Source organism: Amycolatopsis sp. NBRC 101858, assembly GCF_030269325.1.
Lineage (GTDB): Bacteria > Actinomycetota > Actinomycetes > Mycobacteriales > Pseudonocardiaceae > Amycolatopsis > Amycolatopsis ponsaeliensis.
The window spans coordinates 741882-799552 of sequence record NZ_BSTD01000007.1; the positions used below are offsets into that span (position 1 = coordinate 741882).

Below are 57671 nucleotides of genomic sequence, written 5' to 3' on the forward strand. Positions count from 1 at the left end.
GCCGGATACCGCGAGTCCAGCGCGAGATAGGCACCGCCGGCTTTCAGAACCGAAAGCAAAGCGACGACGGTGGCGATTCCACGACCGGCTTCGACGGCCACGACGTCCCCGGGCCGCACCCCACCGGCGACCAATGCCGAGGCCAGCCGATCGGACCGGTCGTCGAGAGCGGCATACGTGAGTTCCCGTTCTCCGTCCGTGAGCGCGATCCGATCCCCCGAAAGCAACACGACTTCGGCGAATCGAGCAACAATAGTGGTGGAATGCTCGATAAAGACGTCACTCATTGCACTCCTTTCAGCCCGACCGGCGAAGGCACCATTCATCCGGGCGCGAGATGTCTCACGGTGCTGGAATCAGAGCAAAACCCCAGTTCAGAGCGACTGCTCCCGCGGCGTGGCAAGCTCTGCGCCACATCCGCGGGCTCCCCAGAGCCCTGCTGGGACTTCGCGAAAGCTTCGATGAACCCCCGGAGTTCGTTGTCTTCGCAAGACTAGCGGAAAATTGCCCACCAAGACTAGTCCGACCGTGTGACTGCGCCGCCCTACGGTCCGTCATGTGGCACCGCGGTCAAGGTCGTCACTTCCATAAAAGGGGAAAGCGCGAGTTCGGGGGCCAATGGAAACAGAATTCATCGGAATTGGAGCGCTATCACCGATGCCGATTCCCGGCAACCCCTAAAGAAACCGGGCTCGGCCGGCCCCCGGCCCGGCCCGGCCCGCCGAGCCGGGGCCAGGGAGCCTCGGAACCAGGGGAAACTACTCAGGCGCCGGCACCCCGGCGCCGATAACCTCGGCACGGTGAGGATTTCACGCATTGCCGTGCCGCTCGGTTGCGCCGCCGTGGTCGCGTCCTTCTGGCTCGTTCCCTCGGTCGAGGGCGACGCCGAGACGGACCGGCAGTCGACCACGCTGGCCGACGCGATCGGCTACCCGCGCCAAGCCGACGCCGCCGGGTTCGCCCGCGCCGCGCTGGCCACGCCGCTGGGGCGCAGCGAGAGCTTCGGCGTCCTGGAGGCCACCGACCTGCCGCACGACGACCCCCGGGACCCGATGGCCCGCCTGGTCTGGCGGATCCACCACGAGACACCGGACACGGACTGGAACGTCGGCCCGGACACCTTCGACGCCTGCTACCGCGTCGAGTTCGACTACTACGGGACGTCGTCGGGACCGTCGCGGATCACGTGCCCGGCGAACGCCGCCCCGATCACCCCGCAGCCGGTGCCGAGGCGGGACATCCCGCCCGAGTTCGCCCCGGCGCTCGAGGCCGTCCTGGGGCACTTGCCGCCCACGGCCGGCCTCCCGGAGGTCCGCGCGGCGCTGACCACCGGGATGCCCGCGCCCCCGGTGGACCCCGAGACCCACCTGGCCGGAATCCCACCGGAGGTCCTCGTCCAGGTCCGGGGACCCGACGTCGGCGTGGCCCTGTTCGCCCGGACGGGCGTCGAGGACACGGACTGCATGATGGGCCGCCGGGTCGCGGGCGTGGTGCGGGTGTGGTCCCTCAGCGCGCGAGACCAGCGGATGGAGCGTCCGTGCAGCGCCGAAGCGGCTCTGGCCGCTCCCTAAAAGCGCCCACGGCTGCCTCGTCGGCGCCGGCTCGGCTCACAACGCGTGCACGGAGACCTTCCCGAACGAGGTCTTCCCCGTCGCCGTCGAACTCTGCAGGCCGACGAAGCTCTCCGCCGGGATCAGCGTCGGGTCCACCACCGACAGCACCTCCCGGCCGCCGTCGTACAGGGTCAGCTTCGAGCCCTGGACCGCGAAGCTCAGCGCGTGCGTCTCCTCCGGCTTGATGTCCGCCGCCGTGCCCGTGCCCGCCAGCTTCGTGTTGACCCCGGCGTCCACGACGCCGATCGCGTACTTCTGGCCCCACGACGCGATGCCCGCGTAGTAGTAGCTGTCGCGGGTGGTGAACCTCGTCATCAGCACCGCGTCCCGGTCGTTCAGCGCCGTGCTGTGCGGGGTCACCTCGGCGGCCAGGTCGTAGTCCAGCGCGCGGATCGGCACGTTGCCCTGCAACGTCTGGGTCGCGACCGCGGTGCCCAGCGTCGTCGCACGGCCCCCGCCGACCTGGAACGACGCGCCGTTCGGGATCTCCCTGCCTTGGGTCATCGTCCACTTCGCCGGGTCGACGATCTGCAACCCGGTGCGCCAGACCGCCAGCTCGATCGTCTCGTTCCAGCCGGGACGGTTGTTCTTGGCGTTGAAGAAGACGTGGTCGGCGCCGTTGTGGGTGACGACGAACTGGCGGTACACCATCGCGTCCTCGGGACCGCCGGCCACACCGAGGTCCAGCTCCAGGTTCGCCCGCGACAGCTCCCAGCGGATCCCGTCGCGCGAGAGGAGCTTCCCGCCGCGGGACGGGTAGTCGGCCTGCCAGCCGACGACGCGCATCTCGTAGCCGCCGTCGGCGGTGCGGCGGAGGTTCGGGCCGCCGATGCCGAGGGACGCCCAGCCGCCGTCGCGCATCGGGCGCAGGATCGGGTTGCCCGCGTACTTCGTCCACGGCCCGGCCGGGTTCTTCGCCGTGGCGTAGCAGATGTACTCCGGTTCCCCGCCCGCCGACGCGATCTTCCCGGCGGTGTACCAGATCTTCCACGTGCGCTCGGCCGCGTCGTGGTACAGCGCGGAGTTGTAGATGTAGTCGTCCTCCCACGGCATCGTCGACTCGAGGATGACGCCGTGCTTGGTCCACGGCCCGGCCGGCGCGCTCGCGGTCGCGTAGTGGACGCGGCCCTTGCCCGCGGCGTCGATGCCGAAGTAGGTCATGTGCCAGGTGCCGTTCAGGTAGACCACGCTGGGCTGGTTGAGGTTGTTGTGGTCGGTGTCGATCGAGCGGCTCAGCACCGGGTCCGGCGTCTTGGTCCAGGTGACGCCGTCCTCGCTGGTGGCGTACCCGACGTAGTACAGCGAGCCGTACCACATCTTGAACCGCGGGCCACCACCCTGGTTGTAGACCAGGCACGGGTCCTGCAGCAGCGAGGTTTCCCACGACAACGTCTGGGACATCACCGTCCCGCGGCGCTCCCAGCCGCTGATCGGGCCGAACGTGTCGCGCAGGAGCTCGACGCCGGCCCGCGGCCGGGACGCCGATGCCACCGCCGGGAGCAGGGGCACCGCGGCCAGCGCCGCACCGGCACCGAGGAAGACACGACGAGAGTGCTGGGACATCATTGTTCTCCGTTCTCGTGGGCCGATACCGAGCGGACGGCCGCCGCGGTGAAGGAACTGCCGAAGGAGACGGCGCGAGCCCCCGCCCCGAGGAACGCCGCCGCGGTGCCGGCGTCGACCCCGCCGGTCGCGACGAACCACACGCCGGGGAAGGGTGCCCGCAGCGCGGTGATCCAGGCGGGCGTCAGCACGCTCGCGGGAAAGACCTTCTGCCAGCGGAAACCCGCCGCGAGCGCGGCGCCCACCTCGGTGCCGGTCGCGACGCCGGGCAGGTGCGGCAGGCCGTGCCCGACGCTCGCCTGGGCCACCCGCGCGTCGAAGCCCGGCGCGACGGTGAACCCGGCGCCCAGGCTCCGCACCGCGTCGAGGGCGTCGAGCGTGGTGACCGTCCCCGCGCCGACGCACGCGCCCGGCTCGTCGCGCGCCCACTCGACGGCGGCCGCCAGCGACGCGGCGGATTCCTCGCCGTGCCAAGGGACTTCGATCAGCTCGACGCCGAGAGCCCGGGCATCGCTGCAGAGCCGCACGGTCGTGACGGGATCGTGGCCGCGAAGGATCACCATGACCGGCAGCGCGGTGAAGTGGCGGCCGAAGAAGTCGTCAGCCGGCATGGCGGCGCACCCCCGAAGTGCCGTCCCACCCGAGATTCTGGGAAATCTCCGAGGCCAGCTCCCACAGCAGCGGCAGGTGCCGGCGAAGGCGTTCAAGCGGCTCGATCGCGCACAACGCCGTGATCGACACCCCCGCGTGGACCGCCCCGGCGTGGTCGCGCACCGGGACCGCGATGCAGGCCAGGAAGCTCTCGTACTCGCCGTCGTCGACGGCGTAACCCTGCTTGCGCACCCGGCTCAGCTCGGCGGCGAAGTCGGCGGGACCGGTGATAGTCGAGGCGGTGAACTTCTCGAACGTCGTGGTCGCGAGGATCGCGTCACGTCGTTCCGGCGCCAGACCGGCCAGGATGGCCTTGGCGACGCCAGCGGTGTGCACCGGGACCGGCGCGCCGATCCGCGAAGCCATCCGGACCGCGCCGTGGCCTTCGACCTTGTCGACGTAGACGATGTCCGTGCCGGCCAGCTCGGCCAAGTGGATCGTGTGGCCGACCTCGCGGGCGAGCCGTTCCAGCCGGGGGCGCGCGGCGGTGCGCAGGTCCATCGCGTCGAGGCACTCCAGGGCCATCCCGATCAGGCCGAACCCGATGGCCCAGGTGAGGTCGTCGAGCCGGCGGACCAGCCGGTGCCGCTCCATCGTCTGCAGCAGCCGGAGCACGGTGGAGCGGTGCACGTCGAGCTCCTGCGCGAGGTCGGTGAGCCGGCGCGGCCCGCGGGCGCAGGCGTCGAGGATGACGGCGGCCCGGTCGACGGACTGGGACATCTCAGCTCCCTGAGGTCGGCGCGACGGCGGCCCGCACGAGGTCGGCGGGCGGACGCGGGAAGTGGTCGGACAGCGACGTCAGCGCGGCCGCGGCCAGCAGGTGCCCGAGGCGCAGCCGGGCGGGGTGCGGCAGGCCGGTCAGCATCCCGTGCAACCAGCCGGCGGCGAAGGCGTCGCCCGCGCCGACCGGCTCGACGACGTCCACCGGCAGCGCGGGCTCGGTGGTCACGCCGTCCGGGCCGAAGCTCGTCGCATCGGTCCCGCCGTTCTTGACCACGACGACGGCCGGTTCGGGAAACAGCTCGCGCACTTGCTCTGGTGTGGTGGTGCCCCAGAGCGCGGCGGCCTCGTCCAGGCCGGTGAACACGACGTCCGCGCGTCGCACCAGTCCTTTGAGGACGGTTGCGGCTTCGCCGGTGTCCGGCCAGAGCGCGGGGCGGTGGTTGACGTCGAAGCTGGTCACGACGTCGCGGCCGAGGGCGTACCCGACCGCGTCGCGGCACGACGCCGACAGCGCGGGAGTGACGCCGGACAGGTGCAGGTGCCGCGGCCGCGCGGACAGGGCGCGGTCGACGTCGGCGCGGCCGAGCCGGGAGGCCGCCGAGCCGTCGCGGTAGTAGGTGACCGTGGAGCCGCCGGGGTGCGGGTCCTTGACGAAGAAGCCGGTGCGTCCGGGGCCGCGCCGGGTCAGCGAGACGTCGACGCCGGCCGCGGCGAGGTCGTCGAGCAGCCGGGCGCCCAGGGCGTCGTCGCCGACGAGGCTCACCCAGGACGCGGTGGTGCCGAGCTGGACGAGCGCCCGGGCCACGTTGGACTCCGCGCCCGCGGTGGTGAGGGCGAAGCGCGTCGCGTGGCGCAGCGGTTCGCCGTCGGCGGGCAGCAGCTGGGCCATGCTTTCGCCGAAGCACACGACGTCCGGCCTCACGGGACCTCCACGAAGCCACCGCTTTTGAGCGATTCCGCGGCGGCGAGCACCACGGCGAGGTCGGCGAGGCCTTCCCGACCGGACACGACGGGTTCGGCGCCGGTGCGGATGGCGCCGAGCCAATCCTCGACCATCAGGCGGTGGCTGTCGTAGTAGTTCTCCTTCCCGGTGTGCTCGCTCCCGGACGGGGTCCAGATGTGGCAGCCACCTTCGTCACCGTCGTAGTCGACGACGACGTCGAGCCGTCCGCCGGAGCCGAGCACGGTGGCCTCGGCCTGCGCGGCCGGGCCCGGCGCGGACCAGGTGAGCACGGACTGGGCGGTGACGCCGCTCGCCATCCGCAGCGTGAGCACGACGGTGTCGGTGTCCCCGGCGGCGGCGACCGCCGTGACCGGCCCGCCGAGGCAGCGCAGCAGGCTGACCTGGTGGGTGCCCTGGTCGAGCAGGATCCCGCCGGACGGGCCGCCGCCGTGGCGCCAGCCGTCGCGCACCCACACGCCGCCGACCTGGTAGGCGCGAGTGGAGCGCAGGGCGACGACGTCCCCGATCCGGCCGGTGTCGAGCATCTCCTTCGCGTCGCTCACCGCGGTGAGGTGCGGGTAGTTCTCGGCGACGGCCAGCACGAGCCCGGCTGTCTCGGCTGCGGCGACCATGGCGTGGGCATCGGAAAGCGTGGTGGCGAACGGCTTTTCGACGAGGACGTGGCACCCGGCGTGCAACGCCTCCAGCACGACGGCCGCGTGGAGGTGGTGGGGCACCCGGACGTCGACGGCGTCGATCCCGGCTTCCCGCCGCGCTTCGGCCAGCGAGGTGAACGGCCGGGCACCGGTCAGCTCGGCCACGGCGGCGGCACGCGCCGGGTCGGGGTCGATGGCGGCGGCGAGGCCGCCGAGAGCCGGATAGACGGTCCGGGCGACGATCTCGCCCATCGCCCCGCAGCCGGCCAGTGCCACTCGGGTCACGAGGGGTCTCCTTCCGGGCGGTACCGGTCCGCAGGCAGACCGGAGAGGTGGGTGCCGAGGGCGAGGAGCTGGCCCGCGTGGGGTTCAGCGGCCGCCCGCTCGCGCTCAAGGTCCTTGGTCACGAGGCGACCCCTTCCTCGGGCCGGTACCGATCCGCCGGCAACCCGGCCACCCCGGTCCCCACGGCGAAGACCTTCCCCGCGTGCGGCTCCGCCGCCCGCGCGCGCTCGAGGTCCTTGGTCACGAGACGCCCCCTTCCCCAGGCCGATACCGATCCGCCGGCAATCCCGCCACCCCGGTCCCCACCGCGAAGACCTTCCCCGCATGCGGCTCCGCGGCCGCCCGCTCGGGTGTGAAGCCCTCCTGGGACGTCGTGATGAACAACGTCGTCAGGTCCGGCCCGCCGAAGCAGCAGCTGCTCACCTGCGTCGCCGCGACCTCGACCCGGGCCAGCACCTCGCCGCGTGGGCTGAAGCGGACCACCGCCGAGCCGTTCCACAGCGCCACCCAAAGCGCGCCCTCGGCGTCGATCGTCATCCCGTCCGGTGCACCCAAGGCCGGGTCGATCGCGAACGCCCGCTCGCGCCGGCCGCCGGCGTGAACCAGGTCGACGCGCTGGGTGGGCGTGTCGATGTAGAAGAACTCGTCCGGGTTCCGCCAGGCGAGGCCGTTCGAGATCGTCACGTCCGCCAGCACCCGAACAGCCGAAGTGCCGTCCAGGCAGTACAGCGAAGCCGCGCCCGGTGAGCGGTCCCGGGCCATGCTGCCCGCCCAGAACCGGCCGTGCGGGTCGGCCGCGCCGTCGTTCATCCGCGCGTTGCGGCCGCGCTCGGGCTCGGCGAGTTTCCGCAGCGAGCCGTCCGTGCCGAGCCGGGCGAAGCCGAACTCGCTCGCCACGACCCAGCCGTCGGTGGGGTCGGCGCACGGCACGACCGCGCCCACTGCCTCCCCGAGCGCAAACGTTTCCACCACGGAAAGCCGCAGAGCATCCCACGTTGCGCGGCGGACGAGCCCCGCGTCCAGGTCCACCCACAGCAGCTCGCCGCGGACGTCGTCCCACAACGGGCCCTCCGCGTGGTCGGCGCGCTCCTCGAGCGCGACCTGAGCCTGGTAAGTACGCATCAGCCGATCCGGAAGGAGGTGTAGGAATGCGCGGGGAAGGTCACCGAACCGGTCGACAAATCCACTGTGGACTCCTCGGGGACGACATTGCGCGGGTTTCCGGCGGTGTTCACGCCGTTCGTCCGTCCTTCCAGGACACTCACCGCTGCCCGGCCGTGGGGCCCCTCGAGACGCAGGGTGTACGTCAGCGGCGCGTCCGACGCGTTGACGACGTCGATCGACAGCTTGGTGCCGCTCGAAAGCGCGGTGACGTCGAACAGCTCGTCGCCGCCGGTGACGTCGGTGCGCAGGACGCCGGGCTGCCACGACGCCGCCTTCATCCGGTGCACGTAGTACGGCGGCTGACCCCACACCTGACTCTGGTTGAAGAACACCAGGCCCTGGTCCCAGCCATTGTCGTTCTGGCCGTCCACCTGCAGCGCGTTGGCCGACGAGACGACGTCGACCTTCGGACGGCGTTGCAGCGCGTTGATCGCGTAGGCGTTGCCGATCGCGCGGGCCAGGTCGTGGCTGTCGGCGTTCAGCTCGAAAACGACCACCTTGTAGTCCGCGCCCGGACTGATCCGGCCCAGCTGATCGACGTAGCTGTCGAGCGCCCGGATCTGCGACGGCACCCCGGCGGCGTCCTGGGTCCACAGGTGGATGTCGAACTGGACCTGGGCGCCGTACTGCTTCGCCAGATTCAGGATCTTCTGGTGTGCGGCCAGGGTGTTCACCTTGCCGCCGCCGGTGAAGTGGAACGGGTCGGTGATCACGTCGCTGTAGGTGAAGTCGCCGACGACCAGCTTGATCGACGGGTCGTAGGCCCAGATGACGTCGGCCAGGGCCTTGAACTTCGTCCAGTACGTCTCGTCGACGGCGTTCTCGTTGCCGAGTTCCAGCCGGTGCACGGCGTACGGCGCGGGGTGGCCATCAGCGACGCGTTTCGCGCCCCAGGCCGACGTCCCGGGTCCGTACAGGTACTGCATCAGGTCGGCGATGTCCTGCGGGGTCTCGTCGATGTTCAACGACGGGACGGCGTCGATGCCCATCGCCTCGCCGAGGCGCAGGAAGTCGAAGATGCCCCAGCCGTTGGACTCGTACGGGTACCAGAAACCGCGCGTGACGGGCCGCGTGACCGGGTCGCCGATCATCGTCTTCCACTTGTAGTCCGAGACGTCGCCGCAGCCGCTGTTGGCGCAGCCGCCGAACCGGATCGCGCGCAGGCCCTGCTGCACCATCGCGTCGGCGACGTCCTTGCGGACGGGCAGGCCCTGGAACCGGCCCCACGCGCCGGGCTGCAGGAACACGTACCCGACGTCGGCGGTGCCAGGCGCGGTGAGGTCGACGGTGAACCGCGCGTGCGCGTCGGCCGCCGACGGCGTCAGCGCGAAGGAGTAGGTGCGCCAGCCGTTGCCCTGCGGGCGAATCGACGTCCGGGCGAACGTCTTGCTGCCGTCCGCGTTCTGCAGGGCGACGCTCACCTGCTGCGACGTCCGCAGGGTGATCTTGCCTTCGTACGGCTTGCCGCCCACGACCCCGATGCCCTGCCGGTTGAGCCCGCGGTTCTCGACGCCGACACTGCCGCGGCCGGAGACGAAGGTGATCCGCTGGTCCTGGCGGCCCTTGAACGGCGCGGTCGTGTCGAGCACAAAAGAACCCCGCGCTCCCGCAGACACGACAGGCCGCCACATGCCGCTGACGCCGGCGTCGTGCTCGGGTTCCTGGAACGCCTCGCCGAACAGCAGCTGGCTGTAGATGCCGCCGTAGATCTCGTGGTTGACGTCCTCGAGCCCGGTCGCGACGTCGGTGCGCGGCGCCTGGCTCACGACGTCGGTGTGCACGGTCACCGAACGCTGGAGCGTGGTCGGGACGAGCTTCCACGTCTGCCCGGCGCGACCGCCGACCTGGCTCCACAGCTGGGTCTCGGTACCGGCCGCCGTCTGGCCATCCTTAGTGGACAAGAGTCGGTTGCCGGTGCCCTGGTTGGCGATGGTGACCGCACCGCCGCCCGCGTCGGCGACGCGCCAGTGCTGGTCGGGGTAGCTGCCCAGGTAGTCCCAGAGGTGGACGACGGCACCGTCGTCGGCATGACCGTCCACTGTCGACAAAGCCTTTCCGGTGCCGTCGTTGACGATCTCGGAGTAGCCGTCACCGAGGTCGACCAGCCGCCAGAGCTGGTTGCGGTTCCCGGCGTAGGGATCGACGGTGACGACCGGGTCGGCCCCGGTGCGGGTCAGGCCCAGCGCGTTGCCGCTCTGTGCCTCGACGATGGTGAACGTCGTGTCGTCCGCGGCCGAAGCGTGGACGGCGGTGGGGATGGTCGCGGCCAGCGCGAGGGCCAGCGCCGCGACAAGGGGACGTCTCATGGTGGCTCCTCAGCTCTGGCTGCGTTCGGACCGGCGGGCACGCAGCCGGTCGGTGACGACGGCGACGGCGAGCACCGCGCCGAGCACGATCTGCTGGTAATACGGCGAAACGTGCAAGATGACGAGACCGCTGTTGATGCAGACCAGGAGCACCGCACCGAACGCGACGCCGATCACCCGGCCCACTCCCCCGCTCAGGCTGATCCCGCCGATGACCGCGGCCGCGATCGCGTTCAGCTCCCACCCCGTCGCGACGCTGGGCTGGCCGACGGTCAGCCGGGCCGTCACCAGGACGCCGACCACCGAAGCGAGCACGCTGCTGACGATGTAGGCCAGCACCACGCGCCGCCGCGTCCGGATCCCGGCCAGGCGGGACGCTTCGGCGTTGCCGCCGACCGCGTAGAGCTGGCGGCCGACGTGGGTGCGTTCGAGGAAGAACCACGCAAGCACGCAGGCGCCGACGAACAGCAGCGCGGGCACCGGGATCGCGGCAATCCGGTACTGCGCGACACTCGTGAACGTCTCGCCGACGCCGTCGATCGGGAAGCCCTGGGTGAGCGCTAGCGCCGCGCCGCGGGCGGCGACGAGCGTCACCAGCGTCGTGACGAACGGTGGTACACCCAGGATGGTCACCGAGAAGCCGTGCACCAGCCCGATCGCCGCGCCGGTCACCAGTGTGACGGCGATGGCGACGACGTCCGGCAGTCCCGCGTGGACGTTCAGCCACGCCGACCACACCCCCGACAGCGCGACCACCGAGCCGACCGACAGGTCGATGCCGCCGGTGATGATGACGAAGCTGACGCCGAGCGCGAGCAGGCCGTACTGGGCCAGGTCGACGCCCATGGTCTGCAGGTTCGACAGGCCGGCGAAGTTGGCGTTGCCGAGCGCGAACACGGCGAACACCACCACGACGGCGCCGACGACGCCGATCTCCTTGCCGCGCAGGAACGAGGGGCCGCCCCGCTCGGGCACGGTGTCCGGCGGGGCCGGTTCGGTCTGGGTGGCGGTCACGGTGCCGCTCCTTCCGGGACGTCGTTGGCGGCGGTCATCAGGGCCTGCTTGCTGTAGGCCGCGCGCGGGACGGTCGCGGCGAGCCGGCCGCCGGCGAGCACGACGGTCCGGTGCGTGAGCCGCATCAGCTCCTCCAGCTCGGAGGAGGCGATGACGACGGCCATGCCCTGGGCGGCGAAGGACTCGACGAGGTGGTAGATCTCGGCCTTGGCGCCGACGTCGACGCCGCGGGTGGGCTCGTCGAGCAGTAGCAGCTTCGGGCGGGTCGCGAACCAGCGGCCGAAGATCGCGCGCTGCTGGTTGCCGCCCGAGAGCGTGCCGATCGGCTGCTCCTGGGTGGCGCAGCGGACCCGCACCGAGCGCCGCACCTCGTCGGTGAACGCCTTTTCCGCGCGCGGCCCGAGGTAGAAACCGCGTTTCGCCAGCCGCGGCAGTGACGCGAGCGAGATGTTCCAGCGGACCGGGGCGTCGAGCAGGAGTCCTTGGTGCTTGCGGTCTTCGGGGACCAGGCCGACGCCCGCACGGACGGCGTCGGCGGGGTGCTTCGGCGCGTACGGGCGGCCGTCGAGGCGCATCGAGCCCGCGGTGACCGGGGTGGCGCCCATCAGGGCGTGCACCAGGCGGCTGCGCCCGGAGCCCATCAGGCCGGCGACGCCGAGGATCTCGCCCCGGCGCACCTCGAAGTCCACCGGCCCGATCCCGGCGCCTTCGAGCGCCCGTACGGTCAGCACCGGCTCGTCGCCCGGGGGCGGCGGGTCGCCTTCGACCAGCACCTCGGCCTCGTCGCCGGCCATCGCGCGGATCATCGCCTCGTGCGTCGCCTGCTCCGGCGTCAGGTCCGCGACGAGCCTTCCGTTGCGCAGCACGAGGACGCGGTCGGCGATCTCGCGGACCTCGTCGAGCCGGTGGCCGATGAAGAGCACGACCTTGCCCTGCGCGGCCAGGTCCCGCGCGCACTTCAGCACGCGGCGCGCCTCGACCGGGCCGAGCGCCGAGGTCGGCTCGTCGAGCACCAGCACCGACGGGTCCCGGCCCAGCGCCTTCGCGATCTCGACGAGCTGGCGCTGCGCGACCGACAGCCGGACGACCGGCCGTCGCACCGGGATGTCGGCGTCGATGCGGGCGAGCATCGCGCGGGCGGCACGTTCGGTGCCGCGGCGGTCGAACACGACGCGCCCGGTGCCTGCCCGCCGGCCCAGCATGAGGTTCTCCGCCGCGGACAGCTCGGGCACGAGCGGGAACTCCTGCGACACGGTCGCCACGCCGAGGTCCTGCGCGTGCGCCGGGTCGCCGTTGCGCAACGGCGTGCCGCCGAGGGTGACGCGGCCTTCGTCGGCGGCGGTGGCGCCGGTCAGCACCTTGATGAGCGTCGACTTGCCGGCGCCGTTCTCGCCGAGCACGGCGACGACCTCGCCGCCGCGCAACGCCAGCCGGTCGACGTTGAGCACCTCGACGGTGCCGTACCGCTTGCGCAACCCGGCCGCCTCGACGTGGGCGGTCACTGGGTGACGCCCAGCTTCTTGAGGTCGTCCAGGTAGGTCTGCAGGTTGTCGCCGGTGACCAGGCCGATGCCGGAGCTGAGCGTGCTGACGCCGTCCTTCTCGGCCAGGTACGGCTGCAGGAGCTGGCTCGTCGCGTCCTTGCCGAGGACCTTGAGCGCGGTCAGCAGGTACACGCCGAGGTAACCCTGCTGGTAGGGCCGCTGCAGCACCATCGCCTGGACGACGCCGTCGCGCACGAACTCGACGGTCTTCGGCTCGGCGTCGTCGGCGACGACCTTCACCGTGCCGGCCTTGCCCGCCGCCTTGACCGCCTGCCCGGCCGCGGGGCCGTCGTAGGACCACACGGTGTAGATCCCGGCGAGGTCCGGATTCGCCTGCAGCACGGTTTGCGCGTTCGACAGCGCTTTCGACGGGTCGGAATCGTCGTTGAGCGTGTCGACGACCTGGATACCGGATCCTTCGATCGCTTTCTTGAATCCGGCGATGCGCTGGGTCGCGTTCGCGGCGGTCAGCGAACCGGTGAGGATGGCGACCTTTCCGGAACCGCCGAGCAGCGTTTTCATCGATTCCCCGGCCTTTTGCCCGGCGTCGGTGTTCGGGGTGCCGAGGTAGGTGACCGGATCCGGCGTCCCGGCGAGCGGGGAGTCGATCGCGACCACGCCGATCCCGGCCTTCTGCGCGGCGCCCACCGGACCGACGACGGCCTTGGGGTCGACGGCCGAGACGGTGTAGCCGTCCACCTTGTCCGAGCGCAGGGTGTCCAGGATGGACAGCTGGGCACTGAGGTCGCCGCCCGCCGGAGCCTGGAAGTTCGCTTGCACCCCAAGCTCCTTCGCCGCGTTCTCCATGCCCGTGCGGCCTTCGGTCCAGTACGCCGACGGGCTGTTGATCACCATCGCAACCCGGACGCCCCCGGCGGTCTTGCCCTGGACGGCCTGCTTGATCTTCCCGGCGAGCTCGGCCAGCTTCGCGTCGTTGAACTCGGTCGACCCGGTCAGTTTCGCGGCCGCCTGGCCGGACTGCTGTTTCGCGTCGTCGGCCGCCGACGTGCAGCCGGAAAGGGTGAGCGCCGTCGCGGCGGCGAGTGCGGTCGTCGTGATGAGGACGCGGCTGACGGTCATGGCGAACTCCTTTGTTGCGCTATTTGCACACCCGTGTGCGCACTGAGCACGTCTAGCGCGGAAGACTGCGCCGGGCCCCCTTTCCTGTCAAGATTTCCGGGGCGAATCAGTGCCTTTGTTGCGCCCTCTGCACATCACCATTCCGCGAACGACCCGTCCGAGTGGGTCCACACCGGCGTGCGCCAGTGCGTTCCGTCCTCGTGGGCCTTCCGGACGGCGGCCTCGTCGATCTCCACGCCGAGGCCGGGACCGGGCGGACGTTCGACGTACCCCTCGGTGAAGGTGAAGACCTCTCGGTTGACGACGTAGTCGAGCAACTCGGCGGTGCGGTTGTAGTGGATGCCCAGCGACTGTTCCTGGATGAGGAAGTTGGGGGTGGCGAAGTCGACCTGCAGGCACGCGGCCAGGGCGAGTGGCCCGAGTGGGCAGTGCGGGGCGAGGACCGCGCCGAACGTCTCGGCGAGGACGGCGATCCGGCGCACCTCGGAGATCCCGCCGGCGTGGGCGAGGTCGGGCTGCACCACCCGGACGCCGGCCTCCAGCACGGGAAGAAAGTCACCGCGGGAGAAGAGCCGTTCGCCGGTGGCGATCGGGCGGCTGGTGCTCTCGACGAGCCGCCGCAGGTTCGTGTGGTTGTGTTCCGGGACCACGGGTTCCTCGATGAACAACGGGTCGAACGGTTCCAGCGCCTCGATCAGGCGTGGCGCGGCGGCCGCGCTGACCCGGCCGTGGAAGTCGACGGCGAAGTCGCGGTCCGGGCCGAGCGCCTCCCGCACCTGCCGGGCCCGGTCGGCTGCTTCCGCGACGTCGCGCGCGCTCGGGATCGGCGGGAACTGCGCGGTGGCGTTCATCTTCACCGCCGTCATCCCGGCCTCGCGCTGCGCGGTGGCCGCGGCGGCGACGTCGCGGGGCGAGTCGCCGCCGATCCAGCCGTACACGCGGACGCGGTCGCGCACCGGACCGCCGAGCAGCTCGTACACCGGCACGCCCAGCCGCCGCCCGGCGATGTCCCACAGCGCCTGGTCGAGCGCGGCGACCGCCGACGAGCGTTCCGGGCCGCCGCGGTAGAACCCGCCCTTGGTGAGCCGTTGCCAGAGATCTTCGATGCGGCGGGGGTCCGCGCCGACGACCTGCTCGGCCAGGGCCGCGACCGCCGCCGCGGTGACGTCGGCCGAGCCTTCGAGCCCGCCCTCACCCCAGCCGTGGATCCCGGCGTCCGTCGAGACCTTGACGAACATCCACCGCGGCGCGACGAGGAAAGTCTCGACGTCGGTCACCCGCATACCCGCTCCTTCGCTAGAGTATGATTTATCATACTCAAATGGGAGGCGAAGTGAACCCGCTGAGCGGACCAGGCGGCCTGCACGCACGGGTGGTCGACGCGATCGGCAGCCGCATCGCCACGGGCGAGCTCGCCCCCGGCTCGGTGCTGTCCACGGAACGCATCGAGCAGGACCACGAGGTGTCGCGGTCGGTGGTGCGGGAGGTCCTGCGCACGCTCACCGGGCTGGGGATGGTCCAGCCGCGGCACCGCGTCGGCACCATCGTGCTGCCCGTCGCGGCGTGGAACCTGCTCGACCCGCGCGTGATCACCTGGCGCGCGGCCGGGCCCGACTCCCGGCGTCAGCTGGGCGAACTGCTCACCCTGCGCGAGGCCCTCGAACCGATGGCCGCCCGCAGCGCCGCGGCCGGCCGGGACGCCGAGACCACGCGGACCCTGCGCGAAGCGCTGGCCGGGATGACGGCCGCGTTCGAAGACGGCAAACCGCACGACTTCGCCACCGCGGACACCGCGTTCCACGAAGCCCTGCTGCGCGGCGCGCGCAACGACGTGCTGAGCCAGCTCGTGCAGACCGTGCTGGCCACCCTGCGCGCCCGGTACGCGGGCCACCGCTCGTTCAACGACGAGACGGCCGCCTCGCTCGACCGGCACCGCGAGCTCGTCGACGCGGTGGCCGCCGGCGACGAGGCCGCGGCCGAAGCGGCGTCCCGCGCGCTCGTGCGTGAAGCCCGGGCCGAGGTTCTCGGCAACTCCGACGAGGGGAACTGACGTGACGTCCTTCGACCTGACCGGGAAGCTCGCGCTGGTGACCGGCTCGCGCCGCGGCATCGGCCGGGCGATCGCCGAGGCCTACCTCGCGGCGGGCGCGCGGGTGGTGCTCAACAGCCCCGACGCCTCACAGGTGGAAGCCGCCGCGGCCGAACTGGGTGAAGGTGTCCTCACGTGCGCCTTCGACGTCTCGGACAGCAACGCGGCGGAAGCGGCCCTCGAGCGGCTCGTCGCCGAGCACGGCTGCCCGGACATCCTGGTGAACAACGCGGGGATCCAGGTCCGCGGCCCGCTCACCGACCTGCCGGTCGAGGACTGGCGCCGGGTCGTCGACGTCGACCTCACGAGCGCGTTCGTCGTCGGCCGCACGCTGGCGCGCGGGATGATCGCGCGCGGCAGCGGGAAGATCGTCAACATCTGCTCGGTGCAGACCCACCTGGTCCGGCCGACGACCGCGCCGTACGCCGCGGCCAAGACCGGCCTCGCCGGGCTGACCCGGTCCATGTGCGCGGAGTGGGCGGGCCACGGGATCCAGGTCAACGGCCTGGCACCGGGCTACCTCGACACCGAGCTCAACGCCTCCCTGGTGGCGGACCCGGAGTTCTCGGCGTGGATCACGCGGCGCACCCCCGCCGGGCGGTGGGGCCGGCCCGAGGACGTCACCGGTCCGGCGGTGTGGCTGGCGTCGGCCGCGTCGGACTTCGTGAACGGCCAGGTCATTTACGTCGACGGCGGCCTGACGGCGGTGATCTGAGTGACCGTGCTCCCGATGGGCCGGGCCGTGACGGTGCTCGGCGCCGGACGCCTTGCCGTGCAGGACTTCCCGGACGTCTCCCCCGGCCCGGGTGACGCGGTGGTCGACGTCGCGTACGGCGGTGTCTGCGGCTCGGACGTCCACTACTGGCAGCGCGGCGAAGTCGGCGAGTCCGTGCTCGCCGACCCGATGGTGCTGGGCCACGAGGTCGTCGGCACGGTCCGCTCGGCGGCCGCCGACGGCTCGGGGCCACCGGCCGGGACGCCCGTCGCCGTCCACCCGGCACAGACCTGCGGCACGTGCGACCGCTGCCGCGAAGGCCGGGACAACCTGTGCCCGCACCTGCGCTACCTGGGCAGCGCGGCCCGCCGCCCGCACACCCACGGCGGTTTCGCGGACCGCCTGCTGGTCCCCGGCCACCGGCTCGTCCCGGTACCCGCAGGACTCTCGTTGCGCACCGCGGCGTTGGCCGAACCGGCGTCCGTCGCCCGGCACGCGCTGACGCGCATGGCCGCACTGGCCGGCGGGGTGCGCGGCCGCCACGTGCTGGTGACCGGCGCGGGCCCGATCGGCCTGCTGGTCGTCGCGCTGGCGCACCTCGAGGGCGCGGCCGAGGTGACCGTCATCGACCTGCACCCCCAGCCCCTGGAGGTGGCCCGGCAGGTCGGCGCCACCCGGACGGTGCCCGCCGACGAACCCCTGCCTCGGGTGGGCGTCGCGTTCGAGTCGTCCGGAGCCCCCGCGGCGGTGGCGACGGCACTGGCCGCCCTGCACCCCGGCGGGACCCTGGTCCAGGTGGGCCAGCTGCCCGGCACCGGCGTCGCCGGACCGTGGCACCTCACGGTCCCCCGCGAGCTGACGTTCGCCGGCTCCAGCCGGTTCGCGGGCGGGATGGCGGAAACCCTGGCCGCACTCGCGGCGCACCCGGCCTCGTTCGCCCCGATCGTCTCCGCGGAGTACACAGTGGACAAAGCGGAGCAGGCGCTGGCCGTCGCCGCCCGGCCGGAGCGGTCGAGCAAGGTCCTGCTGCGGTTCGGGGCCCCCTCGGTCTGACCTCTGAGGACGGCCGGCCCAGGGCGTTCGTCAGGAGTCGCAGCCCGCCGCTAGAGGCCGCTCCCGGGCAACAGCCCGCTGCCCACGACGAGCCACAGCGCGCCGGAAGCTCCCGCAGGCTGCTAGGTCGCATCCTAGGTCAGGAACCGGTTGCCGAAGGACGAGGTCAAGCGGTCGCCGGTCCTCAGCACCAGCGCGACCGACGCGAAGGCCGCGATCACGCTGCCCGCGAGCACGGGCAGCACTCCACGCCGCATCATCACCCCTCGTCTCCGGCCGACCGGAGCAGATTCCCCCGACGCAGTCCGAGAAGCAAGCACCGGCTGCCGGTTCGGCGGAGCAGCCGCGGTGGTACGCCGTCGGAGGTGGTTCGTGCCCGGATCCGCCGTCCGGAAGCTACCGAACGTGACAGCGTCCCTACAGCCGTCCGGGCAGCGGTGGTGCACCGACGGACCCCATCTCCGGCCGGGCCATGGACGCGCGGGAGATCCGTACCTACGTTGCCATCCACAGAAAGGAGTTCCTTTGCAAACTCGAAGAAAACTGTCCGCGGTCATCACCGCGCTGGCGGTGGCGGCGGCGACGACGCTGGGGGGCGGCGCCACCCCGGCCGCGGCCTCCGGCCCCGCGCTCCTCCCACTGTCCATCACGAACAACACCGGTCGCGCGGACGCGGTTCACCTCTACGTCCTCGGTGTCGACCTGACCAGCGGCAAGCTGGGGTACGTCAACGCCGGCGGCACCTTCACCGCCTGGGGCCCCGGCGGCACTCCCCCGGTTCCGGCACCCGACGTCTCCATCGCCGGCCCGGGCAACGGCGGCACCACGACCATCCAGGTGCCCCGCGGCGTCTCCGGACGCGTTTACTTCTCCCTCGGCGAGCGCCTGAAGTTCTTCCTCGCTCCAGGTGGTCTGGTCCAGCCCGCGCCCTGGGCGGGTGGCGACGCCAACCGCGACATCCTGTTCGACTGGAGCGAGTTCACCTACAACGACGCCGGTCTCTGGCTGAACAGCTCCCAAGTGGACATGTTCGCCGTGCCCCACACCGTGGGCGTCACCACCGGATCCGGCGCCGTGAAGTCGACCGGCACGCTGGTCCCCGGCGGCCGCGACAACGTCATCAACGGCATCAAGGCCCAGCCCGGCTGGGCGGGCTCCGTCCAGACCCGCTCGGACGGCACGGTGCTGCGCGTCCTGGCCCCGGGGAAGGCGGCCGACGCCGGGCAGCTCGGCGGCAGCTACCTCGACCCGTACATCTCCTCGGCGTGGAACGCCTACACCGGCAAGACACTGACCGTCGTCCCGTTCGCCGACCAGCCGAACACCAAGTACTTCGGCCGCACCTCGGGCAGCGTCATGAACATCACCGACGGCTCCGGCCGGCAGGTGGCATCGTTCGCCAAGCCCAGCTCGGCGAACGTCTGGGGCTGCGACGGTGCTCTCGGCGCCCCCAACGACCAGGTCGTCGGCCCGATCGCCCGCACGCTGTGCGCCGCGCTCAACCGCGGCACGCTGGGCACGATCGACACGCAGCCGGGCGGCGCCGGCGCCGACTTCTACCGGAGCAACCCGACCAACCAGTACGCGAAGCTGGTGCACGGGAACATGGCCGACGGCAAGGCCTACGCGTTCGCGTTCGACGACGTCGGCAACTTCGAGTCCCTGGTGAACGACGGCAGCCCCCGGGCCGCGAGCATCACCCTGAACAGCTTCACCGGTGGCGGCGGTGGCGTCCCCACCTCCGGCACGAGGCTCATCAGCGACTGGAACGGCAAATGCATCGACGTGCCGAAGCGCAACTTCGCGGACGGCGTCCAGCTGCAGACGTTCTTCTGCAACAGCACCGTCGCGCAGGACTGGACGTTCACCGGTGACACGCTGAGGGTCCCGAACAACATGTGCATGGACGTCGCCTGGGGTTCCCGCGACAGGGGCGCGGCGATCCAGATCGCCACGTGCAGCGGCAACCCGGCCCAGCAGTTCGTCCTGACCGCGGCCGGCGACCTGGTCAACCCGCAGTCCGGCAAGTGCGTCGACATCAAGGCCTGGAACGGCGACGACCGAGCACCCCTGATCCTGTGGGACTGCACCGGTGGCGCGAACCAGAAGTGGCACCGAGGCTGATTCGTTGCTGTGGCGCGGTGTGGTGCCGGGTAGGCCCGGGCACCACACCGCGCCCGAGCGCGGTAGGCCTTACCCGGCAACGGGTTCGAGCACGACGCCGGTGCAGACTCGGCGTTGGACAGGCTTGATACTCGGTGATGACCTGCCGGCCCACCCCAACCCGGTAGCCGCCCTCGGCGAACTGGTTCGGCTGGAACGAGCAGGTGGAGCCTGCACCAGGTCGAGCTTTGGGGTCAACAACCGTCCTCACGCCGGCTCGGCGCTTGCCCGGGCAGTCCCACGCCCGCCACGTAGTCGACTGTCGCCCGGCCGGCCGCGTAGTCGCCTGCGGAAGCATCGGCCAGGCCGAGGCCGATGGCTCCGGCCGGAGAGCTGACGATGACTCCGTTACTGCCTTGGCCGAAGTCGCCGGCCAAGCGCTCGTCGACGGAGTAGCCGGCGAACGCCTTCCGCAGCTGCGCGAGGGTGGACCCGACGCGAATCGCCCCAATTTGGGTGTGCAGCGCCTGGTCTCCGCCGAAGTTGCGGATAGCGAGGACACGCCCGGTCTTCGCCTCGACGCTGAAGCTGAGGTTTTCTCCGTCCTTCGCATACCGCACGCACGACGGACTGGTCTGGTCGTAGGCATTGCCGGTGTCGACGTATCCCTGCGTCTTGAGGTCCCGAGCGGTCAGGCTCAGGGACAGCGCGCCGATCCCGTCGAATCGAACGGCGTGCGGGTCGTTTCGTGTGGCCAGAGCACGGATCTTTCCGGCGATCACGCCTGCGGCCTTCTTGTCCGCCCACCTTCCCGGCACCGCTGCGGCGAGCTGGGTCAGGTAACCGGGGCCGCATTTGCTCAGCGGCCGGACGCCGGCTTCCGCGGCCGCGTCCCAGCCGGGAAACTGCCACAGTTCCTTCGATGTGTCCTGGAACTGGTCCTGCAACGCGACGTTCCGGTAGAGGGCGTCAGCGTCAGTGGTGGTGTTGCGGCAGGTCGGTGTCCATCCACCGAGCTGTTGGGGACGTCCATTCCCTCGGACACTGAGCGTCAACGGTCCTACGAGGGCGTTCTGCAACTGGTCGGTGACGTAGAAGGCAACCTCGGCGAAAGTCAGCGCCTTGATCGCCCCGGCGGCCTGGTACGCAAGCCGGTTGGCCTTGATCACCACCGCGTCACCAGTCGCACCGAGCTTCTTGATCGCGGCCAGTGACAGCTGCTCGAAGCGTTTGCCGAACTCGCTGTCGCCACGCCGGATCTCCTCGGCGCAACTGCCGATGGTGCCCAGGACCGTGCGCACGAACGCAGCCGGATCACCAAGATCCGGCTGGGTGAGCAACTGCTTGCCGCCGCACTCATAGACAGCCTGGACGAACGCGGTAAGCAGCGGGTTCTCGAAGCCGCCAACGTTGACCTGGTCCATCGCGAACCGAACCACATCGGTGAACACGGTGGCCCGGGTGACCTTCGCGGTAGCTCCGATGACCACTTGGCCGGGCTCTGCGGGACGGTCTATCCCGACAGCCACCTCGGTCAGCGGTGGCAGCAGGTAGGACGTCTTACTGTCGAACACGGCCCGCGCCGCGTCGTAAACGGCCGCCGCGACGCCATGGCCAGGTGGCCCCGGCCAGGTCCACGCCCAATTCTGGTTACCGGAGGACATGGTCAGCTGCTGTGTGAAGGGCCGGTTGTTGACAACACGGATGGTGACGAGGTCGTCGTGGTCGGGTTCGAAGCAAACCCGGATGGCCGCGGCCGGGGTTCCCTCGTCGGGATCGACCACGCCGCGGACCCACGACGTCAGCGCGGCTCCTCCGCACTTCGGGCCGTCCTTGCGGGCTCCGGTGATCTCACCGACTTTCTGCCCGACGTTCGCGACCCAGTCCCAGAAGGAGAATTCGGCCAGCTCGGCAGTCAGAACACCGCCCTCGATCCGGAACGGCTGGTCGAGCCGCGGCTCCCATGCGCGGGCCTGCTCACTCCAGTGGACCAGGACAAGCGAGGCGCGCTGGACGTCGGACATCGCCGGCAGTGTCCACCGCACGATCACCGGCTTCCGCAACGGCGCGTCGTGCTGGACGTTGACCGGCTGTCCGTAGAGCTCCGCAGGCTGCCGGTCGATCTGCGCGACCTGGGGGACGTGGATCTCCGTCCCTGCGGTGACCAAACCCGCAGGGACGGTCACCTGCGCCGCGCCGACCTGTACGGAAGCACCCTCGGCTCCGACCGCGGTGTTCTTCTCGAGAATCTTCGGAGCTGGATCGGGGACAGCGAAGGGCGACACCGCGGCCCCCTCGGACACCATCGGAGACGATGGAGCTTTCTCGCTCGTGCAGCCCGCCAGTACGGCGAACACGACAAGCAAGAACACCAGCCGGGGCCGAGTGTGCATGGTGGCTCCCTTCGCTTCAGCGGACGACGACGAACTTGCCCCCGCGCCACGACCAGACCGTGGTTGCCCGGACGGTCGGGCAGCAGTGGGGGTCGGTCGGCGCGTAGGTCAACTCGGTCATCGTCAGCTGACCGCCGGCGTAGCTGAGCTTGTCCACCGCGGGCGCATACGTCTGCGGTTGTGCCTTCTGCGGCAGCAGGATTCCGAGTGAACGCAAGCCACCTGTCCCGGTCCCGGCGAGGACGACGACTTCCGCGTAGCTCGCGTTGCCGCCTTCCGGCGTGCACCCGACGGTGATCAACGCGTTCTCGGCACCGTCACCGTCGACGTCGGCTCTGAGGCTGGGTGCCTGCGGCAGCAGCTCCACGATCCACGAGCCGGCGTCCTTGGTCGGCACGGTCGCGGTGCCTGCCCGGAGCACGACCGGCGCGACGCTGTCGCACACACCAGCCGGCAACGTCGCGTTCGTGAAGTCTTTCTGAGCGACGGCCGTACCAGCACCACGGCTTACAGTCACCGTCTCCTTGTCCCGACCCTGCAGCAAGTCCCGCAAGGACTCGAATTGACCACGGAAGAAGTTCACCACCGGCCCGGCCACCATCACCGCAGCCAGGATGACGCCTCGCCAGCCGAACGCCGTTCCGAGAGCGTCCGGGCTGAAGCAAGCGGCGATGATGGCGCCGGAGTCGGAGCTGTCCTGTTTCACAGCGTCGGTGCACCCTGACACCTGCAGGATTTTTCCCGTGTACTCGGCAATTTTGTCGTACTCTTTCACCTTGATCGCGGCGTTGCTGATCGCGCCGGACTCAGCACCGTATCGGGTGAGGATGTTGACCAGCGTCGTCACCCCGAATTCGATTTGGTACAAGGACTCGGCCAACCCGTCGAACTCCGTGGTGAGGTTGAGGCTTCGGCCCTTCTCGAGCTGGACACCCAACGCCGCTTGGTCGAACGGCAGAAGCACCGTGCGCCTGTCGTTGGAGTACTGCTGGGCCAGCCACAGAAGACTGATCCTCCCCTTCGGTTTTTCGGTGACCGCGAAACCGTTGTGGTTGACCATGACCGGATAGCGGCGTTTGTCGACCACCCGCGCGATCGGTTTACCCGCCTCAAGCCCCAGGCACCAGTACAGGGGGTCGCTCCCCTTGGAGGTGATCGAGTACCCCTGGCCGCGAACCTCGTTCTCCCCTGCGCACTTCGGCTTCTCGGCCTCCGCCAGAGCTTCTCCGGTCAACCCGTCGAAGTTCTTCTTCAACTCGGCTACGACCGCGTCGGCGAGGTCACCGAAACTGCGGAACAGCGGGCTCCACCAGGACAAGTGGTTCGTCGAAACGTAGGCGAAGCCACCCTCCACCTTGGTCGGCGCAACGAGTTCCCAGCCATCGGCCTTCCCCGTCCGGTTCACGGCGACGACCACATCTGCGGAGTCGACCTGCCGATTCAGCGCGAACCGCAGAGTCGCAGGCCGTGCCAGGTCGCCGTCGGGAGTAACGTGCACAACGCCACTCAACGGCTGGGTCTCGGTGAACGGCGGCTTCACGACAGTTTCGTCGAAGACGGCCTTCAGCGCTTCAGGCGCGTCATCGGAGACACCGACACCGCTGCCGATGTCGCGAAACGTACCGCTTGCGACATCGGACGGCGCACTGCCCAGAGGCGTCCCGCTGCTGAACCACCGAACAACCGCACCGCCCGCCACCAGCGCGACGACCAGCACGGTGATCAGCACCGTGCGATTCCGGCGTCTGCTCGCTGTGGATCCTGACGGCGTCACAGGCCCTCCTATTCCTGAAGGCGACGGCGGTCAGACGTGCACCTCGACACGAAAGTCTCTTCGCGAGCGGCGACCGTTACGGCTCGCTCGCGTTGTGCAGCATCCGAAATCAGCCGGTGCGTGAAACTCGGTCACGATCCGAGTAACAAATCGACGCCATGGACTTGCACGGACAGCCGGCAATGCGGGTACCGCAGCAGCTGAGCGAATGCGCCCCGCAGCTCTTCAAGGCTGCGGCGCCGAGCACCCAGTAGAGCGAGATATTCCTCGACCGACCAGGTGATCAGCGCGCCGGCGTGGGTGCGGTAGATCCCGAACGGTCACCGTGCTTGATGCTTCCGCAGAAGCTCACTTTCGTGCGCGGGAGGCGTGCAGGTTGGCCAGGTTGCCGCAGGTCTTGGTGTCGTGCCAGACGCGGCTGCGGTTGGGTGAGGCGTCGTAGAAGCACACCCCGCAGGCCGGGGCGGCGCACGTCTTGAGCCGCGGCCAGGTCCCGGTGGTCTGCGCGAGCAGCACCTCGGCGAGGACCAGCGCGACCAGCCCACCCTCGTACCGTGCCCGGCCGCCGGGGTCGAGGGCCAGCCGGACCTCCGCCGAATACCCAGGACCGGGCTCGTGTGCCGGTGGGGCGTCGATGTTCGGGGCGCTCGCGCGCAGCCGGACGCGCAGGTCTTCGCGCAACGTCCGCAGCGAAGGCAGCCCGCCCGGGGTGATTCCCGTTTCGGGCCGTGGAGCTCCGGTGTTCTCCGCCCACAGCCCGAGTACGGCCACGGCCCATCCGGTGGCGGTGGCGGGGTCGGCGAGCTGGTCGCGTCCGGGGTCGTCGCGATGGCCGGCCAATGTCGTGTTCACCAGTTCCTGCACGAGCCGCAGCCCACCCGGCGCGACGCTGGTGCGGAACTGACCGATCTTCACTCCGGGATCCACACGGTTGACAGAACCACCGCACGAGTGCTTCTGTCAAGGGACACCCTTCCGGAAGGAGCTCCCCATGCCCGACGATCCCTGGTTCCTGCGCGATCTCGCCCCGGACGTGCTGCTGGCCGGTTCGATCATGAACGGCAGCCTGCGCGGCGCGGACGCCGTCGCCGAGCAGATCCGCACGGTCATCGGCTTCTACCGCGACTACACCCCGCGCTATCGCCTCGAGGTGGGCGATCGCACCGTGCAGGAGTACACCGCGACCGTCGACGGCCGGCCGATCACGGGCGTGGGCACGTTTCACGTCAACGAAGCCGGGCAGGTCGACGAAATCGTCGTCAACCACCGGCCGTTGTCGGCCCTGCTGACGCTCTCCCGCCTGTTGGGCGAGAGTGCGATCGGCGAGCGCGCCCGAGACGAGTTCTTCCACGCCGACGGCCAGACCCACCAGGACCTCCTCGACCACGCGGACAAAGCCGGCCGGGAACTCTGACACGAAGGTTCCCGTCGCCACGCCGATCGTCAGCTGGTGGATCTCGCTCGTGCCCTCGTAGGGCAGGACCGGCTCGAGGTCGTCGGCGTACCGCAGGACCGGGGACTCCAGGGTGATGCCCGAGCCACCCAGGACGGTCCGGGGCAATCTCGATCGCCTCGCGAACTTCAACCTCTTCCCAGCGAGCACCCCGCAGGGTTACAGTCAGCCTCGACGTTATTTCGGGTACCGGAACGTACGGGGACCAAAGTGATCAACCGAGACACCGAAACCTTCGCCGAGCTGGGGCCGGAGGCATCCCTGGGCGAGGTCCTGCTCGCCCTCGGCGGGCGGCTGACCCGGCTCCAGACGGAACTGCTGGCGGGTCTCGACCAACCGCTCACCATCCGGCAGTACCGGATCCTGTCCAGGGTCGGGAGCGGCCACACGTCGCTCACCGCGCTGTGCAAGCTGGCGCACCGCAACCCGTCGACGATGTCCGAAAGCGTCGACAAGCTGGTCAACCAAGGCTTCCTGTCCCGTCGCCCGTCGGCCACGAGCCGGCGCACCATGCAGCTCGAACTCACCACCAAGGGGCTGAACGCCCGCGACACAGCGCGGCGCGCACTCGACAAGTTCACCGGCGAGCTCACCTCGAGCCTCACGCCCGATGTGCGCGAGCAGCTCCTGCCCGCGCTCTTCCAGCTCTACACCGACGCCCAGGGAAACCTGGACGACCGGTAACGCAAGAAGACCCAAGGGGGGTCCGCCGGCGCACGTCGCCGGCCGCAAGGCACAGGGTTGCACAAGCCACAAGGAGGTGGCCCCGTCATGCCCCCGTCCCCCACCACCACATCCCGGACTCTCCTCGGCCGGCTCGACGAGTCGGAGTTCACCGCACGGCACCTGAGGATCTACGTCACCGTCCTCTTGGGACACTTCCTGTGCGGGTTCGTGATCAACCTGACCGGGGTGATCCTGCCGGGTGTCATCAAGACGTTCCACCTCACCAGCGAGTCGGCCGGGGTGTTCTCCTCGGCCTTGTTCGCCGGGATGCTCGTGGGCGCGGCCATCGCCGGCACCGTGTCCGATCGCTTCGGCCGGCGGGTGCCGCTGGCCATCACCCTGATGGTCTACGCGTTGTTCTCGCTGGCCGCGGTGTTCGCGCCGACGTTCGGCGCACTGGTCACGTTCCGCGCTTTGCAGGGCGTCGGCCTGGGCGCCGAAATCGCCGTGGTGCTGCCCTACATCGCCGAGTTCGTGCCCTCGCGTCACCGCGGTCCGCTCGTCACCGCCGCCACGGCAGCGTGGCTGATCGGGCTGCCGACCGCGGCCGCGGTCGGCACCGCGGTGGTGCCGGCGTTCGGCTGGCGCGCGATGTTCGTGATCGCCACCGTGCCGGTGCTCGTCGGCGTCTTCATGCTGGCGACGCTGCCGGAATCGGTCCGCTACCTGCTGCGCCGCGGCCGGCTCGAGGATGCCGCGGCGATCGTCGGGAGCTTGTGCCGAGGCTACGGAACTCCCGGGGCCACGACGCAGCACGAGGCACCCGAGTCCCCCGGCACCGTGCGCACCCTCGTCGCCCGGCACTACCTGCGCTACACCATCGCCATCTGGTTCATGGAGGTCTGCGCCGGCGCATTCCTCTACGGGCTCTCGAGCTGGCTGCCCTCGGTCCTCGAAGGCCAGGGCGTGAGCCTGCTCAAGAGCTTCGGCTACACGGCGATCATCACCGCGGCCGGGGTGGTCGGCGCGCTCCTGGCCGGGCAGCTGATCAACCGGATCGGCCGCCGTGCGGTACTCGGCTGGGCGTTCGTCCTCAGTGGAGTGTTCTGCCTGGTCTGGGGCACGACGTCCGCGACCGGCGCGGTGATTTTGCTCGGCTGCCTGGCGACCTTCTTCGGCAGCGGCTTGGCCGGCAGCACGCTCTTCGCCTACGCAAGCGAGCTCTACCCGACCGCGAGCCGCGCGACCGGGCTCGGCTGGGCGGCGGCGTGGCAGAAGGTCGGCGGCCTCATCATGCCGGTGCTCGTCGGCTTCATCCTGGCCATGCACGCCACGCAGTTCCTGTTCTTCCTGGTCTTCGGGATCATCTCGATCCTCGCCGGGCTCGCCGCGTTCACGGCGACCTTCGAGACCCGCGGCCGGACCGTCGAACAGATCACCCAGGAGATCACCGGCCGGGCGGCGGAGCCGACGCCGACCATGGCGCGGTCCTGACCGCTGGAGGAACCATGACGATCGACCACGCCCCGGCACCCGCCGGAGCGGCCTTGTCCAGTGAGGATCGCGCGGAGCTGCAGCTGCGGCATCGCAAGATCCGCGACGCGATGGCCGAGCAAGGCCTCGACGTCGTGCTCGCCTACGGCCCGGCCTGGCGGCGGGAGAACATCCGGTACTTCACCGACGTCACGCCGGCCGGCAGCGCCGCGCTCGTCGTCTTCCCGGCCGAGGGTGACGCGGTGGCCTTCTCGACCCGGCCTTCCGACCTCGCGGCGTTCACCGCGCAGGGCTGGGTCGGCGAGGCCCGGCGGCTGGACCCGGCGAACCCGGCGGAGCTGGGCGTGGTCCTGCAGGAGCTGGGACCACGGCGCATCGGCATCGCCCACCACGAACTGGTGCCGCTCGTGCTCATGGAGACGATCCGCGCCGCGGCGCCGGCCGCCGACGTGGTGCCGGCGACGAAACTGCTCGACACGGCCCGGCTCGTGAAGAGCGAGTGGGAGCTGGCCCGGATGCGCCGCAGTGCCGTCGTGTGCGCGGCGGGCTGGGAGGCGTTCGTCGACGTGCTCGAACCGGGGCTGCCGGAGTACCGGATCGTCGCCGAGGTCGAGGCGCGGCTGAAGAACCTCGGCGCCGAGGACAACTTCATGCTCATCGCCTCGGGTCGCGACGAAGTCCGCGGCATGACCCCGCCCGGCGACCGGCTGCTCGAAGCCGGCGACATGGTGCGCACCGAGCTCACGCCCAAAATGGACGGTTACTGGCTGCAGATCTGCCGCTCCGCCGTGGTCGGCAAGGCCGACGACGGGCAGCGCAAGTCGTTCGACCTGTTCAACGAGGCCGTCGAGGCCGGCATCTCCGTGGTGCGGCCGGGCGTCACCGCCCACGAGGTCGCGGTGGCGGAGAACGACGTGTTCCGCAAGTACGGCTACGGCGAGTACTGCACGAGCCAGTACACCCGGGTCCGCGGCCACGGGCACGGCCTGCACCTCGACGAGACACCGATCATCGAGGGCAACCACACGGTGCTGCCCGAGAACTCCGTGTTCATCATCCACCCCAACACCTACACGCCGCTGGCCGGCTACCACGTCCTCGGCGACCCGGTGCGCGTGACCGCCGACGGCTGCGAGGTGCTGATCACGACCGAACGGAAGCTGTTCGAGACAGGAGACGTGGCGTGAAACGCGGACTGCACGTACTCGACCCCGCGGAGACCCCGGACCGGGAATGGCAGGAGCGCGTCGCGACGCTGCAGCGCGCCATGGCCGCCCGGGGCATCGACGTCGCTCTCGTCTACGCCGATGTGTCCCGCTCCGACGACCTCGCCTACCTCACCAACCTCTGCCTCTATTGGAACGAAGGCGTGCTGGCGATCCCCGCCGACGGACCCGTCACGTTCCTGACCAAGCTCTCGCTGCGGGTGCAGAACTGGATGAAGGCCTCGTCGAAGGTCACCGAGTTCAGCGGCGGCAAGAACTTCGCCGAACTCGTCGCGAAGTACCTGGTGGACCGGGAGAACGGCACGCTCGGCCTGGTCGACGCCGCGCTGTGGCCCGCCGACGTGGCCGGCGAAATCGTCACCGCCGTGCCGGGCTGGGAGGTCCGCCGCCTCGACGACCTGGTGCGCGAGCAGCGGCTCATTCCCTCGGCGGCCGAAACTGAGCTGCTGCGCGCGGCCGGCCGGATCCTGGACGACGCCGCCGCGAAGGCGACAATCGAGAGCAGCACCGCCGGCAGCCGCGTCGAGACCGTCGAACGGGCACTGCGCGGTGGCGGGTTCCTCGACCTGTACCCGAATTCGCTGTCCACTTCGGACGGTGTGACGTCCTTCGGCGTCACCGGCCAGTACCGCATGCACTGGGTGCATTCGAGCCGCGTGCTCGGCGACGGTGACGGCTGGCCGAGCGACCTGAGGAAAGCGCTTGCGGCGGCGATCGCCGCGGTAAGAACCGGCGCGACCGTCGGCTCCCTCGCCGAGGCCGCCGCACCCGCGCTGACGAAGCTGCCGGACGGCGCCGAAGCCGAAGTCCGCTGGGTCAACCAGGCCGACCTTTCCACCGGCGGCGAGTTCCGCACCCAGGACCCCGCCGCGGTACTGGCCGACGGCGAAGCGGGCGCGGTGTCCGTCGAGGTCGCGTTCGCCGACGGCGGCAACGCGGCCGTGGCCGAGACCGTGCGTGTCACCGAGGGCGAACCCGAACACCTGACAGGAGCACAGCGGTGAGGATCCTTTCCAACGGCGACATCGAGCAGGTGCTCACCGCCGGCGAGACGCTCGACGCGCTGGAGACGGCGTACAAAGAACTCAACGCCGGCCAGGGCGCCAACCGGCCGCGCAACCACACGTACTTCCCGGTCGAGGACAGCCGCCACCCCGGCTTCCGCTTCCGGTTCAAGTCCCAGGAAGGCGGCACCGTCTCCAGCGGCGTGTGGGCGCTGCGGATCACCTCCGACATCGCCGGCGTCGAGACGCTGCCCAGCGGCGTGCAGCGGCGGCGGCTCATCCCCGCCGCGCCCGGCGGCCGGTACGTCGGGCTCGTCACGCTCTACAGCCTGACCACGCTCGAACCCCTGGCGATCATGCACGACAGCTTCATCCAGAAGATGCGCGTCGGCGCCACCTCGGCCCTCGGCATCCGGGAACTGTCCAATCCGGACGCAACCGTCGCCGGGATGTTCGGCTCCGGCTGGCAGGCCGAGGCGCACCTCGAATGCCTGCTGATGGTGCGCCCGAGCATCGAAGAGGTGCGCGTCTACAGCCCGACGCCCGAGCACCGCGAGCACTTCGCGAAGGTGTGGAGCGAGAAGACCGGGCGCAAGATCGTGGCCGTGGATGAGCGGCGTGACGCCGTGGCCGGCTGCCAGATCGTCACCTGCGCCACCGCGGCCATGGAGGCCTGCTTCGACGGCGCCTGGCTCGAACCGGGCACGCACGTCACGGCGATCACCTCACCGGACGGCACGGCCACCCGGCGCGAGCTGGACGACACGACGTTCGACCGCGCCGACCGCATCACCGTGCTCTCGCGCGAGCAGGTGCACCACGACAAGCAGTACGACATCCTCGGGCCCGTCGAGCGCGGCCTGAAGTCGTGGGACGACATCCGCGAGCTGGGCGACCTGCTGCTGGGCGAGGCCCCGGGCCGCACGAGCCCGGACGACATCACCGTGTTCGCCAACAACACCGGCATGGGCGTGCAGTTCGCGGCCGTCTGCGCGCGGGCTCTGGCGCTGGCCGAGCAGCGCGACCTCGGGCACACGGTGCCCACCGAATGGTTCCTGGAGGAGACCAGCCCCTGACCGGAACTTCGAACGGAGACTCACCCATGGGCAGTGCACACCGCGTCGGGGGCAAGGTCATCACCTTCGGCGAAAACGTGAACACCGACGTCATCATCCCCGGCCGCTACCTCGTGAGCATCGACCCGGCGGAGCTCGCCGAGCACGCCTTCGAGCCGCTGGGCCCGGAGACGCAGGCGCGGCTGCGGGCGAGCGACGTCGTGGTCGCGGGCCGCAACTTCGGCTGCGGCAGCGCGCGGGAGCAGGCCGCCACGTGCTTGCTCGGCGCCGGGATCAAGGCCGTGGTCGCGGCCTCCTTCTCCCGCGTCTTCTTCCGCAACGCCATCAACACCGGGCTCGTCGCGGTCGAGTCGCCCGCCGCGGCGGAAGCGGCCGTCGACGGCGGCGAGATGTGGGTCGACTACGACGCGGGAACGGTCGAAACGGGCGGGCAGACCTTCCCCTTCAGCCCGTACCCGCAGGTGCTGCGGGAGATCATGGCCGACGGCGGCCTGATCCCGCACCTGATGGCGAGCTTCGCGGGAGGAAACCAGTGACGGCCAAGACCTTCGCGCAGAAGGCGATCGAACGCGCGTCCGGGGTCGCCGGCCTCGTGCCGGGACAGATCGTCGACGCGTTCCCCGACCTGTACATGAGCCACACCGCGAGCTGGCGCTGCATCCGCACGCTGGAGAAGATGGGCGTCGAGCGGCTCTACGACGTCGACCGCGTCGCCATGGTGATGGACCACCTCTCCCCCGCCATGAACGCGAAGACCGCCGGGGACCACGCGTTGTGCCGCGAGTTCGCGAAGAAAATGGGCGTGCGGAACTTCTTCGACGTCAACAGCGGGATCGCGCACATCGTGCTCATGGAGCACGGCCTCGTGCGGCCCGGGCAGTTCATCATCGGCACCGACTCGCACTCCACGATCTACGGCGCGCTGGGTGCGTTCGGCACCGGTGTCGGGTTCAGCGAGATCACCGCCGCGTGGGTCACCGGGAAGCTGTGGGTCAAGGTGCCCGAGTCGGTGCGGATCGTGGTCGAGGGCGACCTCGCCCCGGGCGTCTACGCCAAGGACGTCATGCTCAAGCTCATCGGCGACCTCGGCGCCGACGGGCTCACGTACGAGTCGGCCGAGTTCTCCGGCTCCTACGTCGAGGGCATGTCCGTGTCCGAACGCATGACGTTCTGCAACCTGGCCATGGAGATGGGTGCGAAGAACGCCTTCGTGGCGCCGGACGACACGACGCTCGCCTACCTCGACGAGGCCGGTGTGCCGCGCGACGAGCTGGACATCCTGCTGCCCGACGAGGGCGCGACCTACCGGGCCACCGTGCGGCTCGACGGGCCTGCACTCACCCCGCAGATCGCGGTGCCGCACACGGTCGACAACGTGGTCGGCGTCGGCGACGTCGCCGGCACGAAGCTCGACCAGGTCTTCATCGGCTCGTGCGCCAACGCCAAGTACGACGACCTCGTGATCGCGGCCGACGTGCTCGCCGGTCACCGCGTGGCCCCGGGCCTGCGGCTCATCGTCACGCCCGCGTCGGCGAAGATCATGACCCAGGCATCCGACAGTGGCGTGCTCACGAAGCTGATCCAGGCCGGGGCGATGATCACCAACCCGGGCTGCGGGGCGTGCGCCGGCAACGGCGGCGCGATGGCCGACGGCGAGGTCACGCTGTCGACCGCCAACCGCAACTTCCAGGGCCGCATGGGCAGCTACGACTCGAAGATCTTCCTGTCCAGCCCGGCCACGGCCGCGGCCTCGGCCATCCGCGGGGTCATCACCGACCCGCGTGAGATCGTAGCGACGGCGGTGGTTGCGTGAACCTCGTCGAAAAGATCCTCGCCCGGGCGAGCGGGCGCGAGGCGGTGGAGCCCGGCGAGATCGTCGTCGCGAAGGTCGACCGGCTGATCATGCACGACCTGTCCGGGTACCTGACCTCGCAGGTGTACGAGAAGCGCGTCAACACGCCCATCCCGGACCCCGAACGGGTCGTGATGGTGTTCGACCACCACTTCGCCCCGCCCACCGAACAGCAGGCCGACGTGCTGCGGCACAACCGGCAGTGGGCGCGCAAGCACGGCTTGACGTCGTACGACTGCGGCAACGGCAACCTGCACCACGCGGTCGTCCGCAACGGGCACATCAAGCCGGGGATGATCGTGGTCGGGTCCGACAGCCACACGCCCGTGCACGGAACGCTCGGCGTGCTCGCCGTGGCGCTGGGCAACGACTCGCACGCCGGCACCGTGCTGCCGTACGGGAAAGCGTGGTTCAAGGTGCCGGAGACCACGCGCGTGCACCTCGAAGGCACGCCGCAGCCGGGCGTTACTCCTCGAGACGTCGCGTTGTGGCTGGTCGGCCGGATCGGCGAGGGCGAGCTGAACTACCGGGCCGTCGAGTTCGGCGGGCCGTACGTGCGCGGACTGTCCTTTTGGGACCGCTGGCTGTTCCCGTTGCTGTGCGTGGACCTCGGGGCGAAGTGCAGCTTCGTCGAGCCGGACGAGGTGACCGAGGCGTTCGTGCGGACGCTGCCCGGCGACGGGCCGGACCTGCTGGTGCGCGGCGACGGCGGGGAGGCGGCGCAGGTGCTGCGCTTCGACGTCGGCGAGGTCGGCGTGCAGGTCGCGTGCCCGCCGACCGTCGGCAACGTCAAGCCGGTCGGCGAGGTCGCCGGCACGCCCGTCCAGTACGCCGAACTGGGCGGCCACGGCGGCGGCCGGCTCGAAGACTTCCGTGCGGCGGCGGAAGTCCTGGCCGGGCACCGGGTGCACCCGGACGTGCGGTTCCACCTGGTGCCCTCCAGCCGCGAGGTGTTCGCCGAGGCGACGCGGGAAGGGCTCGTGCTCGCCTTGCACGAGGCGGGCGCGCTGTGGTTCCCGCCCAGCACCGGTTCGAACCAGGCCTACAACATGGGCGCGCTGGCGTCGGACGAGGCGATGATCTCGACGCACGCGCGCAACTTCCCCGGCCGCAACGGCAGCCCCGACGCGTCGATGTACCTCGCGTCGTCGGAAACCGTTGCCGCATCTGCCGTCGCGGGGGTCATCGCGAGCCGTGAAGGAGGGAACGCGTGAAGTTCGAGGGCCGCTGCTGGCGGTTCGGGGACAACATCCCGACCGACCGGCTCGTGAAGACCCAGTACGTGTTCGAGCCGATGGAAGTCCTGGTGCAGCACGTGCTCGAAGACCTCAACCCGGAGTTCCCGAAGCAGGTGCGGCCCGGGGACATCGTGTTCGCCGGCAAGCACTTCGGGCAGTCCTCGGGCCGCGCCATCGCGACGAAGGCGTTGCAGGCCACGGGAATCGGGTGCGTGGTCGCGGAGACGTTCGCCCGGACGTTCTACCGCAACTGCTTCGAGGTCGGCCTGCCGGCGCTCGAGGTCGGACTGAACCCCGGCTTCGCGGCCGACGGCGACCGCGTGCGCGTGGACCTCACCACCGGCGAGTTCACCAACCTGACCACGCGGACGACGATCCGCGGCGCCGCGGCCGACCCGTTCCTCGTCGACATGCTCGAAGCGGGCGGGCTGATCAGCCTCGCGAAGAAGCGGCCGGAGGTGTTCCGCTAGGACGGACGTGCACGGCGAAACCCCCTGGCGGACAAGGACTTGAAAGCCGCCGGGGATTTCGTCGTGCCCGCGTCTGGGCACCGGGAACCGGCCGAAATGAGGTTTCTCAACTTCTTGACGCGCGTCGCGAATCGGAGTCACACTGACCGGAGCACACTGAGGTGCACCCCCTGACACTCCTCATGGTCGACACCTCGCCCGACTTCGAACCGGCGCGCAGTTCTCTCCCCCGCGTCCCGGTCTCCCTCCGGACACAATCGAGGTTCCCCACCGTGCCATGGAAACCACTGCGGCTCGCGTTACCGCTACTCGCCCTCGCCCTCGCCGCCACCGCGTGCGGTTCGGGTGGCGCCGCCTCGGGCAGCGACACGATCACCCTCGGCCTGCCGGTGCAGGCCACCACCCTCGCGCCGGTCTACCTGGCCGAGGACATGGACCTCTGGAAGCAGCACGGCCTCACCGTCAAGGCCGTCACGTTCAAGGGGGACGCCGAGCTCGCCAAGGCCGTGCTGTCCGGTGACGTCGACGTCGCGGTCGGCTCGCTGACCGGGCCGCTCACCGCCGAGGAAGCCGGCCAGGACGTGAAGGTCATCTACGGCGGCTTCGACATGACGGCGTTCTCCTGGTACGCCGTGCCCGAGATCCACACGGTGGCCGAGGGCAAGGGGAAGAACTGGGGCGTGACGACCATCGGCTCGTCCACCGACCTGCTCACGCGCTTCGCCGCGGCCAAGGCCGGCCTCGATCCCGACCGGGACATCAAGGTCGTGCAGGGCGGCGCTTCGGCGGCGCGGCTCGCGGCCATGAAGGCCGGCCAGCTGCAGGCCAACATCTTCACCGAACCGCAGACGGTCTACGCGCAGAAGGCGGGCTACCACAAGATCCTCGACCTCAAGGATCTCGTCGACAGCTACCCGATGCACGTCACGTGGAGCAAGCCCGGCTTCGTCGACGGCAACCCCGACCGCGCCAAGAAGTTCATCGACACGCTGGCCCAGGCCATGAAGCTGACCAAGGACCAGCCCGGCGACGCGGCGAAGTCGATCGCGAAGGCGCTCAAGATCAGCGTCGACGACGCGACGGCGAGCATGGCGGAGTGGATCGGCCAGCTCTACCCCGACGGCCGGATGCCCTCGGCGAAGGCGATGGACGACTTCTGGCAGATGGGCCTGCAGGGCAAGGTGTTCGCGAAACGGCTGCCCGACGCGCAGTGGCTCGACACCCGTTTCCTGCCGAAGACCAGCTGAGCGGAGGAACCCGATGGCCGACATCACCTTCGACCGCTTGCGGATCTCCTACGCCGGCAAAGCGGGCCCGTTCGTCGCGGTCGACGGCTTCGACGCGCGCGTCGAGGACGGCGAGTTCGTGACGATCGTCGGGGCCAGCGGCTGCGGCAAGAGCAGCGTGCTGCTGGCCGCCGACGGCCTGCTGCGCCCCTCCGGCGGGGAAATCCGCATCGGCGACCAGGTCGTGACGAAGCCCGGCCCCGACCGCGGAGTGGTGTTCCAGGACGCGTCGCTCATGCCGTGGCGCACCATCCTCGCGAACGTCGCGTTCGGGCTCGAGATGCAGGGCGTCGACAAATCCACCCGGCTGGACCGCGCCCGGCACTTCATCGACCTGGTCGGCCTCGCCGGCCGCGAAGAGGACCACCCGCACCAGCTCTCCGGCGGCATGCGCCAGCGCGTCGGCATCGCCCGCGCGCTCGCCACCGACCCCCAGGTGCTGCTGATGGACGAGCCGTTCGGCGCCCTCGACGCGCAGACGCGCGAGCTGATGGCGGGCGAGCTGCTGCGGATCTGGGACCTGGACCGGAAAACGGTCCTGTTCGTGACGCACGGCATCGACGAGGCCGTGTTCCTGGCCGACCGCGTGCTCGTGATGGGCGGCAGCCCGAGCCACGTGGTCGAGGTGATCGACATCGACCTACCCCGCCCGCGCGACGCGGCCGTCCGCGCGAGCGAGGCGTTCGTCAAGTACCGCACGCACCTGGCCGACCTGCTGTTCGGCACGGCGGCCGGGCAGCCGGTGACGTCATGACGCCCGGCCTGCGAACCCGACCGCCACGCCCGGCCGCCACACCGCCGCCACACCGGGCGGTCGGCCTCCGCTGGGTGAGCGCGGTTCGTGGTCCTGGTGCTGGCGCTGCGGCAGCCGACCTGACCGACACGCAGTTCACCACCACGGCGGCCGGGCAGCCGGTGACGTCATGACGCCCGGCCTGCGAACCCGACCGCCACGCCCGGCCGCCACACCGCCGCCGCGCCGCGCGGTCGGCCTGCGCTGGGTGCGCGCGATTCGTGGTCGTGGTGCTGGCGCTGCGGCAGCCGACCTGACCGACACGCAGTTCACCACCACGGCGGCCGAGGGACCGGTGACGTCATGACGCCCGGCCTGCGAACCCGACCGCCACGCCCGGCCACCACACCGCCGCCACACCGCGCGGTCGGCCTCCGCTGGGTACCCCCGATCCGCGCGCGGTTCGTGCTCGGCAGCGTGGTCGTCGTGCTGGCGCTGTGGCAGCTGGCCGGGCAGACCGGCCTGGTCGACGTGCAGTTCACCAGCACGCCGTCGGCGGTCGTGCGGGCCGGCGGCGATCTGCTCAGCTCCGGCGAGCTGGGGAAGAACGCGCAGACCACGCTCGTCGAGTTCTTCGCGGGCTTCGCGCCGGCGATCCTCGTCGGTGTGCCGGTGGGCATGCTGATGGGCTGGAAGCTGCGGGTCCGGCAGACCCTCGAGCCCGCGCTCGTCGCGCTGTACGTGACGCCGTCGCTGGCGTTGCTGCCGCTCGTGGTGCTCGCGCTCGGCATCGGTGAGGCGTCGAAGATCGCGATGGTGTTCATCGAGGCCGTGATCACGATCGCGGTGAACGCGATGGCCGGCATCCGCGAGACGGACCCGAAGCTCGTGCAGGCGGCCCGGGCGTTCTGCGCGGGCGGCGGCGCGATGTTCGGCAAGATCCTGTTCCCCAGCGCGTTGCCGACGATCATGGCCGGGCTGCGCCTCGGCGCCGGCCGCGGCGTGATCGCCGTGATCGTCGCCGAGCTCTACGGCGGCACCGACGGCGTCGGCCAGCTGATCGCCACCTACGGCCAGAACTTCGACGTCGCGACGCTGATGTTCCTGACGCTCGTGGTCGCGGTGTTCGGGTACGCCCTCACGCAGCTGCTGCGGGTGCTCGGCACCGCCGCCACATCGTGGGAGAGGTGAACCCATGACCACCACCACGCGCCGGCGGGTGCCGGAGAAGGCGATGCCGGTCCTGCTCGGCGGCGGGTTCCTCGTGCTCGTCGCGCTGCTGTGGCAGATCGCCGTGTGGGCCGGCCTCGTGAACCCGTTCCTCACGTCCTCCCCCGCGCTCGTCGCCGCGTCGCTGGGCGACCAGATCGGCTCCGGGCTGCTGCTGCGCAGCCTCGGCCGCAGCGCGCTGGAGCTGGCCATCGGGTTCGGCGTCGCCGCGGTGGTCGGCGTCGCGCTGGGACTGCTGATGGGCCGCTACCGCTACGTCGACTACGTGGTCGAGCCGTACGTGTGGCTGCTGTACTCGGCGCCGGTCGTCGCGATGTTCCCGTTGCTGGTGCTGGTGTTCGGCCTCGGCAGCCCGGCGGTCGTCGCCATCGCGTTCCTGATGTCCGTGGTGCCGGTGGTCGTCAACTCGGCCCAAGGCGTGCGCAACGTCGACCCGAAGCTGATCCGCACCGCCGTGTCGTTCGGCGCGGGCGAGACCGCGTTGCTGCGCAAGGTGATCCTGCCGGCGTCCGTGCCGACGGTGATGGCCGGGCTGCGCCTCGGCGTCGGCCGCGGGCTCGTCGGGGTCGTCGTCGGCGAGTTCTTCGCCGGCGACGGCGGGATCGGCTACAACATCAGCTTCTTCGCCGGCCACCTCGGCACCACGGACGTGCTCGCGTCGGTGTTCGTGGTGATCGTGGCCGGCGTCCTGCTCAACGTGCTGGCCCGCGGGCTCGAAGCCCTCGCCGACTCCTGGCGCACCGAACTCCCCTGACTCCCTTCGAGGAAGAGGTATCCCGTGAAGCAGATCGCCGCCGACATCGGCGGGACGTTCACCGACCTGACCGCCGTGGACGAACACGGCGTGTTCAGCACCGCCAAGACCCTGACCACCCCGCACGACCACGCCGAGGGGGTGCTCGACGGGCTCGACAAGCTCGGCGCGCACCTGCCGGACACCGAGCTGTTCCTGCACGGCTCCACGATCGCCATCAACACCGTGCTGCAGCGCGCCGGCGCCGCCACCGCGCTGATCACGACCGAGGGCTTCCGCGACGTCTACGAGATCGGACGCGGCAACCGGTCCGAGCCGTACGACCTGTTCTTCGGCAAGCCCGACCCGCTCGTGCCGCGGCGGCTGCGGCGCGAGGTGCGCGAGCGCGTGCTCGTCGACGGCAGCGTGCGCACCCCGCTCGACACCGATGGCGCGCGACGGCTGATCGCGGAGCTGAAGGAGTCCGGCGTCCGGTCGGTGGCGGTGTGCCTGCTGCACGCGTACGCCAACCCGGAACACGAGCTCGAACTGGGCCGCCTGTTCGCCGAGCTGTGGCCCGAGGCGTACGTGACGCTGTCGCACCGGATCATGCGCGAGTACCGCGAGTACGAGCGGACCTCGACCACGGTGCTGAACGCCTACGTCGGACCGGTCGTGTCGCGCTACCTCGACTCGCTCACCAAGCGCTTGAAGGACCGCGGCTTCCGCGGGCGGCTGCTCATCATGCAGTCCAACGGCGGCATCATGTCCGTCGAGACCGCGCGCCGGAGCCCCGTGCGCATGATGGAGTCGGGGCCGGTCGCGGGGGTGATCGGCGCGTCGGCCCTCGCCGCGGGGCTCGACCTGCCGCGGCTGATCTCGTTCGACATGGGCGGCACCACGGCCAAGACGAGCCTCGTGAAGGACGGCGAGGTCGACATCAGCCCCGGCTACTTCATCGGCGGCTACGCGACCGGCCACCCGATGGCACTGCCCGTCGTCAACATCGTCGAAGTCGGCTCCGGCGGCGGCAGCATCGCGTGGGTCGACCCGGCCGGCGCGCTGAAGGTGGGCCCGGTCAGCGCCGGCGCGGCACCCGGTCCCGCCTGCTACGGCCGCGGCGGCGACCGGCCGACGGTCACCGACGCCAACCTCGTGCTCGGGCGCCTCGGCGCGAGCCGGTTCCTCGGCGGCGAGATGCCGCTCGACCGCGCGGCCGCCGAGGAAGCCATCCGCACGCACGTCGCCGAACCGCTCGGGCTCGGCCTGATGGCGGCCGCGCTGGGGATCGTGACGATCGCCGACGCGCAGATGTCGCTGGCCGTGCGTGCGGTGTCCGTGGAGAAGGGCGAGGACCCGCGCGCGTTCGCGCTCGTGGCCACCGGCGGCGCCGGGCCGCTGCACGCGGTGTCGATCGCCCGCGAACTGACCATCGGCACGGTCGTGGTTCCGGTGCTGCCGGGCCAGTTCTCCGCCAAGGGCATGCTCTACTCCGAGGTCCGCCACGACCTCACGCGTACCTCGCTGGCGAAGTTCGAACCGTCCACGGTGGAGCAATACGCGATGATCATCAAGGCGCTCGGCGCGGAAGCCTGGACGCGGCTGCGGGCCGACGTCGGCGAGCCGGCGCACCCGCCCGTGCTGCAGCACTTCCTCGAGCTGCGCTACCAGGGCCAGGAGTTCACGATCCCCGTGCCCGTGCCGGACGAGGGACTGTCCACCGCGAACCACGCCGACGTGCGTGCGTTGTTCGACGAGCTGCACGACCGGCTCTACGGGCACCACGCGGCCGACGAAACCGTGGAAGCCGTCGGTGTCCGCACCGTGATCACCCTGCCGCTGGAGACCGCGGCAGGCACCGCGACGGAGACCGAAGCGGCAGCCGGCGAGCCGGAGCCCGTCGAGCACCGGCCCGTCGTCCTGCACGGCGGTGGCCCCGAACCCGTGACTTGTCCGGTCTACGACCGGGAGACGCTGCGGCCCGGCCACCGGATCACCGGCCCGGCCGTGGTCCAGGAAGCCACGTCGTCGGTCGTCTTCCACCCCGGCGACACGCTGACCGTCGCCCCCGATCTTTCGCTCGTCGTCTCCGTGGGGAGTCCCGCATGACCATCGATCCCGTCACCCTCGAAGTGGTGCGCTGCGCGCTCGTGGCGTACTCCGACGAGATGGCCACCGCGCTGCGCCGCGCCGCCTACAACCCGATGATCTTCGAGGTCCAGGACTACTGCGTGGGCCTGGTCGACACCGCGGGCGAGCTCATCGCCCAGAACCTCGGCGGCCTGCCGATCTTCCTCGCCGACCTGGGGGTCTCGGTCGCCGACGGCATCGAGCGCCACGGCCTCGACGGCTTCGAGCCCGGCGACGCGCTCGTGATGAACTACCCGTACGTCGCGGGCCAGCACCTCAACAACGTCGTCGTCTACACGCCGATCTTCGTCGGTGGCAAGGTCGTGGCGTTCCCCGCGGTGCGCGCCCACTGGGTCGACATCGGCGGCTCCCGCATCGGTTTCGGCTCCACCGCCACCACGGACATCTACTCCGAGGGCCTGCAGCTGCGCTCGATCAAGGTGCTGAAGGCCGGCGAGTGGGACGCCGACGTGCTGCAGATCCTCAAGGACAACATCCGCATCCCGGAGTCGTCGCTGGGCGACCTGCGCGCGGCGATCGCGGCCTGCCGCCTCGGCGAGCGGCGCATCGCCGAGCTGTGCGAGCGTTACGGCCTCGACACGGTCATGGCCTGCATCACCGAGATGCGCAACCAGTCGGAACGCCTCTCGCGCCACGCCGTCGCGCAGATGGCCGACGGCGAGTACACCGCATCGGCCTGGATGGACAACGACGGGCAGGACCTCGGCAAGCGCATCACCCTAGACATCAAGGTGATCGTCGCGGGTGACGAGCTCACGATCGACTTCTCGGACATCAACGAGCAGGTCAAGGGCCCGCTGAACGCCGGGAAGTCGGGTGGGGTCGCCGCCGCGCGCGTGGCGTTCAAGATGCTGACCCTGCCGACCCATCCCGTCGACGAGGGCTCGTTCCGCAACCTGCGCGTGGTGCTGCCGGAAGGAAAGCTGCTCAACGCGAAACCGCCCGCCGCGCTCGGGCAGTGGAGCATCTCGCTGCCCACGGTCGTCGACACGATCATCCGGGCGCTCGCCGACGCACTGCCCGAGCAGGTGCCGGCCGCGCACAAGGGCGACATGTCGGGCTTCACGTTCCACGGGATCGACGAGAAGACCGGCTCGCGGTTCGTGTGCCTCAACATCAACGGCGGCGGCTGGGGCGGGCGCCCGGTCGGGGACGGCCCGAGCGCGTGCGTGTCGGTGTGCCAGGGCGACGTGCGCAACATCCCCATCGAGATCCAGGAAGCGCGCTACCCCTTGGTGTTCACCCGCCACGAGCTGCGCGCCGACAGTGGTGGCGCGGGCCGCCACCGCGGCGGGCTGGGCCTGGAGATCGACGTGGAGCCGCAGCAGGCGATGTTCACCAACATCGCCAACGAGCGCACGACCTGCCCGCCGTGGGGTCTGCGCGGCGGGCAGCCGGGCGCGGTCAACGACACGATCGTCACGCAGCCGGGCGGGCAGCCGGAGCACGTGAAGAAGCACACGGGGCTCGCGCTGCGGGCGGGGTCGAAGGTCACCTTCCGCACCGCGGGTGGCGGGGGCTGGGGGCACCCGTGGGAACGACCCGCTGCCGACGTCGCCGAGGACGTGGCCGACGGGTTCGTCACCGCCTCGGCCGCGCGCGAGCACTACGGCGTCGCACTGACCGACGATGGGCACGTCGACGAGCCGGAGACCGGGCGGCTCCGGACCGCGCAGGCCGATGTCGCTCGTCCGTGAGCTCGCCGCCCGGGCGCATGCCGTCGCCGCGGCAGCGATGCCGCCCGCGGTCCGGGCCGCCGTCCGGGCCCACCTCACCGACGCCGTCGGCGCGCTGGTCGCCGGCCGCACCACGATCGGGGGCTCGGTGGCCGGGCTCGCGCGCACCCTGTCGCCGGAGTTCGGCGCCGCGCGGCGAACGGCCTTCGTCGGCGGGGTGTACGCGCACGCCTGGGAAGCGGGTGACATCCACCGCGGCGCGGTGCTGTGCCCCGGCTGCGTGATCCTGCCGGCGACGCTCGCGGTGCTGCCCGCGCGTCCCGGCGCTTCGGCCGACGAGTACGAACGCGCGTACCTCGCCGGCTACGAAGTGGCGCTCGCCGCGGGGGCGGTGATCGGGGGCGACCGGCTGATCCAGCGGGGCTGGTGGCCGACCGCGCTGCTGGCCCCGCTGGGCGCCGCCGCGGCGGCCGCGGTCCTGCTGGACCGGCCGCCGGAGGTCACCGCGTCGGCGATCGCGCTCGCCGCGCAGCACGCGGGCGGTTCGATCGCGGGCGCGACCGACCGGGCCGACGGCAAGTACCTGCTCGCCGGGTTCGCCGCCGAGCGGGCGGTCACCGCGTTCCTCGCCGCCGACTCCGGCTGGACCGGCCCACTCGACATCCTCGACGCCCCGCGGTCCCCGCTGCGGCGCGAGCGCACCCGGCTGCCCGAGCCGTACCTGACCCCCGGGACCAGCCTCAAGCCCCACGCGGGCGCGAAACACCTGCAGGGCGCGATCGACGCCGTACTCCGGCTTCGCCCGGCCGACGGCTGGCGGCCGGGCGAGGTGCGGCGGCTCACCTGCCTGCTGCCGGCCCAGCTGGCCGGGATCGTCGACCGCCCGCCGCCGTTCTCCTCGCCGCTGAGCGCTCTGGGCAGCGCGCAGTTCGTGCTGGCGATCGCGGCGATCCGCGGGCACTGCACGCCGTGGGACTTCGACGACGCGGCGCTGCGGGACGACACCGTGCTCGAGCTCGCGCACGTCGTGCGCGTGGAACCGGCCGGCGACCTCACGGCCGCGTACCCGGCGAAGTGGGGCGCGCGCGTCGAACTCACGACCGCTTCGGGCGTCGCCACCGCGGACCGGCTCGACGCGCGGGGCGACCCGGGCAATCTCCTGTCCCAGCACGAGATCGTCGCGAAGTTCACGACGCTCGCGACGCGAGAGCTCGGCCCGGAGCGGGCCCGGGCCGTCGCCGAGTCGCTGCTGCGCCCCGGTTCGGCGGTCTCGGCGCTGCGCGAGCACGTGCTGCCGCTGCTCGGCGGTACGTTCGTGCGGCCGCCGGAAAACGCCGCGGCGGGCGCGAAACCAGGAGGTTCGTCCTGACCACCGACCGAACGGAGCCCGACCTCAGCCGGGCGCCGACCCCGCAGACGGTGCTGCTGACGATGATCGGCCGCTACTGCCTCGACGAGAACCCCGAGATCGCGACGGCGGGGTACATCGACGTGCTGGCGCGGATCGGCGTGTCCGCGCACGCCACGCGGCTCACCGTGGCGCGCATGACCGAGCGCGGGCTGCTGGACCGCGCGCGCCGGGGCCGCGCCGCGACCTTCCGCGCGTCGGAGGTGGGGCTCGACGTCGTGCGCCGGCAGCAGGACCGCACGTTCCACGACACCGTCGACGAGCCGCAACCCGACGGCGCGTGGACCATCCTCTCGTTCACGCTGCCCGAGACCCACCGCAAGGAACGCCATCTGCTGCGACGGCGGCTGGCCTGGGAGAGCTTCGGGCTGCTGCGCGACGGGGTGTGGCTCGCGCCGGGCGAGCGGGACGTCTCGGCGATCCTCGCGCAGCTGCCCGGCGCCGGTGTCGACCGGCACGTCGAAGTCTTCACCGCCTACCCGAAGTTCGCCGACGTCGAGGGCATGATCTCCCGCACCTGGCACCTCGACGAGCTCGCCGGGCGGTACCACCGGTTCCTGCGAACCTGGAACGTCCCCCGCCCCGCACCCGAAGCCACCGACGCCCTCGGCCGCGACCTCGTCCTCGCGTCCGCGTGGCGGCAGCTGCTGCGCGAGACGCCGCGGCTGCCCGCCCGGCACCTGCCGCACGACTGGCCGGCGGCGCAGTGCCACGAACTGTTCCGCACCTTGCACGAGACCTACCGAGAGGAAGCCGACCGGCTCTTCGCCGGCATCCTCGCCGAGCACCGGATGAGCTGAGGAGGCTCGACATGCGCGTGGTGGACTCCCACTTCCACTGGTTCCCCCGGTCCCACTTCGAAACGATGGCGGCGCGCGACGGCTACCCCCGTACCGAGCGCGTCGGCGACGGCTACCGGTACCGCTACCACGACGGCCGCGGGGTCATCCCGCTCCCGGCGATCTGGTTCGACCTCGACCTCGGGCTCGAAACCGCGCGCGCCGCGACCGGCCCGGACACCGTCGTCGTGTGCACCACCGGGGTGCTGGCCGGGATGCTCGACCAGCTGCCCGCGGCCGAAGCGCTCGACGAGGCCCACGCGTACAACGAAGAGATCGCGAAGGCGCAGCGCACCCACGCGGGCCGGTTCTTCGGCACCGCCGCGGTTCCGTTGCAGGACACCGCGACCGCGCTGGCCGTGCTCGACCACGCGGTGCGCTCGCTGGACCTGCGCGGCGTGAACCTGCCGTCGATGATCGGTGCCGAAACCGTCGACCAGGAGCGGCTGGAACCTTTCTTTGCCCGTGTCGCCGAACTGGGGGTGCCGTTGGTCATCCACCCGACGGACCTGGCGTTCAACGACGTGCTCACCGGCTACGCCGACGGCCTGCAACGCTCGCTGGGCCGTCTGCTCGACTCCAGCGTCACCGTCCTGCGGCTCATCTTCAGCGGCGTCCTGGAGCGGCACCCTTCGTTGCGCGTGGTCCAGACGCACGCCGGTGGCCTGCTGCCCTACCAGGCGGGGCGCATCGACAAGAACGCCCGTGTCGAGGGGTTGCCGGCACTGCCGTCGCACTACCTCCGGCGGATCTTCGTCGACACCGTGGCACCCCAGGCCCTGACCATCCGCACCGCACTGGAGTACTACGGCGCGGACAACATCCTGTACGGCACCGACCACCCGTGCTGGAGCCCCCGCGCGGCGGTCGCGGTCCTCGACGAGGCGGACCTCGACGACGAGGTGCGGGCGAAGATCTACACCAACGCGGCCTCGGTGTTCCGCCTCGGCTGAGGCTGTCCCTGCAACAGTCGGTAGCGAGTAGTGCCCCGAACGACTACGAATCCCTTTCTGCCTGGCGCGTCTCCCTTTCCTGACTTGGCTCAAGATCGCTGATCTTGGGTAGGGTGCTGGCTGTTGAGCTGCGGTTTCGTCGTGTGAACGGCGAAAATCTGCGCACTAAGCGGCCGGTTCCAGGGGTCTGCCCATCGCTTCCCGGTTACGGCTTCAGCGACAAGCCGGCCGCGCCGGGGTGGGGGATCGAGCGGATATCCGACGCGTGGTGCGAGCTGATGGCCCGGCTCGGCTACCGGCGGTTCGGCGCCCAGGGCAGCGACTGGGGCACCAGCATCGCCACGAGCATCGGTCAACGGCAACCCCGATCGGGTCGCCGGCATCCATCTCATGCCGCCGCTCGCACCGCCCGATCCGGCCACGTTGGACGACCTCACCGGTGCCGAGCGGGCGGCGCTCGCGACACTGCGGGAGGCGGACGAATGGGGCTCCGGATACTCGGCGCAGCAGTCGACCCGGTCGCAGACGGTCGGCTACGGGCTGGTCGACTCGCCGGCCGCCCTCTGCGCCTGGATCGTCGAGAAGTTCTGGTCGTGGACCGACTCCGGTGGCGACCTGCATCGGGTTGTTACCCGGGATGAGCTGCTCGACAACCTGATGCTCTACTGGCTGCCCGGCACCGGTGCCTCATCCGCCCGGCTGTACTGGGAAAGCCTCCGGCAGGTCAACGAATGGATCTCCGGGTCGGCCGGCGCGCCGGTGACCGTACCCACCGGCTGTTCGGTCTTCCCCAAGGAGCTGCAGCGCCCGTCTCGGCGGTGGGCGGAGCGCCGGTTCCCGAACATCCGGTACTGGAACGAGCCCGGCAAGGGCGGCCACTTCGCGGCGTTCGAGCAGCCGGCGTTGTTCGTCGACGAGGTCCGGTCATTCTTCCGGCTGGTCCGCTGATGGTCACCCGTACTCGGTAAGCGGCTGGCTAAAGATCAACAAGTGCCCATCGGGTGTCCGTACGTTGAAGTCGCGCATCCCGTAGGGCCGGTCAGCCGGTGGCTCGACGATGTCGGCGCCGCGGGCGCGCAGCTCGTCGTGGCAGGAATCGACGTCGTCGACGATAACCGTCACCCTGGCCGGGCCGACGCTGCTTTCGGCGTACAGGTGGAACTCGGCGGTGTCGCGGATCACGGCCGCGTAGCTGGGTGGGGTCTCCCAGGTGAATATGGTGTCGAATCCGAGCGCGTCCGTGAAGTACGACCGCGCTGCCTGCACATCTCGGCACGGCAGCACGGGAACCGCCACCCGCATGACCATTTCGTCACCTTACCTGACTTTGGCTCAAGATCGCTGATCTTGGGTAGGGTGCTGGCTGTTGAGCTGCGGTTTCGTCGTGTGAACGGCGAAAATCTGCACACTGAGCGGCCGGTTCCAGGCTGTCTCTCGTGGCGTATGTGCGCACGGTGAAGACGGCGTCGGGGGCCAGGGCGGTGCAGATCGTGCACTCCTCGCGTCGCGGGTCGCGGGACATCGAGCACATCGGCTCGGCGCATGACGATGCGGCGTTGGAGGCGCTCAAGGCGGTGGCGAGGCAGGGTCTGGCTGTGGGGCAGCCCGAGCTCGACTTTGGCCCGGACTGCGCGGCGTTGCAGGCCGGCAGTGGTGCTGGTGGTGGGCCGCTTGCGATCACGTCGTCGCGGATGGGGTACCTGTGGGACGCGCTCGGCCACGCCTACCAGCTGTTGGGGTTCGAGGAGGCCGCTGGTGGTGACGAGGTGTTCCGATTACTGGTGCCGGCACGGATCGTCGAGCCGACCAGCAAGCTGGACAGTCTGCGGGTGGTCGAGGAGGCAGGTTTCGACCCGCCGGCGTACGCGACCCTCAAGCGGCGTCTGCCCGCGTTCGCGAAAGAGTCCTGGCGGCAGAAGTTGGCCGCGGCGTGCGCCCGCACCGCTGATCTGGGGCCGGCGTCACTGGTTCTCTACGATGTGTCCACCTTGTACTTCGAGACCGATGCCGGGGACGGGTTCCGTGAGCCCGGGTTCTCCGAAGAACGCCGCCTGGCGCCGCAGATCACGATCGGGCTGCTCACCGACGCAAGCGGGTTTCCGTTGATGGTTAACACGTTCGAGGGCAACCGGGGCGAGACCACTACGATGCTGCCGACCATCCGTGCGTTCATGGATGCCCACCAGCTGGCTGATGTCACGGTCGTGGCCGACGCTGGCACGATCTCTGCGGCCAACCAGCAGGCCATCGAGGCCGCGGGGTTGTCGTTCATCCTCGGCGCGCGGATACCCGACGTGCCGTACGTGGTCCAGGCGTGGCGCCACGAGCACCCGGATGAGCAGATCCCCGACGGGCACATCTTCACCCAGCCCTGGCCTGCCGGCCCCAAGGACCAGCGCCGCGACCAGATCATCTACTACCAGTACCGGGCGGACCGGGCTCGGCGCACCCTGCACGGCATCGACGAACAGGTCTCCCAAGGCCGAGCAGGCCGTCGCCGGCAAGACCGCGGTCAAACGCAACCGGTTCATCCAGCTCACCGGCGCCACCAAGAGTGTCAACCGGACCCTGGAAGCCAAGGCACGCGCCCTTGCCGGCCTCAAAGGCTACGTCACCAACCTCCCGGACGTCACCGCCGAGTTCGTGATCGACGCCTACCACCGACTGTTCCACATCGAGAAGTCGTTCCGAATGTCCAAACACGACCTACGTGCGCGGCCGATCTACCACCACAAGCGCGAGCCGATCGACGCGCACCTGACGGTCGTGTTCGCCGCCCTGGCCGTCAGCAGGTGGATCGAGCAGACCACCGGCTGGTCGATCAAGAAGTTCGTGCGCACCACCCGCCGCTACCGCACCATCAACATCCAGGCCGGCGAGCACACCCTCACCGCCGTCGACCCGCTACCCGACGACCTCCGCGATGCCCTCACCCGCATCCACGACCGCGGTGCGCACTAATTTGAGCCAAGTCAGGTCCCTGGCGCGCCTCCCTTTCGACACTCACTGACAGTAGAAGTCGATCGACGGTGAACCATGCTTTCGTGTCGCAGCCGAAGTGGTCACAGCTGTTACCGAAGTTGTTAGGCTGCCAGCCGATGCGGGCTTCTTCTGTTTCCCCACCAGGTGCCGGAGGCGCGGCATGACACTCGCAATACCCCCTGGCCTGTTCACCGCCCGAACGTGGCGGCTCCCGGTCGCGTCACCGGCGCGGATTCACGACGCCGCGCTCGGCGGCACCGACAACTACGTCCTCGACCGCGAGGCGCTGGCAGCGCTGGAAGACGCGGCACCCGGGTTCACCGAACTGCTGCGCGCGACCCGCGCCTGGCACGTCCGGGTCGTGCGGCACCTCGCCGGCCGGGGCATCGACCAGTTCCTCGACCTCGCCGCCGGCCTGCCGCGCGCCCGTGAGAACACCCACCAGGTCGCACAGCGGTACAACCGCGACGCAAAAGTCGTCTACACCAACACCAACCCGCTGCTGCTCAGCTACGCCCGCGCCCTGCTGGACGACAACGACGCCACCCACATCGTGCACGGCGACCACCTCGATCCGCACCGGCTGCTCGACAGCGAGCAGCTGTGCTCGGCCCTGGACCTCCGCCGCCCGGTCGCGGTGCTGATGACCCGCGGTGTCCACCACGAACTCGACGACCACCGCCTGAGCGCCGCACTCGCCGGATACCGTGCCCTGCTGGCCCCCGGATCGGTGCTCGCGCTCAGCAGCTGGGCCGAACCGGCCGCCGACCGCGGCCTGCCACGGATCATCGAGCAGATCTGGCACACCCACGCCGGCCAGCGCGTGCGTTGTCGCCCCGTCCCCGAGCTGCAGCGGCTGTTCGACGGCTACGACCTCCTCGACCCCGGCTTGACACCCGTGCAGGACTGGTGGCCCGACGGACCCCGCCTGCACCCGGCGGAGATGGCCATGCGGCTCGGCTATGGCGGAGTCGGCATCACTGCGTGAGCACGCAACCGGGTGACGGTGCGGCAGTTCGGTGGTGGTCGGGTGAACCGGCCGGGGAGCTGGTCCAGGCCGCGGCCAGGGTGATCCTGGCGCAGCCCTGCGAAGTCCGGGCCAGCACCAGGTTGCGGTTGCGCACCCCTTTGATGTGGAGCGAGTCCCAGGTGGCGCCCGCCTTCATCGCCTGGACGAACTTCTCGGTGTCGAGCGTCGCGATGCCGTTGTCCGCCGGCGCTTCGGCGTCGCAGGAAAGTCTGCCGGTTGGTTTGTTCGTCACAGCCGCCGGGGAAATCGTGGCCGGCCCGGCGACACGGCCACGGGTGATTCACCGGCCGTTCGGTTCCCGGCCACCCGCCGGTCATCGGACTTCGCCGACAAAATGGGAAGCAGCCGCGGCCGGAAACCAATTCCGGTCGCGGCCGCAAGATCCGATACCCTTCAGTTGTAGCCCATTTCGTCGGGCGACAGGCCGTTGTAGCCCATTTCGTCGGGGCTGACGACGAAAGTGGCCGGGACCAAGCTCTCCGCACCGGCGGCAGTCGCCGCAGAAGTGCCGAGAACGCCCATGGCGATGATGTTCAACGCGACGGCGGCGCCGAGGGCGACCGCTCGGTGAACCCGCATCATTCCTCCGGTGGTCAATCGCACGAGACTGACTTTGGGGCTTGTCGGACCATCGCAGAATCTGCGGAACCGGCGGCCAATCGACGGTTAATGAGCACCCAACACCAAGCGGACAATCGGACACGGGTCACATTTTCGAACGTCGGCCGAATACAGCATTGCCCGGATGAGAAGAAAAGGTTGACGACCAGCGAGGCCAACAACCGCAGTACACCTCTTGTTCAACCATCGTTTCCCCACTATTATTGTGCGTGTGCGACCGCTCACGGACAGTGCTGAGGTCTTGATCGGCCGGGACGGCGAGCTGTCCCGGCTGGCGGGCTGGGTGCACGACGTGGCCGCCGGTCGCGGATGCGCCGTGCTGGTGGACGGCGAACCGGGCATCGGCAAGTCCGCGCTGATCCGGGCCGCCTGCGCCGTCGCGGCGGACGCGCGGTGCCAGGTGTTCCGGGGCGCCTGTGACGAGCTGGGCCAGGCCCTCCCCCTGCTTCCCCTGCTCGACGCTCTGCGGATCACCGCCACCGCGGCCGATCCCCGGCGTCGCGCGGTCGCCGGGCTGTTGCGGGGCGAGGGCGCCGTGGGCCAGGGCGCCGACCTCGCCGCAGCTGCGGGAGAACAACTGCTGAGCCTGGTCGAAGAGCTTTGCCAGGCCGGACCGGTCGTGCTGGTCGTCGACGAGCTGCAGTGGGCGGACCGGCCGACGGTCGCCGTGTGGAGCAGGCTCGCCCGTGCGGTCCGGCAGCTGCCATTGCTCCTGATCGGCGTGCAGCGGCCGGTGCCGCGCCGCGACGACCTGCGCGCGCTGCGCCGGGTCGTCGGGCCGGCCGAGCGGCTGCGGCTGAGCCGGCTCACCGAGCCGGCGGTGCTCGAGCTGGTGGCGAAGCTGGCGGGCGGCAAGCCGGGTGCGCGGCTGGAGTCGCTGGCCGACGGAGCCGCCGGGAACCCGTTGTACCTGACCGAACTGCTCGACGCGCTGACCAGGAGTGCGTGCCTCACCGTCGACGACGCGGGCATCGCGGAGCTGACCGGCGGGCCCGCACCGGACTCGCTGCCGGAAGCGATCGCGGACCGGCTGGGCTTCCTCTCCGAACCGGCACGCACCACGCTGCGCGCGGCGGCCCTGCTCGGGGTCGCCTTCTCGGTCACCGACCTCGCGATCGTGGCGGGCTCCGAGCTGGCCGTCCTCCTGCCCGACCTCGACGAGGCGCGCGCCGCCGGAGTACTGGTGGCGGCCGGTGACGACCTGGCGTTCCGGCACCCGCTGATCCGGGGAGCGCTGTACGACGAGCTGCCGCCGGCGGTGCGGGTGGCCTGGCACGGCTCCGCCGCACGGGCGCTGGCCGACGCCGGCGCGCCGGTCGAGCGGGTGGCCCGGCAGCTGCTGCCCGCGGTGTCCACGGCGGACAGCGCGGAGCCGGTACCGGGCTGGGTGGTGCGGTGGCTGCTCGACGCGGCCACACCGCTGATCGGCCAGGCACCCGCGGTCGCGGTCGCGCTCCTGCGCCGCGCGGTCCGGGACGCGGCACCCGCCGACGCCGGGACCGCCGTGCTGTCCGGCCGGCTGGCCGACGCGCTCTACCGCGTGGGCGACATCGCCGAGGCCGAGCGGGTCGCCTGCCGCGCACTGGACCGGATCGGCGACGCCGGACTGTTCGTCGAACTGCACACGACGCTGACGCAGTGCCGCGGCATGACCGGGCGGTCGGCCGAATCCCTCGCCGCGCTCGCCGAGGCCGCGACCCGGCCGGGCCTGCCCGCCCGGCACCGGGCCCGGCTGCTGGTCCTCACCGCCCGGACGCACCGCGACCTCGGCGAGGTCGACACCGCGAGCCGGGTCGCCACCGCCGCGCTGGCGGAAGCGGACGGCGATCGCTGGGCGATGGGCTGGGCGCTGCACGTCCTGAGCCTGGTCGCGATGATGCGGGGCGCGTGGACCGCGGCGCTGCCGCTGTTCGAGCGCGCGATGGCGGCGGCCGACGGCGATCCGGCGTTGAGCGACCTGGGCCTGCTGCTGCGCTTCAACCAGGCGGTCACGCTCGGCGCGCTCGACCGCTACCCGGAGGCGCTCGCCGCCGCCGGGCAGGCCCGCGAGCTGGCCGAGCGCAGCGGCAGCGTCGTGCGCCAGACCCAGGCCCAGAGCGCCCTCGGCCAGCTGCTGCTGGGCAGTGGCCGCTGGGACGACGCGCTGGCCGAAGTGGACGTCGTCCCGGACGACCTCAAGGACCCCAGCGTGGCGTGCTGCGACCACGGCGTCGCCGCGATCATCCAGTTCCACCGCGGCGAGACCGCCGCGGCCCGGCGGCACCTGGACATCGCGGCGCCGTACGCGGAGCACATCGGTGGCCGCCTGGTGGAGTCGCTGGCGCGGGCGCGCAGCCTCGCCTTCGAGCAGGCCGGCGACCTCGGCCGGGCACTCGCGGCGCTGACCGCCGGGCTGACCGGCGAGGACGAGGGCGAAGACCTGCTCGGCGACGCCGCCCGGCTGGCCGTGACGATCGGCGACCCGGACGCCGCGGCCCGGATCGAGGCCCGGGTCCGCGCGATCGTCGTCGACTCCGACGTCCCGCACCGCGGTGCGCTGGCCCGGTACTGCCGTGGCCTGGTCGAGCGGGACGCGGAGACCCTGCTGCACGCTGCCGACGGCTACCGCGACGCCGGCCGCCCGCTGCCCCGGGCCAAGGCCCTCGAGGCCGCGGCGGCCGCCTTCGCCGAAGGCGGCGACCGGAGCTCTGCGCGCGCCGCGTTCCTCCGCGCGCTCGACCTCTACCTCGAGCTCGGCGCCCAGTGGGACGTGGCGAGGGTGCGGGCGCGGTTCCGGGCCTTCGGCATCCGGCGCGGTCCGACGGACAAGCACCGCCGGGCGGCCTACGGCTGGGACAGCCTGACCCCGACCGAGGGCAAGATCGCCGGCCTCGTGGTCGAGGGCCTGACGAACCCGCAGATCGCGGCCCGGCTGTTCCTGTCGCCGCGCACGGTCGCGACGCACGTTTCGCACGTCCTGGCCAAGCTCGGCGTGCACTCCCGCATCGACATCGCCCGCGAAGCCGCCCGCCACCCGGCCTCCGGCTGAACCTCAAGACCGGTCGGCGTTCCTGGCCCGGCTCCACAGCGGCACCACGTACCACCACAGCGTGAACCAGCCCAGTGCCCCGGCCGTCAGCCAGCCGGCGGCCGACGCACCCACCGTGACGCTCAGGATCAGCAGCAGCGCGGACCCGATGGACAACATCAGCAGGGTCAGGCCGCACATGGCGAACCTGCTGGACGCGAGCACCAGCTGCCGCTTGAGCCGCCGCTGGAAGACCAGCCGGTGGAAGGCAGCCGGGGCGATCAGCAGGGCGGTGGCCGCGGCGCCGAGGAGCAGTGCGCCGACGTAGACCCGCCGTTCGAACTCGGTCAGCGTGGCGAACCGCGGGGTGAAGGCGACGGTCAGCAGGAAAGCGAGCAGAAGCTGCACGCCGGTCTGCGCCACCCGCACTTCCTGGAGTATCTCCGCGTAGTTGCGGTCCAGCCGCTGGGTGGGCGTCTCGCGGCGGGCCACGAGGTTCCACTGGTCGTGGGCATCCGGCTGCTCGGCCGGTAGCAGGTAGTTCTTCTCGATCCCGTTCGCCGTCATGCTGGAGAACGGTGCCGGGAGCGGCGGACCGAAACATCCGTAGGCCGACGGATCTCGAAGGGCCCGGCCGCGGGGCCGGATCAGGCCGCGAGGTAGGCGGTCACGCGAATCCGCAGCTCACGGATGTCCGCCACGGCGACCGTGAAGCACGGGACCGCCCGGTACCCCGCCGCGGTGCCACCGGCTCCGGCGGGACCCGCCAAGTAGACGAAGCCGTCCTCCGCATCCTGCCTCGGCGCGTTCCAGCCCGGACCCGGCCGGCCCACCGCACGCACGCGCCAGTACGCCGGCGCCTTCATCACCTCACCCAGAGCCGCCCGCAGACCCGGGAGCGAACGCTCCAGCACGCCGAGCCCCCGGCCCGGCCACACCCGCGGCAGCTCGACGGCGGCGTTCGGGTCCTCGGCCGGCGGACTGAACCGGAAGACCACCTCGGCACCCCGGATCTCCGCGGCCCACTCCCCCATCCGGCGCGTGGCGGCAATGATCATCAGCCGATTATCACCCGGCCACCCACACCCCGAAAGAGGTGGGGCGGTCGGGAAATTCACAGGTCAGCGGTGTCCCACGAACGCCCGGCGAGCAAATTGGTCACCCAGAGCAACGCCACCGCGCACAGCTGCCGTTCCTCTCCCCGGCGATGTGCCACGACCTCGTCGGCCCGCCACAGCATGAGCGCGATCACCCCATCGGCCGTCGGGGTCAGCCCGACCGTCCAGCGGGTGCCTCCGACCAGCACGACGCGCTCGGCCGTGATCCACCGGCCGCGTGAACCGGCCACGCTCCACGCGGACATCTTGGCCAGCTCGGCGACCGAGGTCACCGCGGGGACGTTCCGGCGGTCCACGCCGCCACTGTGGCACAGCCGACCACTCACGGCCGCGCAACACGCCACCTGCCGAGCTCGACGGCGCGCGGGCCGGACCTTCGGCTCGAACGGGACGACTGCGAACTTCAGCGACGCGTGCAGGCCGCGCACGGGGCCGCACTGATTACCCGGCCGGGTGCCTTCGCGGCGAGCCGGGCCGGCGCTTCCGGTTCGCGGGCCAGTGCGTCCGCCGGCACGAGCGCCTGGGTGTAGCGGTGGCTGGCCGGGCCACTTGACGTGGATCAGCTCGTCGTCCGGGCCGAGCAGGTCGCACAGCGCGAAGCGCAGGTGCAGCGGCGTGCTCGCGAAGTCCCGGTCCAGGCACCGGTAACCCGGCTCGGCGGCAGTAGCGGTGCTCGTCATCGCGCCTTCCATCAGGACCCACGTGACGGGCGGCCAGTCGCGGCGGTGGGCCGTCGACGCCGCGACCTGCTCGCGCATCTGCCGGACGTACGTCTCGCCGATCCGGTACCAGCGTCCCTGGTGGAAGGCGTACCGGGCGTGGTCGGCGGCATCGAGGTCGGCCAGGAACGCCGCCGGGGCCTTGGCCACCGGCAGCGCGTTCGCGCTCCAGCGGATCGAGATCGATGAACCGAGACCCGGCGCAGTTCTCCTTGACGTGACCAGGGTTCAGTCGAAGGTGAACGAGAAGGCCTGCAGACCCGGGCTGAGCGTCAGCGCCAGCTGTCCACTGTGGAGGTCCGCTGTCTGCGACAGCCGGTACAGGTTCGGCGTGCCCGAGACGTTCACCGTCCGCGGTGGCCCGCCGTCGACCGAGACCGTCACCGTGCCCTCGCCCGCCAGGACGAGGTTGGTGCTCTTGGCCGTGTACCCGAACCGCAGCCGGGCGCCGGGGCCGGCGGTCGCCTTCTCGTAGTCGATGGTCCAGCTTCCCTCGAACGCCACTTTGCCGTCCGGGACGCTCACCGGGAACCGGTAATCCGCCTGCTCCTCCAGCTTGAGCGGGGTGCCGCCCGGCGCGTACGTCTTCGCCAGCTCGCCGTAGCCGAGGTAGGTCTCCCGCGTGGTGCGTTCGTCGGTCGGGCGGATGTCGGGGAGGTCTCCCGGTTTCGGCAGCGCCACGCCCGGACGGGCCTGCTGCAGCAGCTGCCGGACCAGGTTTTCCGTCTGGTCGTAGGCGCCTTCGCCGAGTTTCAGGTAGCGGACCTGGCCGGTGGCGTCGATCAGGTAGCGCGCCGGCCAGTACTGGTTGCGGAAGTTGGTGAACGTGCTCGTCTCGTTGTCGATGGCGACCGGGTACTCGATGCCCAGTTTCGCCGTCGCGGCCTCGACGTTGCCCTTGTCGCGCTCGAAGGCGAACTCCGGCGTGTGCACGCCGACGACCTCGAGGCCGGCCGCCCGGTAGCGGGCGTAGAGGTCCTTGATGTGGGGCAGGCTGCGCCGGCAGTTGATGCAGGAGTACGTCCAGAAGTCGACCAGGACGACCTTGCCCCTGAGCCCCGCCATCGTCAGCGGCGCGCTGTTGAGCCAGCCGCCGATGTTCTCGAACTCCGGGGTCGGGCCGCAGTCGCGCAGCTCGCCGTTCGGGTTGTCCGCGCACTTGTCCAGCGCCTGGTTCGAGGCGTCCCCCAGGCTGGAGAGCCGCAGCTTGCTGATCGAGTCGCTGCCCTCCACCTGCTCCTGCAAGGCACCGGTGTAGTTCGGCAGTTTGGTCTGCAGCAGCGACGGCAGGTCGAAGTACAGCGCGACGGCGAGCAGCAGCATGAGGACGCCGCCGATCGCGCGGACCTTGCCGTTGTTCTTGCGGAAGAACTTCACCCGCTCCGAGATCTTGGCGCCCGCCAAGGCGAACACCAGCAGCGGCACGGTGGCGCCGATCGCGAAGGACACGGTGAGCGCGACGGTCTCCAGTCCGATCTTCCCGTTGGCCGCGGCGATCGTGATCGCCGTCAGCACCGGGCCGGCGCACGGGACGTACAGCAACCCGAGCCCCAGCCCCAGGCCGAAACCGCCGCCGTTCGGGTTCACCTTCCGCTGCGGCAGCTTCGCGAACGGCTTCTCCAGCAGGCGTTCCAGCGGCGGGACCAGCAGGCTCAGGCCGACGACCGACAGGACGACGAGCCCGACGGTCCGCAGGATGTCGTCGGGCAGGTTCAGCGCCTTGATCAGCAGCGAACCCAGCAGGGTGAACACGGTGAAGCTCAGGACCAACCCGCCGATCACCGCGTACGGACGGCGGTTCTTCGTCTTCTTCCGGACGAGGACGTCACCTTCCGGCTCGCCGCCGGGTTGCTTCGCGCCGCCGGCGAAGAACACGACCGGCAGCACCGGCAGGATGCACGGCGACACCCCCGTGATCAGGCCGCCCAGCAGGCCGATCAAAACCAACGTCCACATCGCCGTGCTCCTCGCTCCGGTTAGTCAGGCACCTGCGTCGGTCATTCGGCGCGAATGCGGATCGGGACAGGCCATTTCCTCCGCGTTATCGGTTCGAGTGACGTGTTTTACCCGCAAGTGCGGAACTCCGGCCGATCTGGCCACCGCGCCGCAGGTGAGGCACCATGGAGGACGGCCGCGGAGCGGCGGCCGGACGCCGGTGAAGGAGCCCGCGATGGACGACCGTGCGACGCTGCCCGGCCGACGCGGGGCCACCGGGCGGCTGGTCCTGGTCGTCGACGACGACCCGCGAGTGCGGACTGTCGTGACCTGGCAGCTGGAGGCCGAGGGGTTCCGGGTCACTGAGGCTCCCGACGGCAGGCGGGCCCTCGAGACGATCGAACGCGAGCGGCTCGACCTCGTCATCCTCGACCTCGCGCTGCCCGGCGTCGGCGGCCTGGACGTGCTGCGGCGGCTGCGGGACGGCGAACGCGCCGCGGGCGGCACCGCGCTGCCGGTGATCGTGCTGTCGGGCCGCAGCGGGGAGACCGACCGGATCGTCGGGCTCGACCTCGGCGCCGACGACTACCTCGTCAAGCCCTTCTCCCCCGGCGAGCTGGCCGCCCGCGTGCGCTCGGTGCTGCGGCGGGCCGCGCCCGCGCCGCCGGTGACCGCGGCCGGGCTGCGGATCGATCACGCCGCGCGCGAGGTCTTCTTCGACGGCCGCGAGATCACCATGACGGCCAAGGAGTTCGACCTGCTCGCGTTCCTGGCCGCGCACCCGCGGCAGGTGTTCACCCGCGCGCAGCTGCTCGAACGCGTCTGGGCCAGTGCCGCCGAGTGGCAGAGCGAAGCGACCGTCACCGAGCACGTCCACCGCCTGCGCCAGAAGCTCGGGCCGCGGCTCGTGCGGACCGTCCGCGGCGTCGGCTACCGGCTCGAGCCATGACGGACGTCCAGGAGACCGTCGGCGACACCGAGGCCCTGCTGCGGGCGCAGTCGGGCGTGCTGGAGCGCATCGCGGGTGGCGCGCCGCTGGCCGAGGTGCTGACCGAGGTCGCGACCACCCTCGAACGGCTCATGCCCGGCTGCCACTGCTCGAT

Annotated in this window: 54 protein-coding genes and 1 pseudogene (2 of these 55 cut by a window edge); 30 read left to right on the forward strand and 25 right to left on the reverse strand. The window is 70.9% G+C overall.

Annotated features, from left to right (window positions below; all coding sequences use genetic code 11):
- On the reverse strand, positions 1-287 hold the beginning of the coding sequence (locus QSK39_RS46730) for a non-ribosomal peptide synthetase (RefSeq protein ID WP_285484276.1). The gene continues 1462 nt to the left of window position 1, outside the view; only the first 287 of its 1749 coding nucleotides appear in the window; it begins with the start codon at positions 285-287; its stop codon lies off the left edge, out of view.
- Between the two features lie 513 nt (positions 288-800).
- Between QSK39_RS46730 and QSK39_RS46735 the strand changes: the two genes are divergently transcribed.
- The gene (locus QSK39_RS46735; RefSeq protein ID WP_285484277.1) at positions 801-1571 is read left to right on the forward strand and encodes a hypothetical protein; all 771 of its coding nucleotides are present in this window, start codon (positions 801-803) and stop codon (positions 1569-1571) included.
- 36 nt (positions 1572-1607) lie between these two features.
- Here QSK39_RS46735 and QSK39_RS46740 read toward each other — a convergent pair whose 3' ends face one another.
- From QSK39_RS46740 to dgoD, 13 genes are all read right to left on the reverse strand, one after another.
- Entirely contained in the window at positions 1608-3176 is a 1569-nt protein-coding gene (locus tag QSK39_RS46740) for a glycoside hydrolase family protein (protein ID WP_285484278.1), read from the reverse strand.
- Positions 3176-3787: a bifunctional 4-hydroxy-2-oxoglutarate aldolase/2-dehydro-3-deoxy-phosphogluconate aldolase gene (locus QSK39_RS46745; protein WP_285484279.1), complete on the reverse strand. Its 612-nt coding sequence runs from the start codon at positions 3785-3787 to the stop codon at positions 3176-3178. Before QSK39_RS46745 ends, QSK39_RS46740 begins: the two co-directional genes overlap by 1 nt.
- Positions 3777-4547 carry an IclR family transcriptional regulator gene (locus QSK39_RS46750; RefSeq protein ID WP_285484280.1) on the reverse strand — a complete coding sequence of 257 codons (771 nt, stop codon included), beginning with the start codon at positions 4545-4547 and terminating at the stop codon, positions 3777-3779. Before QSK39_RS46750 ends, QSK39_RS46745 begins: the two co-directional genes overlap by 11 nt.
- A 1-nt stretch (position 4548) precedes the next feature.
- On the reverse strand, positions 4549-5472 hold the full coding sequence (locus QSK39_RS46755; RefSeq protein WP_285484281.1) for a sugar kinase: 924 nt from the start codon (positions 5470-5472) through the stop codon (positions 4549-4551).
- The gene (locus QSK39_RS46760; RefSeq protein WP_285484282.1) at positions 5469-6434 is read right to left on the reverse strand and encodes a Gfo/Idh/MocA family protein; all 966 of its coding nucleotides are present in this window, start codon (positions 6432-6434) and stop codon (positions 5469-5471) included. The genes QSK39_RS46755 and QSK39_RS46760 overlap by 4 nt, the downstream gene beginning before the upstream one ends.
- Positions 6431-6556 carry a hypothetical protein gene (locus tag QSK39_RS46765; RefSeq protein ID WP_285484283.1) on the reverse strand — a complete coding sequence of 42 codons (126 nt, stop codon included), beginning with the start codon at positions 6554-6556 and terminating at the stop codon, positions 6431-6433. The genes QSK39_RS46760 and QSK39_RS46765 overlap by 4 nt, the downstream gene beginning before the upstream one ends.
- On the reverse strand, positions 6553-6678 hold the full coding sequence (locus tag QSK39_RS46770) for a hypothetical protein (RefSeq protein WP_285484284.1): 126 nt from the start codon (positions 6676-6678) through the stop codon (positions 6553-6555). Before QSK39_RS46770 ends, QSK39_RS46765 begins: the two co-directional genes overlap by 4 nt.
- Entirely contained in the window at positions 6675-7556 is an 882-nt protein-coding gene (locus tag QSK39_RS46775) for an SMP-30/gluconolactonase/LRE family protein (RefSeq protein WP_285484285.1), read from the reverse strand. The genes QSK39_RS46770 and QSK39_RS46775 overlap by 4 nt, the downstream gene beginning before the upstream one ends.
- A complete protein-coding gene (locus QSK39_RS46780; RefSeq protein WP_285484286.1) occupies positions 7556-9904 on the reverse strand; it encodes an alpha-L-arabinofuranosidase family protein in 2349 nt (782 codons plus the stop codon). Before QSK39_RS46780 ends, QSK39_RS46775 begins: the two co-directional genes overlap by 1 nt.
- A gap of 9 nt (positions 9905-9913) precedes the next feature.
- Positions 9914-10918 (reverse strand): ABC transporter permease, encoded by a 1005-nt coding sequence (locus QSK39_RS46785; protein ID WP_285484287.1) that lies wholly within the window; start codon positions 10916-10918, stop codon positions 9914-9916.
- Positions 10915-12420 (reverse strand): sugar ABC transporter ATP-binding protein, encoded by a 1506-nt coding sequence (locus tag QSK39_RS46790; protein WP_285484288.1) that lies wholly within the window; start codon positions 12418-12420, stop codon positions 10915-10917. The genes QSK39_RS46785 and QSK39_RS46790 overlap by 4 nt, the downstream gene beginning before the upstream one ends.
- Positions 12417-13541: a substrate-binding domain-containing protein gene (locus QSK39_RS46795; RefSeq protein ID WP_285484289.1), complete on the reverse strand. Its 1125-nt coding sequence runs from the start codon at positions 13539-13541 to the stop codon at positions 12417-12419. The genes QSK39_RS46790 and QSK39_RS46795 overlap by 4 nt, the downstream gene beginning before the upstream one ends.
- Positions 13542-13675: 134 nt before the next feature.
- Positions 13676-14824: a galactonate dehydratase gene (dgoD, locus tag QSK39_RS46800; protein WP_285484290.1), complete on the reverse strand. Its 1149-nt coding sequence runs from the start codon at positions 14822-14824 to the stop codon at positions 13676-13678.
- A gap of 38 nt (positions 14825-14862) precedes the next feature.
- Between dgoD and QSK39_RS46805 the strand changes: the two genes are divergently transcribed.
- The 3 genes from QSK39_RS46805 to QSK39_RS46815 are packed head-to-tail and all read left to right on the forward strand — an operon-like array spanning position 14863 to position 17398.
- Positions 14863-15591, forward strand: coding sequence for a FadR/GntR family transcriptional regulator (locus QSK39_RS46805; RefSeq protein ID WP_285484291.1), 729 nt, complete (start codon positions 14863-14865; stop codon positions 15589-15591).
- A 1-nt stretch (position 15592) separates the two neighbouring features.
- Positions 15593-16345, forward strand: a complete 753-nt coding sequence (locus QSK39_RS46810) for an SDR family oxidoreductase (RefSeq protein ID WP_285484292.1) — start codon at positions 15593-15595, stop codon at positions 16343-16345.
- A complete protein-coding gene (locus tag QSK39_RS46815) occupies positions 16346-17398 on the forward strand; it encodes an alcohol dehydrogenase catalytic domain-containing protein (RefSeq protein ID WP_285484293.1) in 1053 nt (350 codons plus the stop codon).
- Between the two features lie 134 nt (positions 17399-17532).
- Here QSK39_RS46815 and QSK39_RS46820 read toward each other — a convergent pair whose 3' ends face one another.
- On the reverse strand, positions 17533-17658 hold the full coding sequence (locus tag QSK39_RS46820; protein WP_285484294.1) for a hypothetical protein: 126 nt from the start codon (positions 17656-17658) through the stop codon (positions 17533-17535).
- Between the two features lie 265 nt (positions 17659-17923).
- Here QSK39_RS46820 and QSK39_RS46825 point away from each other — a divergent pair, with 265 nt between their 5' ends.
- Complete coding sequence (locus tag QSK39_RS46825; protein WP_285484295.1) at positions 17924-19522, forward strand: beta-1,3-glucanase family protein; 1599 nt, start codon at positions 17924-17926, stop codon at positions 19520-19522.
- 233 nt (positions 19523-19755) lie between these two features.
- Here QSK39_RS46825 and QSK39_RS46830 read toward each other — a convergent pair whose 3' ends face one another.
- The 3 genes from QSK39_RS46830 to QSK39_RS46840 form a co-directional block, all read right to left on the reverse strand.
- A complete protein-coding gene (locus QSK39_RS46830; protein WP_285484296.1) occupies positions 19756-21894 on the reverse strand; it encodes a hypothetical protein in 2139 nt (712 codons plus the stop codon).
- Positions 21895-21910: 16 nt separating this feature from the next.
- Positions 21911-23623 carry a hypothetical protein gene (locus QSK39_RS46835; RefSeq protein WP_285484297.1) on the reverse strand — a complete coding sequence of 571 codons (1713 nt, stop codon included), beginning with the start codon at positions 23621-23623 and terminating at the stop codon, positions 21911-21913.
- 393 nt (positions 23624-24016) lie between these two features.
- Entirely contained in the window at positions 24017-24583 is a 567-nt protein-coding gene (locus QSK39_RS46840; RefSeq protein ID WP_285484298.1) for a CGNR zinc finger domain-containing protein, read from the reverse strand.
- Positions 24584-24659: 76 nt separating this feature from the next.
- On the opposite strand from QSK39_RS46840, the gene QSK39_RS46845 reads away from it, so the two are divergent.
- From QSK39_RS46845 to QSK39_RS46940, 20 genes are all read left to right on the forward strand, one after another.
- Positions 24660-25082, forward strand: coding sequence for a hypothetical protein (locus QSK39_RS46845; RefSeq protein WP_285484299.1), 423 nt, complete (start codon positions 24660-24662; stop codon positions 25080-25082).
- A 249-nt stretch (positions 25083-25331) separates the two neighbouring features.
- Positions 25332-25805 carry a MarR family winged helix-turn-helix transcriptional regulator gene (locus tag QSK39_RS46850; protein WP_285484300.1) on the forward strand — a complete coding sequence of 158 codons (474 nt, stop codon included), beginning with the start codon at positions 25332-25334 and terminating at the stop codon, positions 25803-25805.
- Positions 25806-25892: 87 nt separating this feature from the next.
- A complete protein-coding gene (locus QSK39_RS46855; protein ID WP_285484301.1) occupies positions 25893-27281 on the forward strand; it encodes an MFS transporter in 1389 nt (462 codons plus the stop codon).
- A 14-nt stretch (positions 27282-27295) separates the two neighbouring features.
- Positions 27296-28468 carry a M24 family metallopeptidase gene (locus QSK39_RS46860; RefSeq protein ID WP_285484302.1) on the forward strand — a complete coding sequence of 391 codons (1173 nt, stop codon included), beginning with the start codon at positions 27296-27298 and terminating at the stop codon, positions 28466-28468.
- Positions 28465-29511 carry an aminopeptidase P family N-terminal domain-containing protein gene (locus QSK39_RS46865; RefSeq protein ID WP_285484303.1) on the forward strand — a complete coding sequence of 349 codons (1047 nt, stop codon included), beginning with the start codon at positions 28465-28467 and terminating at the stop codon, positions 29509-29511. The genes QSK39_RS46860 and QSK39_RS46865 overlap by 4 nt, the downstream gene beginning before the upstream one ends.
- Positions 29508-30587, forward strand: coding sequence for an ornithine cyclodeaminase family protein (locus QSK39_RS46870; protein ID WP_285484304.1), 1080 nt, complete (start codon positions 29508-29510; stop codon positions 30585-30587). The genes QSK39_RS46865 and QSK39_RS46870 overlap by 4 nt, the downstream gene beginning before the upstream one ends.
- A gap of 26 nt (positions 30588-30613) precedes the next feature.
- Positions 30614-31123: a LeuD/DmdB family oxidoreductase small subunit gene (locus QSK39_RS46875; protein ID WP_285484305.1), complete on the forward strand. Its 510-nt coding sequence runs from the start codon at positions 30614-30616 to the stop codon at positions 31121-31123.
- Complete coding sequence (locus tag QSK39_RS46880) at positions 31120-32400, forward strand: aconitase/3-isopropylmalate dehydratase large subunit family protein (RefSeq protein WP_285484306.1); 1281 nt, start codon at positions 31120-31122, stop codon at positions 32398-32400. Before QSK39_RS46875 ends, QSK39_RS46880 begins: the two co-directional genes overlap by 4 nt.
- Entirely contained in the window at positions 32397-33653 is a 1257-nt protein-coding gene (locus tag QSK39_RS46885) for a 3-isopropylmalate dehydratase large subunit (RefSeq protein ID WP_285484307.1), read from the forward strand. Before QSK39_RS46880 ends, QSK39_RS46885 begins: the two co-directional genes overlap by 4 nt.
- Positions 33650-34147 (forward strand): LeuD/DmdB family oxidoreductase small subunit, encoded by a 498-nt coding sequence (locus tag QSK39_RS46890; protein ID WP_285484308.1) that lies wholly within the window; start codon positions 33650-33652, stop codon positions 34145-34147. Before QSK39_RS46885 ends, QSK39_RS46890 begins: the two co-directional genes overlap by 4 nt.
- 272 nt (positions 34148-34419) lie before the next feature.
- Entirely contained in the window at positions 34420-35394 is a 975-nt protein-coding gene (locus tag QSK39_RS46895) for an ABC transporter substrate-binding protein (RefSeq protein ID WP_285484309.1), read from the forward strand.
- A 13-nt stretch (positions 35395-35407) separates the two neighbouring features.
- The gene (locus tag QSK39_RS46900; protein WP_285484310.1) at positions 35408-36187 is read left to right on the forward strand and encodes an ABC transporter ATP-binding protein; all 780 of its coding nucleotides are present in this window, start codon (positions 35408-35410) and stop codon (positions 36185-36187) included.
- A gap of 342 nt (positions 36188-36529) precedes the next feature.
- Entirely contained in the window at positions 36530-37357 is an 828-nt protein-coding gene (locus QSK39_RS46905) for an ABC transporter permease (RefSeq protein WP_285484311.1), read from the forward strand.
- A gap of 4 nt (positions 37358-37361) precedes the next feature.
- Positions 37362-38150, forward strand: a complete 789-nt coding sequence (locus tag QSK39_RS46910; protein WP_285484312.1) for an ABC transporter permease — start codon at positions 37362-37364, stop codon at positions 38148-38150.
- Positions 38151-38174: 24 nt separating this feature from the next.
- Positions 38175-40238, forward strand: coding sequence for a hydantoinase/oxoprolinase family protein (locus QSK39_RS46915; protein WP_285484313.1), 2064 nt, complete (start codon positions 38175-38177; stop codon positions 40236-40238).
- Entirely contained in the window at positions 40235-41977 is a 1743-nt protein-coding gene (locus QSK39_RS46920; protein WP_285484314.1) for a hydantoinase B/oxoprolinase family protein, read from the forward strand. Before QSK39_RS46915 ends, QSK39_RS46920 begins: the two co-directional genes overlap by 4 nt.
- A complete protein-coding gene (locus QSK39_RS46925; RefSeq protein WP_285484315.1) occupies positions 41961-43325 on the forward strand; it encodes an MmgE/PrpD family protein in 1365 nt (454 codons plus the stop codon). The genes QSK39_RS46920 and QSK39_RS46925 overlap by 17 nt, the downstream gene beginning before the upstream one ends.
- A 50-nt stretch (positions 43326-43375) precedes the next feature.
- The gene (locus QSK39_RS46930; RefSeq protein ID WP_285484316.1) at positions 43376-44164 is read left to right on the forward strand and encodes a PaaX family transcriptional regulator; all 789 of its coding nucleotides are present in this window, start codon (positions 43376-43378) and stop codon (positions 44162-44164) included.
- An 11-nt stretch (positions 44165-44175) separates the two neighbouring features.
- Entirely contained in the window at positions 44176-45156 is a 981-nt protein-coding gene (locus QSK39_RS46935) for an amidohydrolase family protein (protein ID WP_285484317.1), read from the forward strand.
- Between the two features lie 390 nt (positions 45157-45546).
- Positions 45547-46104: an alpha/beta fold hydrolase gene (locus tag QSK39_RS46940; RefSeq protein WP_285484318.1), complete on the forward strand. Its 558-nt coding sequence runs from the start codon at positions 45547-45549 to the stop codon at positions 46102-46104.
- A 3-nt stretch (positions 46105-46107) separates the two neighbouring features.
- On the opposite strand, the gene QSK39_RS46945 is transcribed toward QSK39_RS46940, so the two are convergent.
- Positions 46108-46464: a bleomycin resistance protein gene (locus QSK39_RS46945; protein WP_285484319.1), complete on the reverse strand. Its 357-nt coding sequence runs from the start codon at positions 46462-46464 to the stop codon at positions 46108-46110.
- 128 nt (positions 46465-46592) lie between these two features.
- Here QSK39_RS46945 and QSK39_RS46950 point away from each other — a divergent pair.
- A pseudogene (locus tag QSK39_RS46950) lies at positions 46593-48117 on the forward strand (IS1634 family transposase).
- Between the two features lie 181 nt (positions 48118-48298).
- Entirely contained in the window at positions 48299-49126 is an 828-nt protein-coding gene (locus QSK39_RS46955; protein WP_285484320.1) for an SAM-dependent methyltransferase, read from the forward strand.
- On the opposite strand, the gene QSK39_RS46960 is transcribed toward QSK39_RS46955, so the two are convergent.
- Both QSK39_RS46960 and QSK39_RS46965 read right to left on the reverse strand, forming a co-directional pair.
- Positions 49116-49400, reverse strand: coding sequence for a hypothetical protein (locus QSK39_RS46960; protein WP_285484321.1), 285 nt, complete (start codon positions 49398-49400; stop codon positions 49116-49118). The genes QSK39_RS46955 and QSK39_RS46960 overlap by 11 nt on opposite strands.
- Positions 49401-49561: 161 nt before the next feature.
- Complete coding sequence (locus QSK39_RS46965; RefSeq protein ID WP_285484322.1) at positions 49562-49771, reverse strand: hypothetical protein; 210 nt, start codon at positions 49769-49771, stop codon at positions 49562-49564.
- Between the two features lie 229 nt (positions 49772-50000).
- Between QSK39_RS46965 and QSK39_RS46970 the strand changes: the two genes are divergently transcribed.
- A complete protein-coding gene (locus QSK39_RS46970) occupies positions 50001-52817 on the forward strand; it encodes a helix-turn-helix transcriptional regulator (protein WP_285484323.1) in 2817 nt (938 codons plus the stop codon).
- Between the two features lie 3 nt (positions 52818-52820).
- Here the strand turns inward: QSK39_RS46970 and QSK39_RS46975 are convergent, their stop codons facing one another.
- The 4 genes from QSK39_RS46975 to QSK39_RS46990 all read right to left on the reverse strand — a co-directional run bounded on the left by QSK39_RS46975 (position 52821) and on the right by QSK39_RS46990 (position 56589).
- A complete protein-coding gene (locus QSK39_RS46975; RefSeq protein ID WP_285484324.1) occupies positions 52821-53363 on the reverse strand; it encodes a DUF6328 family protein in 543 nt (180 codons plus the stop codon).
- 80 nt (positions 53364-53443) lie between these two features.
- Complete coding sequence (locus QSK39_RS46980) at positions 53444-53854, reverse strand: hypothetical protein (RefSeq protein ID WP_285484325.1); 411 nt, start codon at positions 53852-53854, stop codon at positions 53444-53446.
- 56 nt (positions 53855-53910) lie between these two features.
- Entirely contained in the window at positions 53911-54783 is an 873-nt protein-coding gene (locus QSK39_RS46985; RefSeq protein ID WP_285484326.1) for a TIGR04141 family sporadically distributed protein, read from the reverse strand.
- Between the two features lie 78 nt (positions 54784-54861).
- Positions 54862-56589 carry a cytochrome c biogenesis protein DipZ gene (locus QSK39_RS46990; protein ID WP_285484327.1) on the reverse strand — a complete coding sequence of 576 codons (1728 nt, stop codon included), beginning with the start codon at positions 56587-56589 and terminating at the stop codon, positions 54862-54864.
- A gap of 214 nt (positions 56590-56803) precedes the next feature.
- Here QSK39_RS46990 and QSK39_RS46995 point away from each other — a divergent pair, with 214 nt between their 5' ends.
- Entirely contained in the window at positions 56804-57517 is a 714-nt protein-coding gene (locus QSK39_RS46995) for a response regulator transcription factor (RefSeq protein ID WP_285484328.1), read from the forward strand.
- Positions 57514-57671, forward strand: partial view of a sensor histidine kinase gene (locus QSK39_RS47000; RefSeq protein ID WP_285484329.1) — the 5' portion only. It continues 1423 nt past the right edge of the window; 158 of the gene's 1581 nt are visible here — the first part of the coding sequence; the start codon lies at positions 57514-57516; the stop codon falls past the right edge of the window. The genes QSK39_RS46995 and QSK39_RS47000 overlap by 4 nt, the downstream gene beginning before the upstream one ends.

What these genes read in the sequence shown, in the direction of transcription:
- QSK39_RS46740 (WP_285484278.1), bottom strand. Translation starts at nt 3,176, where the DNA reads ATGTCCCAGCACTCTCGTCGTGTCTTCCTCGGTGCCGGTGCGGCGCTG.
- QSK39_RS46745 (WP_285484279.1), bottom strand. Translation starts at nt 3,787, where the DNA reads ATGCCGGCTGACGACTTCTTCGGCCGCCACTTCACCGCGCTGCCGGTC.
- QSK39_RS46750 (WP_285484280.1), bottom strand. Translation starts at nt 4,547, where the DNA reads ATGTCCCAGTCCGTCGACCGGGCCGCCGTCATCCTCGACGCCTGCGCC.
- QSK39_RS46775 (WP_285484285.1), bottom strand. Translation starts at nt 7,556, where the DNA reads ATGCGTACTTACCAGGCTCAGGTCGCGCTCGAGGAGCGCGCCGACCAC.
- QSK39_RS46780 (WP_285484286.1), bottom strand. Translation starts at nt 9,904, where the DNA reads ATGAGACGTCCCCTTGTCGCGGCGCTGGCCCTCGCGCTGGCCGCGACC.
- QSK39_RS46795 (WP_285484289.1), bottom strand. Translation starts at nt 13,541, where the DNA reads ATGACCGTCAGCCGCGTCCTCATCACGACGACCGCACTCGCCGCCGCG.
- dgoD (WP_285484290.1), bottom strand. Translation starts at nt 14,824, where the DNA reads ATGCGGGTGACCGACGTCGAGACTTTCCTCGTCGCGCCGCGGTGGATG.
- QSK39_RS46805 (WP_285484291.1), top strand. Translation starts at nt 14,863, where the DNA reads ATGGGAGGCGAAGTGAACCCGCTGAGCGGACCAGGCGGCCTGCACGCA.
- QSK39_RS46820 (WP_285484294.1), bottom strand. Translation starts at nt 17,658, where the DNA reads ATGATGCGGCGTGGAGTGCTGCCCGTGCTCGCGGGCAGCGTGATCGCG.
- QSK39_RS46830 (WP_285484296.1), bottom strand. Translation starts at nt 21,894, where the DNA reads ATGCACACTCGGCCCCGGCTGGTGTTCTTGCTTGTCGTGTTCGCCGTA.
- QSK39_RS46845 (WP_285484299.1), top strand. Translation starts at nt 24,660, where the DNA reads ATGCCCGACGATCCCTGGTTCCTGCGCGATCTCGCCCCGGACGTGCTG.
- QSK39_RS46855 (WP_285484301.1), top strand. Translation starts at nt 25,893, where the DNA reads ATGCCCCCGTCCCCCACCACCACATCCCGGACTCTCCTCGGCCGGCTC.
- QSK39_RS46860 (WP_285484302.1), top strand. Translation starts at nt 27,296, where the DNA reads ATGACGATCGACCACGCCCCGGCACCCGCCGGAGCGGCCTTGTCCAGT.
- QSK39_RS46875 (WP_285484305.1), top strand. Translation starts at nt 30,614, where the DNA reads ATGGGCAGTGCACACCGCGTCGGGGGCAAGGTCATCACCTTCGGCGAA.
- QSK39_RS46900 (WP_285484310.1), top strand. Translation starts at nt 35,408, where the DNA reads ATGGCCGACATCACCTTCGACCGCTTGCGGATCTCCTACGCCGGCAAA.
- QSK39_RS46905 (WP_285484311.1), top strand. Translation starts at nt 36,530, where the DNA reads ATGACGCCCGGCCTGCGAACCCGACCGCCACGCCCGGCCACCACACCG.
- QSK39_RS46910 (WP_285484312.1), top strand. Translation starts at nt 37,362, where the DNA reads ATGACCACCACCACGCGCCGGCGGGTGCCGGAGAAGGCGATGCCGGTC.
- QSK39_RS46920 (WP_285484314.1), top strand. Translation starts at nt 40,235, where the DNA reads ATGACCATCGATCCCGTCACCCTCGAAGTGGTGCGCTGCGCGCTCGTG.
- QSK39_RS46925 (WP_285484315.1), top strand. Translation starts at nt 41,961, where the DNA reads ATGTCGCTCGTCCGTGAGCTCGCCGCCCGGGCGCATGCCGTCGCCGCG.
- QSK39_RS46935 (WP_285484317.1), top strand. Translation starts at nt 44,176, where the DNA reads ATGCGCGTGGTGGACTCCCACTTCCACTGGTTCCCCCGGTCCCACTTC.
- QSK39_RS46940 (WP_285484318.1), top strand. Translation starts at nt 45,547, where the DNA reads ATGCCGCCGCTCGCACCGCCCGATCCGGCCACGTTGGACGACCTCACC.
- QSK39_RS46945 (WP_285484319.1), bottom strand. Translation starts at nt 46,464, where the DNA reads ATGGTCATGCGGGTGGCGGTTCCCGTGCTGCCGTGCCGAGATGTGCAG.
- QSK39_RS46955 (WP_285484320.1), top strand. Translation starts at nt 48,299, where the DNA reads ATGACACTCGCAATACCCCCTGGCCTGTTCACCGCCCGAACGTGGCGG.
- QSK39_RS46975 (WP_285484324.1), bottom strand. Translation starts at nt 53,363, where the DNA reads ATGACGGCGAACGGGATCGAGAAGAACTACCTGCTACCGGCCGAGCAG.
- QSK39_RS46980 (WP_285484325.1), bottom strand. Translation starts at nt 53,854, where the DNA reads ATGATCATTGCCGCCACGCGCCGGATGGGGGAGTGGGCCGCGGAGATC.
- QSK39_RS46990 (WP_285484327.1), bottom strand. Translation starts at nt 56,589, where the DNA reads ATGTGGACGTTGGTTTTGATCGGCCTGCTGGGCGGCCTGATCACGGGG.
- QSK39_RS46995 (WP_285484328.1), top strand. Translation starts at nt 56,804, where the DNA reads ATGGACGACCGTGCGACGCTGCCCGGCCGACGCGGGGCCACCGGGCGG.